This window comes from Dietzia aurantiaca (assembly GCF_021033825.1).
GTDB classification, from domain to species: Bacteria; Actinomycetota; Actinomycetes; order Mycobacteriales; family Mycobacteriaceae; genus Dietzia; species Dietzia aurantiaca.
Window position 1 is genome coordinate 106,833 of the sequence record NZ_JAIFXZ010000004.1, and the last position, 56,603, is coordinate 163,435.

The 56,603-nt window shown below is 69.2% G+C and carries 53 protein-coding genes, 3 tRNA genes, 1 other RNA gene and 1 pseudogene (1 of these 58 only partly in view); 24 read left to right on the forward strand and 34 right to left on the reverse strand.

All coding sequences use genetic code 11. The annotated features are described in order from the left end of the window. From sucB to K3888_RS06800, 4 genes are all read left to right on the forward strand, one after another. Positions 1-1,388 (forward strand): 2-oxoglutarate dehydrogenase, E2 component, dihydrolipoamide succinyltransferase (sucB, locus tag K3888_RS06785; RefSeq protein WP_230929495.1); only part of this gene is annotated, 1,388 nt, incomplete at its 5' end. 131 nt (positions 1,389-1,519) lie between these two features. Then, the gene (gene lipB / locus K3888_RS06790; RefSeq protein ID WP_230929496.1) at positions 1,520-2,197 is read left to right on the forward strand and encodes a lipoyl(octanoyl) transferase LipB; all 678 of its coding nucleotides are present in this window, start codon (positions 1,520-1,522) and stop codon (positions 2,195-2,197) included. A gap of 21 nt (positions 2,198-2,218) precedes the next feature. Then, positions 2,219-3,235, forward strand: coding sequence for a lipoyl synthase (gene lipA, locus K3888_RS06795; protein WP_230929497.1), 1,017 nt, complete (start codon positions 2,219-2,221; stop codon positions 3,233-3,235). Positions 3,236-3,311: 76 nt separating this feature from the next. After that, the gene (locus tag K3888_RS06800) at positions 3,312-4,067 is read left to right on the forward strand and encodes a DUF4191 domain-containing protein (protein ID WP_230929498.1); all 756 of its coding nucleotides are present in this window, start codon (positions 3,312-3,314) and stop codon (positions 4,065-4,067) included. A 194-nt stretch (positions 4,068-4,261) separates the two neighbouring features. Here the strand turns inward: K3888_RS06800 and K3888_RS06805 are convergent, their stop codons facing one another. Further along, positions 4,262-4,750: an RDD family protein gene (locus K3888_RS06805; RefSeq protein ID WP_230929499.1), complete on the reverse strand. Its 489-nt coding sequence runs from the start codon at positions 4,748-4,750 to the stop codon at positions 4,262-4,264. A 221-nt stretch (positions 4,751-4,971) separates the two neighbouring features. Here K3888_RS06805 and glnA (K3888_RS06810) point away from each other — a divergent pair, with 221 nt between their 5' ends. Then, the gene (glnA, locus tag K3888_RS06810) at positions 4,972-6,408 is read left to right on the forward strand and encodes a type I glutamate--ammonia ligase (RefSeq protein ID WP_230929500.1); all 1,437 of its coding nucleotides are present in this window, start codon (positions 4,972-4,974) and stop codon (positions 6,406-6,408) included. A gap of 147 nt (positions 6,409-6,555) precedes the next feature. Continuing rightward, positions 6,556-6,966 (forward strand): hypothetical protein, encoded by a 411-nt coding sequence (locus tag K3888_RS06815; protein WP_230929501.1) that lies wholly within the window; start codon positions 6,556-6,558, stop codon positions 6,964-6,966. Positions 6,967-7,024: 58 nt separating this feature from the next. Here the strand turns inward: K3888_RS06815 and K3888_RS06820 are convergent, their stop codons facing one another. From K3888_RS06820 to glnA (K3888_RS06840), 5 genes are all read right to left on the reverse strand, one after another. Next, positions 7,025-7,585, reverse strand: coding sequence for a DUF732 domain-containing protein (locus K3888_RS06820; RefSeq protein WP_230929502.1), 561 nt, complete (start codon positions 7,583-7,585; stop codon positions 7,025-7,027). Between the two features lie 27 nt (positions 7,586-7,612). Beyond that, the gene (locus K3888_RS06825; protein WP_230929503.1) at positions 7,613-8,584 is read right to left on the reverse strand and encodes an endonuclease/exonuclease/phosphatase family protein; all 972 of its coding nucleotides are present in this window, start codon (positions 8,582-8,584) and stop codon (positions 7,613-7,615) included. Then, complete coding sequence (locus tag K3888_RS06830; RefSeq protein WP_230929504.1) at positions 8,581-8,946, reverse strand: hypothetical protein; 366 nt, start codon at positions 8,944-8,946, stop codon at positions 8,581-8,583. Before K3888_RS06830 ends, K3888_RS06825 begins: the two co-directional genes overlap by 4 nt. 82 nt (positions 8,947-9,028) lie before the next feature. Next, positions 9,029-12,112 carry a bifunctional [glutamine synthetase] adenylyltransferase/[glutamine synthetase]-adenylyl-L-tyrosine phosphorylase gene (locus K3888_RS06835; RefSeq protein ID WP_230929505.1) on the reverse strand — a complete coding sequence of 1,028 codons (3,084 nt, stop codon included), beginning with the start codon at positions 12,110-12,112 and terminating at the stop codon, positions 9,029-9,031. Between the two features lie 28 nt (positions 12,113-12,140). Beyond that, complete coding sequence (glnA, locus tag K3888_RS06840) at positions 12,141-13,481, reverse strand: type I glutamate--ammonia ligase (protein ID WP_230929506.1); 1,341 nt, start codon at positions 13,479-13,481, stop codon at positions 12,141-12,143. A gap of 218 nt (positions 13,482-13,699) precedes the next feature. Between glnA (K3888_RS06840) and panB the strand changes: the two genes are divergently transcribed. Then, positions 13,700-14,563 (forward strand): 3-methyl-2-oxobutanoate hydroxymethyltransferase, encoded by an 864-nt coding sequence (gene panB, locus K3888_RS06845; protein WP_230929507.1) that lies wholly within the window; start codon positions 13,700-13,702, stop codon positions 14,561-14,563. Next, positions 14,563-15,591 carry a prolyl aminopeptidase gene (pip, locus tag K3888_RS06850; protein ID WP_230929508.1) on the forward strand — a complete coding sequence of 343 codons (1,029 nt, stop codon included), beginning with the start codon at positions 14,563-14,565 and terminating at the stop codon, positions 15,589-15,591. Before panB ends, pip begins: the two co-directional genes overlap by 1 nt. 21 nt (positions 15,592-15,612) lie before the next feature. Here the strand turns inward: pip and K3888_RS06855 are convergent, their stop codons facing one another. Beyond that, positions 15,613-16,431 carry an SDR family NAD(P)-dependent oxidoreductase gene (locus K3888_RS06855; RefSeq protein WP_230929600.1) on the reverse strand — a complete coding sequence of 273 codons (819 nt, stop codon included), beginning with the start codon at positions 16,429-16,431 and terminating at the stop codon, positions 15,613-15,615. A 65-nt stretch (positions 16,432-16,496) separates the two neighbouring features. Next, the gene (locus K3888_RS06860; RefSeq protein WP_230929509.1) at positions 16,497-18,002 is read right to left on the reverse strand and encodes a flavin-containing monooxygenase; all 1,506 of its coding nucleotides are present in this window, start codon (positions 18,000-18,002) and stop codon (positions 16,497-16,499) included. 173 nt (positions 18,003-18,175) lie between these two features. Between K3888_RS06860 and K3888_RS06865 the strand changes: the two genes are divergently transcribed. Next, entirely contained in the window at positions 18,176-19,807 is a 1,632-nt protein-coding gene (locus K3888_RS06865) for a CYTH and CHAD domain-containing protein (protein ID WP_230929510.1), read from the forward strand. A gap of 10 nt (positions 19,808-19,817) precedes the next feature. Here the strand turns inward: K3888_RS06865 and K3888_RS06870 are convergent, their stop codons facing one another. Further along, a complete protein-coding gene (locus K3888_RS06870; protein WP_230929511.1) occupies positions 19,818-19,991 on the reverse strand; it encodes an SPOR domain-containing protein in 174 nt (57 codons plus the stop codon). A 355-nt stretch (positions 19,992-20,346) separates the two neighbouring features. Between K3888_RS06870 and K3888_RS06875 the strand changes: the two genes are divergently transcribed. After that, positions 20,347-21,156: a hypothetical protein gene (locus K3888_RS06875; RefSeq protein WP_230929512.1), complete on the forward strand. Its 810-nt coding sequence runs from the start codon at positions 20,347-20,349 to the stop codon at positions 21,154-21,156. A gap of 71 nt (positions 21,157-21,227) precedes the next feature. Here the strand turns inward: K3888_RS06875 and rnpB are convergent. The 4 genes and pseudogenes from rnpB to K3888_RS06895 form a co-directional block, all read right to left on the reverse strand. Beyond that, positions 21,228-21,653, reverse strand: an RNA gene (gene rnpB, locus K3888_RS06880) — RNase P RNA component class A. Between the two features lie 37 nt (positions 21,654-21,690). Continuing rightward, positions 21,691-22,326, reverse strand: a pseudogene (locus K3888_RS06885) (histidine phosphatase family protein); the annotation flags it as partial. Between the two features lie 8 nt (positions 22,327-22,334). Continuing rightward, entirely contained in the window at positions 22,335-23,066 is a 732-nt protein-coding gene (locus K3888_RS06890) for a zinc ribbon domain-containing protein (protein WP_230929514.1), read from the reverse strand. A gap of 11 nt (positions 23,067-23,077) precedes the next feature. Beyond that, a complete protein-coding gene (locus K3888_RS06895; RefSeq protein WP_230929515.1) occupies positions 23,078-24,268 on the reverse strand; it encodes a Nif3-like dinuclear metal center hexameric protein in 1,191 nt (396 codons plus the stop codon). Positions 24,269-24,494: 226 nt separating this feature from the next. Between K3888_RS06895 and K3888_RS06900 the strand changes: the two genes are divergently transcribed. The 4 genes from K3888_RS06900 to K3888_RS06915 all read left to right on the forward strand — a co-directional run bounded on the left by K3888_RS06900 (position 24,495) and on the right by K3888_RS06915 (position 27,907). Next, positions 24,495-25,163 carry an HAD hydrolase-like protein gene (locus K3888_RS06900; RefSeq protein ID WP_230929516.1) on the forward strand — a complete coding sequence of 223 codons (669 nt, stop codon included), beginning with the start codon at positions 24,495-24,497 and terminating at the stop codon, positions 25,161-25,163. Further along, entirely contained in the window at positions 25,153-25,626 is a 474-nt protein-coding gene (locus K3888_RS06905; RefSeq protein WP_295651092.1) for a low molecular weight protein-tyrosine-phosphatase, read from the forward strand. Before K3888_RS06900 ends, K3888_RS06905 begins: the two co-directional genes overlap by 11 nt. Before the next feature lie 30 nt (positions 25,627-25,656). Further along, on the forward strand, positions 25,657-26,664 hold the full coding sequence (locus tag K3888_RS06910; protein WP_230929517.1) for an SURF1 family cytochrome oxidase biogenesis protein: 1,008 nt from the start codon (positions 25,657-25,659) through the stop codon (positions 26,662-26,664). Between the two features lie 64 nt (positions 26,665-26,728). Then, complete coding sequence (locus K3888_RS06915) at positions 26,729-27,907, forward strand: RCC1 domain-containing protein (protein WP_230929518.1); 1,179 nt, start codon at positions 26,729-26,731, stop codon at positions 27,905-27,907. Positions 27,908-27,943: 36 nt separating this feature from the next. Here the strand turns inward: K3888_RS06915 and K3888_RS06920 are convergent, their stop codons facing one another. From K3888_RS06920 to K3888_RS06930, 3 genes are all read right to left on the reverse strand, one after another. Continuing rightward, positions 27,944-28,816, reverse strand: a complete 873-nt coding sequence (locus K3888_RS06920; protein ID WP_230929519.1) for an MBL fold metallo-hydrolase — start codon at positions 28,814-28,816, stop codon at positions 27,944-27,946. Between the two features lie 46 nt (positions 28,817-28,862). Next, a tRNA-Val gene (locus K3888_RS06925) sits at positions 28,863-28,938 on the reverse strand. A 141-nt stretch (positions 28,939-29,079) separates the two neighbouring features. Then, the gene (locus K3888_RS06930) at positions 29,080-29,514 is read right to left on the reverse strand and encodes a DUF3052 domain-containing protein (protein ID WP_230929520.1); all 435 of its coding nucleotides are present in this window, start codon (positions 29,512-29,514) and stop codon (positions 29,080-29,082) included. A gap of 303 nt (positions 29,515-29,817) precedes the next feature. Here K3888_RS06930 and aceE point away from each other — a divergent pair, with 303 nt between their 5' ends. The 5 genes from aceE to K3888_RS06955 all read left to right on the forward strand — a co-directional run bounded on the left by aceE (position 29,818) and on the right by K3888_RS06955 (position 36,994). Further along, positions 29,818-32,613 carry a pyruvate dehydrogenase (acetyl-transferring), homodimeric type gene (gene aceE / locus K3888_RS06935; RefSeq protein WP_230929521.1) on the forward strand — a complete coding sequence of 932 codons (2,796 nt, stop codon included), beginning with the start codon at positions 29,818-29,820 and terminating at the stop codon, positions 32,611-32,613. Next, positions 32,610-33,863 (forward strand): PucR family transcriptional regulator, encoded by a 1,254-nt coding sequence (locus tag K3888_RS17820; protein WP_230929522.1) that lies wholly within the window; start codon positions 32,610-32,612, stop codon positions 33,861-33,863. The genes aceE and K3888_RS17820 overlap by 4 nt, the downstream gene beginning before the upstream one ends. A 155-nt stretch (positions 33,864-34,018) precedes the next feature. Then, positions 34,019-34,945 carry an ACP S-malonyltransferase gene (locus tag K3888_RS06945; protein WP_230929523.1) on the forward strand — a complete coding sequence of 309 codons (927 nt, stop codon included), beginning with the start codon at positions 34,019-34,021 and terminating at the stop codon, positions 34,943-34,945. Between the two features lie 102 nt (positions 34,946-35,047). After that, complete coding sequence (gene acpM / locus K3888_RS06950) at positions 35,048-35,299, forward strand: meromycolate extension acyl carrier protein AcpM (protein ID WP_230929524.1); 252 nt, start codon at positions 35,048-35,050, stop codon at positions 35,297-35,299. A 258-nt stretch (positions 35,300-35,557) separates the two neighbouring features. Next, positions 35,558-36,994 (forward strand): acyl-CoA carboxylase subunit beta, encoded by a 1,437-nt coding sequence (locus K3888_RS06955; RefSeq protein WP_230929525.1) that lies wholly within the window; start codon positions 35,558-35,560, stop codon positions 36,992-36,994. A 98-nt stretch (positions 36,995-37,092) separates the two neighbouring features. Here K3888_RS06955 and K3888_RS06960 read toward each other — a convergent pair whose 3' ends face one another. The 4 genes from K3888_RS06960 to K3888_RS06975 form a co-directional block, all read right to left on the reverse strand. Then, positions 37,093-37,602: a DUF3145 domain-containing protein gene (locus K3888_RS06960; RefSeq protein WP_230929526.1), complete on the reverse strand. Its 510-nt coding sequence runs from the start codon at positions 37,600-37,602 to the stop codon at positions 37,093-37,095. Positions 37,603-37,849: 247 nt separating this feature from the next. Further along, a complete protein-coding gene (locus K3888_RS06965; RefSeq protein WP_230929527.1) occupies positions 37,850-38,713 on the reverse strand; it encodes a serine hydrolase domain-containing protein in 864 nt (287 codons plus the stop codon). A gap of 47 nt (positions 38,714-38,760) precedes the next feature. Then, on the reverse strand, positions 38,761-40,341 hold the full coding sequence (locus K3888_RS06970) for an ABC transporter permease (RefSeq protein WP_230929528.1): 1,581 nt from the start codon (positions 40,339-40,341) through the stop codon (positions 38,761-38,763). Next, the gene (locus K3888_RS06975; RefSeq protein ID WP_230929529.1) at positions 40,338-41,267 is read right to left on the reverse strand and encodes an ABC transporter ATP-binding protein; all 930 of its coding nucleotides are present in this window, start codon (positions 41,265-41,267) and stop codon (positions 40,338-40,340) included. The genes K3888_RS06970 and K3888_RS06975 overlap by 4 nt, the downstream gene beginning before the upstream one ends. Before the next feature lie 80 nt (positions 41,268-41,347). On the opposite strand from K3888_RS06975, the gene K3888_RS06980 reads away from it, so the two are divergent. Further along, positions 41,348-42,442, forward strand: coding sequence for an alpha/beta hydrolase (locus K3888_RS06980; RefSeq protein ID WP_230929530.1), 1,095 nt, complete (start codon positions 41,348-41,350; stop codon positions 42,440-42,442). A gap of 43 nt (positions 42,443-42,485) precedes the next feature. Here K3888_RS06980 and K3888_RS06985 read toward each other — a convergent pair. The 3 genes from K3888_RS06985 to K3888_RS06995 form a co-directional block, all read right to left on the reverse strand. Beyond that, positions 42,486-42,559 (reverse strand) — tRNA-Ile (locus K3888_RS06985). 54 nt (positions 42,560-42,613) lie between these two features. Beyond that, complete coding sequence (locus K3888_RS06990; RefSeq protein ID WP_230929531.1) at positions 42,614-44,002, reverse strand: carboxylesterase/lipase family protein; 1,389 nt, start codon at positions 44,000-44,002, stop codon at positions 42,614-42,616. 72 nt (positions 44,003-44,074) lie between these two features. Then, positions 44,075-45,061, reverse strand: coding sequence for a diaminopimelate dehydrogenase (locus tag K3888_RS06995; RefSeq protein WP_230929532.1), 987 nt, complete (start codon positions 45,059-45,061; stop codon positions 44,075-44,077). Between the two features lie 409 nt (positions 45,062-45,470). On the opposite strand from K3888_RS06995, the gene K3888_RS07000 reads away from it, so the two are divergent. Continuing rightward, the gene (locus tag K3888_RS07000; RefSeq protein WP_230929533.1) at positions 45,471-45,947 is read left to right on the forward strand and encodes an LppP/LprE family lipoprotein; all 477 of its coding nucleotides are present in this window, start codon (positions 45,471-45,473) and stop codon (positions 45,945-45,947) included. A 393-nt stretch (positions 45,948-46,340) separates the two neighbouring features. Here K3888_RS07000 and K3888_RS07005 read toward each other — a convergent pair whose 3' ends face one another. From K3888_RS07005 to K3888_RS07045, 9 genes are all read right to left on the reverse strand, one after another. Then, positions 46,341-47,009: a hypothetical protein gene (locus tag K3888_RS07005; RefSeq protein ID WP_230929534.1), complete on the reverse strand. Its 669-nt coding sequence runs from the start codon at positions 47,007-47,009 to the stop codon at positions 46,341-46,343. After that, entirely contained in the window at positions 47,006-47,314 is a 309-nt protein-coding gene (locus tag K3888_RS07010) for a hypothetical protein (protein ID WP_230929535.1), read from the reverse strand. Before K3888_RS07010 ends, K3888_RS07005 begins: the two co-directional genes overlap by 4 nt. A gap of 176 nt (positions 47,315-47,490) precedes the next feature. After that, positions 47,491-47,700 (reverse strand): hypothetical protein, encoded by a 210-nt coding sequence (locus K3888_RS07015; protein ID WP_230929536.1) that lies wholly within the window; start codon positions 47,698-47,700, stop codon positions 47,491-47,493. Continuing rightward, positions 47,697-47,921, reverse strand: a complete 225-nt coding sequence (locus K3888_RS07020) for a hypothetical protein (protein WP_230929537.1) — start codon at positions 47,919-47,921, stop codon at positions 47,697-47,699. Before K3888_RS07020 ends, K3888_RS07015 begins: the two co-directional genes overlap by 4 nt. Beyond that, a complete protein-coding gene (locus K3888_RS07025; protein WP_230929538.1) occupies positions 47,918-48,118 on the reverse strand; it encodes a zinc finger domain-containing protein in 201 nt (66 codons plus the stop codon). Before K3888_RS07025 ends, K3888_RS07020 begins: the two co-directional genes overlap by 4 nt. Then, a complete protein-coding gene (locus K3888_RS07030; RefSeq protein ID WP_230929539.1) occupies positions 48,115-50,088 on the reverse strand; it encodes an AAA family ATPase in 1,974 nt (657 codons plus the stop codon). Before K3888_RS07030 ends, K3888_RS07025 begins: the two co-directional genes overlap by 4 nt. A gap of 136 nt (positions 50,089-50,224) precedes the next feature. Further along, on the reverse strand, positions 50,225-50,431 hold the full coding sequence (locus K3888_RS07035; protein ID WP_230929540.1) for a hypothetical protein: 207 nt from the start codon (positions 50,429-50,431) through the stop codon (positions 50,225-50,227). 246 nt (positions 50,432-50,677) lie between these two features. Then, positions 50,678-50,863, reverse strand: a complete 186-nt coding sequence (locus tag K3888_RS07040) for a hypothetical protein (protein WP_230929541.1) — start codon at positions 50,861-50,863, stop codon at positions 50,678-50,680. A gap of 94 nt (positions 50,864-50,957) precedes the next feature. Then, the gene (locus K3888_RS07045) at positions 50,958-51,152 is read right to left on the reverse strand and encodes a helix-turn-helix transcriptional regulator (RefSeq protein WP_230929542.1); all 195 of its coding nucleotides are present in this window, start codon (positions 51,150-51,152) and stop codon (positions 50,958-50,960) included. 98 nt (positions 51,153-51,250) lie between these two features. Between K3888_RS07045 and K3888_RS07050 the strand changes: the two genes are divergently transcribed. Together K3888_RS07050 and K3888_RS07055 are read left to right on the forward strand one after the other, a co-directional pair. Beyond that, positions 51,251-51,832 carry a helix-turn-helix domain-containing protein gene (locus tag K3888_RS07050; RefSeq protein WP_230929543.1) on the forward strand — a complete coding sequence of 194 codons (582 nt, stop codon included), beginning with the start codon at positions 51,251-51,253 and terminating at the stop codon, positions 51,830-51,832. Further along, on the forward strand, positions 51,786-53,009 hold the full coding sequence (locus K3888_RS07055) for a site-specific integrase (protein ID WP_230929544.1): 1,224 nt from the start codon (positions 51,786-51,788) through the stop codon (positions 53,007-53,009). Before K3888_RS07050 ends, K3888_RS07055 begins: the two co-directional genes overlap by 47 nt. Positions 53,010-53,090: 81 nt before the next feature. On the opposite strand, the gene K3888_RS07060 is transcribed toward K3888_RS07055, so the two are convergent. Together K3888_RS07060 and dnaG are read right to left on the reverse strand one after the other, a co-directional pair. Then, positions 53,091-53,163: transfer RNA gene (locus tag K3888_RS07060), tRNA-Asn, on the reverse strand. Positions 53,164-53,243: 80 nt separating this feature from the next. Beyond that, positions 53,244-55,244, reverse strand: a complete 2,001-nt coding sequence (dnaG, locus tag K3888_RS07065) for a DNA primase (RefSeq protein WP_230929545.1) — start codon at positions 55,242-55,244, stop codon at positions 53,244-53,246. A gap of 67 nt (positions 55,245-55,311) precedes the next feature. On the opposite strand from dnaG, the gene K3888_RS07070 reads away from it, so the two are divergent. Beyond that, positions 55,312-56,603: the 5' portion of a TPM domain-containing protein gene (locus K3888_RS07070; protein WP_230929546.1), read on the forward strand. It continues 751 nt past the right edge of the window; only the first 1,292 of its 2,043 coding nucleotides appear in the window; the start codon lies at positions 55,312-55,314; the stop codon falls past the right edge of the window.

The following is a 56,603-nucleotide window of genomic DNA, read 5'->3' on the forward strand; positions in this document are numbered from 1 at the left end:
ACACCGTCGAGGTCGACGAACCACTGCTCGAGGTCTCCACCGACAAGGTCGACACCGAGATCCCCTCCCCCGTCGCCGGCACCGTTCAGAAGATCGTCGCCGACGAGGACGAGACCGTCGACGTCGGCGCCACCCTCGCCGTCATCGGCGAGGGCGCCGCCGGTAAGGCCGAGCCGGAGGACGAGGGCACACCCGAGCCCGCGGAGGAGGCCCGCCCGGCGCAGGCCCCCAAGCAGGCCGAGGGTGACGCCACGGACGCCTCGGGCGCCGAGAAGCAGGCCGACAAGGCCGGCGACACCCCCGAGCAGGAGAAGAAGGCGGCCGCCAAGGCGGAGGCCAAGACCGACGGCGGGGACGCCGGACGGCGCGAGAAGTCGGCTCCGCAGGCATCCTCCGACTCGGGTGTGCCGAAGCGGGCCGAGCCGGCGGCTGCCGCCAAGTCCGGGTCGTCCCCGTACGTGACCCCGCTGGTGCGCAAGCTCGCGCAGGAGAACGGCGTGGACCTGGACACGGTCAAGGGCACCGGCATCGGTGGTCGTATCCGTAAGCAGGACGTCCTCGCAGCGGCGCGGGGCGGCGCGGACGAGAGCACCCCGGAGACCCCCGCCAAGGCGGCGCCCACCACCGGTGGCCCGTCGTCCGCGGGAGTCCGGCCGGAGCTCGCCGAACTCCGCGGCACCACCAAGAAGGCCAACCGGATCCGCAAGGTCACCGCCCGGATCACCCGAGAGTCGCTGCAGTCGAGCGCGCAGCTCACGCAGGTCTTCGAGGTCGACATGACGCGCGTTGCGCAGCTTCGTTCCCAGGTCAAGGAGCAGTTCGCCGACAAGCACGGCGTCAAGCTCACCTACCTGCCGTTCTACGCCAAGGCCGTGGTCGAGGCTCTCGTCTCGCATCCGAACGTCAATGCGTCCTACGACGAGGACTCCAACGAGATCACCTACCACGAGTCGGTGAACCTCGGCATCGCCGTGGACACCGAGGCGGGACTGCTCTCGCCGGTCATCAAGAACGCCCAGGACATGGATATCCCGACCCTGTCCAAGGCGATCATCGACCTCGCGGAGCGGGCACGGGCCGCCAAGCTCACTCCCGACGATCTCTCGGGTGGCACGTTCACCATTACCAACATCGGCAGCGAGGGTGCCCTGTTCGACACCCCGATCCTGGTTCCGCCGCAGGCGGCGATGCTGGGCACCGGCGCGATCGTGCGCCGCCCGGTGGTGGATGCGGACGACGACGGCGAGTCGATCGCCATCCGGTCGATGGGCTACACCCCGCTGACCTACGATCACCGCCTGATCGACGGTGCTGACGCCGGCCGCTTCCTCACCACGGTCAAGGACCGTCTCGAGAAGGCCGAGTTCGAGAGCGACCTCGCGCTGTAACCGGTAGCTCCTGACGACGGGCGCCCTCCTTTTCGGGAGGGCGCCCGTTCTCCTGTCTCACGTGGGTATCGGCAGGGGCTTTTCGAGCCGGCCGCCTTCGCCCGTCGACGTCGGCGCCTACGCTGCAGGACATGCCCTTCAACGGTCAATCCCTCCGCCGCGATCCGACCCCTCCGGAGATCCGCCGACTCGGCACGGTCGAGTACTCGCCCACCTGGGAGCTCCAGCGCACCCTCGCCGAGGAACGCGCGGACGGGCTCCGCGGTGACACGGTGCTGCTGTTGGAGCATCCCGCGACCTACACCGCGGGCAAGCGCACCGAGCCCTCGGACCGGCCGATGGACGGCACCCCGGTGGTGGACGTGGACCGTGGTGGTCGCATCACCTGGCACGGCCCGGGCCAGTTAGTGGGCTACCCGATCATCGCGCTGTCCGACCCGATCGATGTTATGGAGTACGTCCGGCGGGTCGAGCAGGCGCTCATCACCACCTGCTCCCGCCTCGGGGTGGAGGTCAGCCGGGTCGAGGGCCGCTCGGGGGTGTGGTGTGCCGCCTCCGACGGGCGCCCCGAGCGCAAGATCGCGGCGATCGGGATCCGCGTCCAGCGCGGGGTGACGATGCACGGGTTCTCGCTCAACTGCGACTGTGACCTCGGTGCGTTCTCGCGGATCGTCCCGTGTGGCATCGTCGACGCGGGCGTCACCTCGTTGACCGAGGAGCTCGGCCGCACCGTCACCGTGTCAGACGTGCTGGAGCAGGCCACCTCCGACTTGGTGGAGGCCCTGGACGGCCGGCTGCCCGTCGTGTGATTCGAGCGTAGGGTGGCTGGCGTGACTGTGACTCCCGAGGGCCGCAAGCTTCTGCGTATCGAGGCCCGTAACGCCGAGACCCCGATCGAACGTAAGCCTTCCTGGATTCGGACCCGCGCCACCATGGGGCCCGAGTACAAGGAACTCAAGGGTCTGGTCCGGACCGGCGGCCTGCACACGGTGTGCGAGGAGGCCGGATGTCCCAACATCTACGAGTGTTGGGAGGACCGGGAGGCCACGTTCCTCATCGGCGGCGAGCAATGCACGCGTCGCTGTGACTTCTGCCAGATCGACACGGGCAAGCCCAGCGCCCTGGACCGCGACGAGCCCCGCCGTGTGGCGGAGTCGGTCCGTGAGATGGGTCTGCGCTATTCGACGATCACCGGTGTCGCCCGGGATGACCTGCCCGATGGCGGTGCGTGGCTGTACGCGGAGACCGTCCGCAAGATCCACGAGTTCAATCCCAATACGGGCGTAGAGAACCTGATCCCCGACTTCAACGGGAACCCGGACCAGTTGGCCGAGGTGTTCGAGTCGCGCCCCGAGGTGTTGGCGCACAATCTGGAGACCGTGCCCCGGATCTTCAAGCGCATCCGGCCGGCGTTCCGGTTCGACCGGTCGCTCGAGGTCATCCGCGCCGCCCGCGACTTCGGGCTCGTCACCAAGTCCAATCTCATCCTGGGCATGGGAGAGACCACCGAGGAGATCGTGGACGCGATGCGCGATCTGCACTCCGCCGGGTGCGACATCCTCACGATCACGCAGTACCTGCGCCCCAGCCCGCTCCACCACCCGATCGACCGCTGGGTCAAGCCCGAGGAGTTCGTGGACCTGTCCGAGCAGGCCCGTGAGATCGGTTTCGCCGGTGTCATGGCCGGGCCGCTGGTCCGCTCGTCGTACCGCGCCGGCCGCCTATACGTCCAGGCGCTCGAGCACCGTGGCGAAGAGGTCCCGGAGCATCTCGAGCAGCTGAAGACCGGCGGCGCCGCGTCCCAGGAGGCCTCGAGCGTCTTGGAGCGCGAGCAGGCTCGCGTCTGACCGCTCGCCCCCGGACTCCCCCGGAGCGCTCACCGCGGTTCTCGAACCGTGGTGTTCGCCACGTATCCTGATGGGCATGGCGAAGAGCGAGCTCAGCAAGGCGGACAAGAAGGAGGCCCGGGCCGCTCGGCGGCAGGCGGGCAAGGCACAGCGCGGCCAGATGTGGGAGGCGCTGAAGATCCAGTCCAAGCAGGACAAGCTCCTGTGGCCGCTGATGATCGGCGCGGTGGTCCTCTCCGCCCTGGTGTTCTTCTTCCTCGGCAAGATCTGGGGCGGCGAGTGGTGGATGCTCCCGCTGGGCGTCCTGGTCGGCGTCATGCTCGCCATGACGATCTTCTCCCGCCGAATCCAGAACACCGTGTACGGCAAGGCCGAGGGCCAGCCCGGGGCAGCGGCGTGGGCCCTGGACCAGCTCCGCTCGGGCTGGCGCGTCAACCAGGCGGTCGCGGCGACCACGAACTTCGACGCGGTCCACCGCGTCGTCGGCCGCTGCGGCATCGTGCTCGTCGGCGAGGGACAGCCCCACCGCCTCAAGCCGCTCATGATGCAGGAGAAGAAGAAGGTCGCCCGCGTGGTGGGCGACACCCCGATCTACGAGCTGATCGTGGGCGACGAGGAGGGCACGACCCCCGAGCAGGTGCCGCTGCGCAAGCTCAACCGTCGGCTCACCCGGTACCCGATGAACATCAGCCGGCAGAAGGTCGATGCGCTCGACACCAGGCTTCGCGCACTGAGCACCAAGACCGGCGTGCAGAACCAGATGCCGAAGGGCCCGGTCCCCCAGGGCGCCAAGGTCCGCAACATCCAGCGCAGCGCACGCCGGAGGGGGTGAGCCGCCCGACGGCCGAGCGGCCGTGGCCCGGGATGACACAAGGTTCCGGTGCGCGCACGACAAGAGCGTTCCGACCCTCTCGCCTCAGCGGGATAGTCGGAACGCTCTGGTCATTTCCGGGGCCGGGCGGTGCCGGGCCGGGCCGGTGACCGCGACCGGGTCCTCGGCGCTGAGTGAGTCGGCGAGACGGCGTATCAGCGGGTGCGGATCAGTGCGGTGCCCGTGGCGCGGTCGTGCATCCCCCGACCGTCCTCGTCCTGAACCAGCGGCGGGATCAGGAAGAAGATGAAGACGACGCGGACCAGCGACCGCACGAATCCGACCCGCTCGTCGGCGTCGATCCTGGCGGTGCCGATCCCGAGCATCGCCTGCCCCGGCGACTGGGCGAACAGCCAGACGCAGACCACGCCGATCACGCCCCAGACCGCCGGGACCGCCCAGCTGGTGACCGCGGCGGCCGTCTCTCCGCCCAGGGCCCCCGGCCCGGCGAACGCCACGACGATCCCGACCAGCGCGTAGGCGAGGAACCAGTCCACGATGAGTGCACCGAAACGGGCGCCCAGCGAGGCCATGGACCCCTCTCCGGCGGAGGGCATTCCCAGACGCTCGCCCTTGTACTTCTGTCCGGGTCCGCCCCCGGACGAGGTCGGGCCGGACAGCCATGAACCCGCTACTTCACGCATGTCCCCAGGGTAGCCGGGAAAACCGCCGATCCCCATGTCGGTGGCCTCCACCCGCACCGGACTAAGCTGGCACGAGTGGGAAGGACTCCACCCGGCCCGTCGTGTAACACTCGCGAAACATTCGCTTGACTGCCGGGCAACACCACGCCCATATCGTGAGGTCACCGCTCGACGGGAAGACACCGGTCGCCCGTCGCACTGAAGAGACGAGGAGCGACACCGTGGCATTCTCCACGCCGGACGAGGTCATCAAGTTCATCAAGGATGAGAACGTCGAGTACGTCGACATCCGGTTCACCGACATGCCGGGTGCCGAGCAGCACTTCTCGATCGCTGCCGCCGCCTTCGACGAGGACATGATCGAAGAAGGCCTCGCGTTCGACGGCTCCTCGATCCGCGGGTTCCAGTCGATCCACGAGTCGGACATGATGCTCCTGCCGGATGTCACCACGGCGCGCCTGGACCCGTTCCGCAAGGCCAAGACGCTCAACATCAGCTGCTTCGTGCACGACCCGTTCACCCGCGAGGCCTACAGCCGCGACCCGCGTAACGTCGCGCGCAAGGCGGAGGAGTACCTGCTCTCCACCGGCATCGCCGACACCTGCTTCTTCGGTGCGGAGGCCGAGTTCTTCGTCTTTGATTCGGTTCGCTACGGCTCGGGCACCAACCACGGCTTCTACGAGGTCGACTCGATTGCCGGCCACTGGAACACCGGCGCCCCGTCCGAGGCTGACGGCTCCCCCAACCTCGGTTACAAGGTGCGGGCCAAGGGTGGTTACTTCCCCGTCGCCCCGTACGACCACTTCGTGGACCTGCGCGACGAGATGTCGACCAACCTCACGAACGCCGGCTTCGAGCTCGAGCGACTCCACCACGAGGTGGGCACCGGCGGCCAGCAGGAGATCAACTACAAGTTCAACACCCTGCTGCACGCGGCGGACGACGTCCAGTTGTTCAAGTACATCGTCAAGAACACCGCCTGGCAGAACGGCAAGTCGGCCACGTTCATGCCGAAGCCCCTCTTCGGTGACAACGGGTCGGGCATGCACGCCCACCAGTCACTGTGGAAGGACGGCAAGCCGCTGTTCCACGACGAGTCGGGCTACGCGGGACTGTCGGACATGGCACGCCACTACATCGGCGGCATCCTGCACCACGCGCCCTCGCTGCTGGCGTTCACCAATCCGACGATCAACTCCTATCACCGGCTCGTCCCGGGCTACGAGGCCCCTATCAACCTGGTGTACTCGCAGCGCAACCGCTCGGCGTGTGTCCGCATCCCGATCACGGGCAACAACCCCAAGGCCAAGCGCATCGAGTTCCGCTGCCCCGATTCATCGGGTAACCCGTACTTCGCGTTCGCCGCGATGATGATGGCCGGGATCGACGGTGTGAAGAACAAGATCGAACCCCTGGACCCGGTCGACAAGGACCTCTACGAGCTCCCGCCGGAGGAGGCCGCCGACATCCCCCAGGCGCCCACCTCGCTGCCGGCCGTGATCGATCGCCTCGAGCAGGACCACGAGTACCTGACCGAGGGCGGCGTGTTCACCGAGGACCTCATCGAGAACTGGATCTCCTACAAGCGGGAGCACGAGATCGCGCCGATCAACCTGCGACCCCATCCGCACGAGTTCGAGCTCTACTACGACTGCTGAGCCCGGACCCCGCTGCACGGCGGGGTCGCCGGATGACCGCAGGACCTGAATACCGTAAACGCCCCGGCCGATCGGCCGGGGCGTTTACGGTTGGACCCAGTGGGACACGCCGACGTCGTGAGAAGCGCCGGAAGGAGCCGGGTGGAGATGGATGCCGACGAGATCGACTTCCGGAGCTCCTCCCCGCGGGCGCGGCCGCTGAAGGTCGTCGCCGCCGCCCTCGACCCGGATCACGACCCGCGGATCGACAGGGACGACCAGGGGTATCCCGTGCTCCTCAAACTGTCCCGGGTCCTCGACCCCGAGGAGGCGCGTCTCATCCTCGACCGCAATCCGTTCCTCCACGCGGCCGCCGGCTCACGCAAGCTCATCGCCATGGACACCACCGTGGAGACCGTACGCGAGCAGAAGGACCGCCTGCAGCTACTGCTGGCGGAGGTCGAGGCGGATGCCCTGGCCGAACAGGCGCGCCAACGCCTCGAAGAACATCGGGCGGCCGAACTGCGGCTGGCCGAGCTACGCCGACGAAACGACGTGCTCGGCGAGATCGACTGGTAGCAGCCTCGGCAGTCCCAGCCGGACAGAAGGCCCGGCGGGGTCAGCCCGCCTGGCGACCTCAGCCCAACTTCGGGAAATTCTGCGGGCAGTACGTCATGACCGCCGTGCCGAGGAAGTAGCCCTGCCCGTCCGGGTCCAGCCGGGCGTGCTCGCCCAGCCATCCCGACACCTCGTCCATCTGTTGCCCACCGTCGAATCGACCGCACGCCTCGTGCGCGGTCGCCACCGGGTCCATGCCCTCCGGCAGCGCGATACCGCGCCCGTCCAGGAGCGCCACGAAGTCCCCGGCGCCAGGGGCGGGCGGTGGGGCGCCACCGGACGCCGGCGCGGGCTCACCCTCCGGGGCCGGCTCGGGTGCAGGGGGCGGGTCGGGTTCGCCGGGAAGCGGCGAGTGTGACGTGGACGGGGGCGGGGACACCGGCCCGGTCGGCTTCTCCGGACGCTCGTCGGCGAACGGGGTGGTGGTGGCGGCCGTGGTGGCCGAGTCCTGGGCAATGACCTCGGGAGCCTCGCCGTCGACCGTCGCCCCGCCGCAGCCTGCCAGAGCGGCGGCGAGCGCGACCGTGGCCGCACCGGAGGCGACGAGACGCGATCGGGAACTCAACGGGCGTGAACTCATGGTGCGCATGCTAGGGCACCGGGTCCGCTACGCGGGTAGACGCACCGTCGCCGTGACGCCACGATGATCGGTCCGGTCCACGCGGACGGTGCTGGTCTCCCCCACCGAGACCGCGCCCCGGGCGAGGATGTGGTCGATCCCGATGAGCGGAGGGAAACGACGGTCGGCCGGCCACGTGGGCACCCACCCGTCCCCGCCCGCCGACACCGAATCCGCGTAACCGAGTCCGCGCAGTTCGCGGAACCTGACGTGATCCCAGGTGGCATTGAAGTCCCCGCCCACCACGACCGGCGCCGGACCGGGCAGCCCGCCGAGATACGACCGCAGCCTGTCCGCCTCCTCGACGGCACGCGGGCCGTCGAAGACCGGCGCCACCGGGTGCGCAGCCACCACCGTGACCGGACCCGAGGGGCCTGCCATCTCGGTCCGCAGAACGCCCAGGCTGAAGCCGGGGATCCGCTCCGGGGAAGAGAGCGGATAGCGCGACCACACCGCCACGCCCTCGGTGCCCGGCGCGGTCGCCGCCGACTCATGCGGGAGCAGGCTCGTCAGGCCGGCGGTGCGCAGCGCATCCGCCGACTCCGGGGTGGCCTCCACGGTCAGCAACACGTCCACCCCGCCGGTGCGGACAGCGCGCACCACGTCGTGCGGGGCAGCTCTGCCGAACTCGAGGTTCTGCACCATCACCTTCAGGGGCACCCCGCCAGCGGGGTCGTCGTCGTAAACCGGCGACGACGCCACGAGCGGACCGTACTGGACCACCCCGGCGCCGACGAGCGCCAGGGCCAGGATGGTCAGCGCCAGGGAGCGGGCACGCAGCGCCGCGACCAGCGCGACCAGGCAGAAGAGCCAGGCCGCGAACGCGAACGTGGCCAACACCAGGACCGTGGGGTTCGCGGATCGGGACAGGTGGAGGGCGACCCCCGAGGCGGCGACCAGCGCCGCGAGCACGGACACGGCCCGCGCCACCGGCCGGCGCCCCACGGGAGGTGGCGTCACCGAAGGAACTTGCGCAGATCCCCCAGCGCGGCGATCACGCGGTCGAGGTCGTCACCGTTGCGGACCATCGAGCGGACCGTCTCGGCGACCGAGGCGACGGTCGGCGAGGACGGAGCCCCGGACGCGGCGCCCGGCTCGGCGGTGGGCTCCACGAGCGCGCGGGAGGCGGCGCGGGCTGCCCCGGGGCGACGACGATCCGGGCCCAGCTCGATCTCGAACCGGTCGCCCTTGTCGTCGGACCCGAGGCAGCGGACGCGCTCGTCGGCGGGCACTCCCGCGGCGCGGACGGCGTCGACGAACTCGTACAGCTCGCCGTAGGTGACCCCGTCGAGGGTGAGGGTGAGGTTCATCGTGACTGGCATGGGCCCAGGTTATCGCCGTTGGTGCCAACGGCGCATCGGTGAAGACCCCGGGGTCGACCCTGATCTCACGCGGCGCGGCTCGTCAGACCTCGCCCCAGAACACGTGCTCGACGGCCTTGCGACCGTGGCGGGTCACCCGCAGGTACTCGTTGAGGAACTCGGCGCCGTCCGAGGATCCCGTGCAGATCGAGGCCACGGCGGACAGGATCTTGCCCTGGCCCGGCAGCTGATCGACGGCCTTACCGCGCGCCAGCACGAGCGCGTTGCGGGTGTGGCCGGCCATGAGCCACGACTGCACCAGCGCATCGCGCTCGCCCTCGCTGAGCAACTCCGCGGAGGCCGCGGCGTCGAGCGCCTCGAGGGTCGATGTCGTGTGCAGTCCTGGCACGCGCGCGGCGTGCTGCATGGTGAGCAGCTGGGCGCACCACTCGACGTCCGCGAGCCCGCCGCGGCCGAGCTTGGTGTGCGTGGCCGGGTCGGCGCCGCGCGGCAACCGCTCGGCGTCGATGCGGGCCTTCATGCGGCGGATCTCCTGCACCACCTTGGGCGGGACCCCGTCCTGCGGGTACCGGTGGTCGTCGATCATGTGGAGGAAATCCAGCCCCAGGTCGGGGTCACCGGCCACGAACGACGCGCGCAGCAGCGCCTGCAGCTCCCACGTCTCCGCCCAGGTGGAGTAGTAGGCGCCGTAGGAGGCCAGGGTCCGCACGAGGGGGCCGCTGCGCCCCTCGGGACGGAGGTCGGTGTCCAGATCGAGGGGAGGATCCGACGACGGCGACGACAGCAGCCTGCCCACGCGTTCGGCCACCTGGGTGGCCCACTTCAGGGCGTCCTCCTCGGCCACTGCATCGGCCGGGTCGCACACGATCATCACGTCCGCGTCCGAGCCGTAGGACAACTCGTTCCCGCCGAGGCGGCCGAGACCGATGTAGGCCAGCCGGGCCGGCTGTCCGCCGCTGCCGGGCAGCATGTCCCGGATCACCGCGGCGAGTGCTGCCTCGAGTACCGCCTTCCACACCGCGGTGAGGCGTCGGCCGACATCGGGCACGGAGATCATCCGCAGCACGTCCGCCGCCCCGATGCGCGCCAGCTCGGCGCGGCGCAGGGAACGGGCGGCCCCGATGACCCGCTCCGGGGTGCGGTGGCGGGCAGCGGAGGCGGTGAGCGCCGAGGCGATGTCGGAGACCTTCGAAGCCACAAGCGCCGGCCCCTCCGCGCCGTCGGTGAGGTCGGGGATCACCTCGGGGTTGCGCATGAGCAGCTCCGCCACGAACGGGGAGGTGCCCAGAACCTGGACCAGGCGGCGGGCGACGATGCTGTCGTCCCGCAGCGTGCGCAGGAACCAGGTGATGTCCTCGTTCTCCTCGCACAGTCGGCGGTAGGCCAGCAGACCAGCGTCGGGATCCGGGGTGTCGGCCAGCCATTCCATGAAGGTCGGCAGTAGCAGTGCCTGAATGCGGCCGCGCCGGTTGTTCTGCCCGGCCAGCGCGCGCAGGTGCCCGAGGGCGTTGCGGGGCGCGCCGAAACCCAGCGCACCGAGCTGGCGCTCCATCGCCTGGGGGCTGAGCGAGAGCGCCTCGGCGTCGTACGAGGCGATCGAGTCAAGCAGCGGGCGGTAGAACAGCTTCGAGTGCAGGCGCCGCACCCGGCGGCGGACATCACGCAGGCGCTTGCGCAGCACCTGCGCCGCGTCACTGGGCCCGTCGGGCCGGATTCCCGAGGCGCGGGCGAGCCAGCGGTAACCCTCGTCGTCGCCGTCCTCGGGCAGCAGGTGGGTGCGCTTGTACCGCTCGAGCTGGAGCCGGTGCTCGAGGAGCCGGAGGAACTCATAGGCGGCAACGAGGTCGGAGCCGTCCTCGCGCGCGATGTATCCCCCGGCGCGCAGAGCGCCCAGCGCCTCGACGGTGCTGGTGACGCGCAGCTCCTCGTCGGTGCGCCCGTGCACCATCTGCAGCAGCTGGACCGCGAACTCCACGTCGCGCAGTCCGCCCCGGCCGAGCTTGAGCTCGCGGTCCCGCAGGGCCTCGGGCACGTTCTCCTCGACCCGACGACGCATCGCCTGGACGTCGTGGACGAAGTCCTCCCGCTCGGCGGCGGTCCACACCATCGGATAGACGGTGTCGTGGTACTCGGTGGCCAGGGCGAGGTCGCCGGTCATCGGCCGGGCCTTGAGCAGCGCCTGGAACTCCCACGTCTTGGCCCAACGCCTGTAGTACCTGGCGTGCGAGTCCAGCGTGCGGACCAGTTCGCCGGCCTTGCCCTCCGGGCGCAGCGCGGCGTCGACCTCGAAGAAGGCCATCGAACCGATGCGCATCATCTCCCCCGCGACCCTCGTGGTCTTGGCATCGGCGGGCTCGGCCACGAAGATCACGTCGACGTCCGAGATGTAGTTGAGCTCGCGAGCTCCCCCCTTGCCCATCGCCACCACGGCCAGCCTCGTGGGCATCGGTGAATCCGGGTACACGGTCGTCACGGCCACCGAGAGCGCGGCGGAGAGGGCGGCATCGGCGAGATCGGACAGCCGGGACCCGACCTCGCCGAACGGCAGGGCCGGCTCATGGTCCTCGACCGTCGAGGCGAGGTCGTGGGCCGCCAGCAACGCCACATGGTCGCGGTAGACGGACCGCAGCACGTTCACCGCGGCGCCACCGATGATCCCGGCCCGGTACGTGCCGACGCTGCGCAGATCCCCGGACTGCGTCGGTTCAGGAGAGTCCCCGACCGGGGCCTCGGGGACGGCCTCGACCGCCGCGAGCAGGTCGGACAGAACGTCTTCGCGGGCGGGCAGCGGCGACCGCATCAGGGTCCACCGGGTCGGCTCGGCGACGATGTGGTCCCCCAGCTGGCTCGAAGAGCCCAGAAGTCCGAGCAACCGCGCCCGCACACGCGGATCGGAGCGCAGCGTCGAGTCGAGTGCTGCCACACCGCTGTCGACGGACAGAGTGGCGCCACTGCGTGAATGCGACTCGGCCGCCAACGACTCGCGGAGGCGGACCAGGGTCGCCAACGCCAGATCAGGGTCCGGGGCCCGTGACAGCGCCCGGAGGACGGGGACCGCGTCGTCGTCGTTCCATCCCAGGTACTCGAGGCGCTCCGCCGCCCGGTCATCCAGGAGTCCCAACCGCCCGGGGCTGGGGGTCCGGGGGCGGGCGGAATGCGGACTCACGCCGACACCTCGGTCGCCCGACCGCCGGTCACAGCGCGAGGTAGTTGCGGAGCTCGTACGGGGTGACGTCGCTGCGGTACTCGCGCCACTCGCGACGCTTGTTGCGCAGGAAGAACTCGAAGACGTGCTCGCCGAGCGCCTCGGCGACGAGCTCCGACTCCTCCATCGCGTCCAGCGCCTGCTCGAGGCTGCCCGGCAGATCGGTGTAGCCCATCGCACGCCGCTCGCGGCGGCTCATGGTCCACACGTCGTCCTCGGACTCCGGCGGCAGCTCGTACCCCTCCTGCACGCCCTTGATACCGGCGGCGAACATCACCGCGAACGCCAGGTACGGGTTGCAGGCCGAGTCCGGGCTGCGGACCTCGATCCGGCGCGAGGACGCCTTGTTGGGCGTGTACATAGGCACGCGCACCAGCGCCGACCGGTTCGCCCGACCCCACGTGGCCGCCGTGGGGGCCTCGCCGCCGCCGATGAGCCGCTTGTAGGAGTTGACCCACTGGTTGGTCACCGCCGAGAACTCCGGGGCGTGGCGCAGGATACCGGCGACGAACGACTTGGCCGTGGCCGACAACTGGTACTCGTCGTCCTGCTCGTGGAAGGCGTTCGCGTCGCCCTCGAACAGGCTCATGTGGGTGTGCATCGCCGAGCCCGGGTGGTCGCGCAACGGCTTGGGCATGAACGAGGCCCACACGCCGTTGTTCATCGCGACCTCCTTCACGATGTACCGGAAGGTCATGATGTTGTCCGCCATGCTCAGCGCATCGGCGTAGCGCAGGTCGATCTCCTGCTGACCCGGCGCGCCCTCGTGGTGGGAGAACTCCACGGAGATGCCCATGGCCTCGAGCGCCTCGATCGCGTGGCGGCGGAAATGCGGCGCGGTGTCGTGGACCGCCTGGTCGAAGTAGCCGCCGTTGTCGGTCGGCACCGGCTCCGCACCGTCGGTGTCCAGGCTGCGGAACAGGAAGAACTCGATCTCCGGGTGCACGTAACAGGAGAAGCCGAGGTCGGCCGCCTTGTTGAGCTGGCGGCGGAGCACGTGGCGGGGGTCAGCCCAGCTCGGGCTGCCGTCCGGGTTGAAGATGTCGCAGAAGATGCGGGCCGAGTGCTGGCCGCCGTCGGCGTGGGCCCACGGCAGCACCTGGAACGTCGACGGGTCCGGCTTGGCGACGGTGTCCGCCTCGGAGACCCGCGAGAAGCCCTCGATGGCGGACCCGTCGAACCCGATGCCCTCCCCGAACGCGCCCTCCAGCTCGGCCGGGGCGACGGCCACGGACTTGAGAGTCCCCAGCACATCGGTGAACCAGAGCCGGACGAACCGGATATCGCGTTCCTCTAGGGTCCTGAGAACGTACTCCTGCTGGCGGTTCATGCCGTCCAACCTAGTGCCTGCCGCATTACGTCCGTGTGACATCCCGCCCTGCGCCGCCGAGCCGTCGCCCACGACACGCGGCGCGCCGTGCCGGTCCGGGCCGTGGCAGACTCGTCCGCGACGCCGCGCGGCCCCGGCCGCGCACGTCACCGCCCCCTATCCGCCCGGGGACCGGCGTACGACCGGCCTCGAGGTCACCCAAGGAAGGCCATACCGCCATGAGCGACAACCCCGACACCCCCGTCTACGGATCCGGCGCCGCGTCGGACACCGAGCAGCAGGGTCTGACCCGGGTCACCCGCATCCACCACCTCGCCGAGCTCAAGGCCGCCGGCGAGCCCTGGCCGATGCTCACCGCGTACGACTTCGTCTCGGCCCGTCTCTTCCAGGAGGCCGGGATCCCGGTCCTGCTGGTCGGCGACTCCGCCGCCAATGTCGTCTACGGCTACGACACCACCGTCCCCGTCACCGAGGACGAGATGATCCCGCTGGTGCGGGCCGTGACCCGCGGCGCCCCCAGGGCGCTGGTCGTGGCCGACCTGGTCTTCGGCTCCTACGAGGGCTCACCCGAAATGGCGGTCGCCGCCGCCACGCGCATGATGAAGGAGGGCGGTGCGCAGGCGGTCAAGCTCGAGGGCGGCGTGCGCATGGCCCCGCAGATCCGGGCGATCGTCGACGCCGGTATCCCCGTGATGGCCCACATCGGCTTCACGCCGCAGTCCGTCAACGGGCTCGGCGGCTTCCGCGTCCAGGGCCGGGGTGACGCCGCCGACGAGCTCCGGGCCGACGCACGCGCGGTTCAGGAGGCCGGGGCGTTCTCCGTGGTGATGGAGATGGTGCCGGCCGACATCGCCAAGGAGGTCTCCGATGAGCTGGAGATCGCCACCGTCGGCATCGGTGCCGGCAACGGGTGCGACGCCCAGGTGCTGGTCTGGCAGGACATGGCCGGTCACGGGACCGGGCGCACCGCGAAGTTCGTCAAGCAGTACGCACAGCTGGCGGACAGCCTGCGCGACGCCGCCCGCGAGTACGGCACCGAGGTGCGCTCGCGCGCGTTCCCCGGCCCGGAGCACTCCTTCTGATGACGGCCGACGGGGCCGCCACGCGCGACGGGGGAACCCTGCGCCGCGCGCCGTATCCGGAGATCGAACCCCACGAGTCCGGGACGCTCGAGGTGGGCGACGGACAGCGGCTGTACTGGGAGTGCTCCGGCACCCCGGACGGCACGCCGGTGGTGTTCGTTCACGGCGGTCCCGGCGGCGGCACCACCCCCGCCCACCGGCGGATGTTCGACCCGTCCGTCTACCGGATCATCCTCGTGGACCAGCGTGGCTGCGGCCGCAGCACCCCGCATGTCGCCGACGGCGCCGACCTCGCGGTCAACACGACCTGGCACCTGGTGGGCGACCTCGAGCGCCTCCGCGAGCATCTCGGGGTCGGGCAGTGGATGCTCTTCGGCGGGTCGTGGGGGTCGACGCTCGCGCTGGCCTACGCCCAGGAGCACCCCGACAGGGTCCGCGGTCTGGTGCTGCGCGGGATCTTCCTGTGCCGACCGTCGGAGATCGACTGGTTCTACCGTGGCGGTGCGGCGCACCTGTTCCCTGACGTGTGGGAGGGCTACCTGGCGCCTCTGATCGCCGCCGATGGCGTCGACGCCGTCCACCGGCCCGGGTACGACCACGTGGCGGCCTACCACCGGCTCATGCACTGCGGCGACCCCGCGACCGAGCTCGAGGCGGCCCGCGCGTGGACCACGTGGGAGACATCCACGTCGGCGCTGCTGCCCCGCACCCCTGCCGGCGACGGCGTCGGGACCGGTGATCAGGATCGGTTCGCCCTGGCGTTCGCCCGGATCGAGAACCACTACTTCGTCCATGACGCCTTCCTCGACGGCGCCGCGATCCTGGACCGGATGGACCGGATCGCCCACCTGCCGGCGGTGATCGTGCACGGCCGCTACGACGTGGTGTGCCCGGTCGCGAACGCGTGGGAACTACACGCGGCCTGGCCGGGCTCCGAGCTGCACATCGTGCCCGACGCCGGACACGCCATGGCCGAGCCCGGCATCACGCATCAGCTGCTCGAGGCCACGGACGCCTTCCGCCCCTGAACCCGGCGGGCCGGTCAGCCGTCAGAGCACACCGAACCGGCGGGACATGGCCACCGTGCCCCGCTGGTACGCGGACGGGAACAACCGGACCAGGGCGTCGATGAGGTGCGCGTCCGGACCCACGAGGATCCGGGCCCGCCGCCGCTCGACGCCGTCGAGGATCACCCTCGCGGCCGTCGAGGCCTCGGTGCGGGCGAACTTCTCGTCGAAGATCGAGGCGAAGCCCGCGCTGTCGAGCCCCTCGGCGGCGCCGGCGTTGCGGGCCACCGCGGTCTTGATCCCGCCGGGATGGACGCAGCTGACGTCGACGGGATGCCCGTCGGCGAGCATCTCCATCCGCAATGACTCCGTGAACTGCTGTACTGCCGCCTTGGCGGCGTTGTAGGCGTTCTGGGTGGGCACGGACAGGATCGCGAAGATGCTGGAGACGTTGGCCAGGTGACCGTCGCCGGAGGCGACGAGGTGGGGCAGGAACTCCTTTGTGCCGTGGACGACGCCCCAGTAGTCCACGTCCATGACGCGGGCGATGTCCTTGTACCCGGATTGGCTGACCCGCCCGGTGAACGCGATGCCGGCGTTGTTGATCACCAGGTTCACCACACCGAAATGCTCGACGACCTGCCCCGCGTACTCGGCGACCATGGCCTGCTCGGTCACGTCGAGGCGCTGGGAGTGCACGTCGGTGGCACCGTCGGTGCGGACCATCGCGACGGTCTCTGCCAGGCCGTCGACGTCGATGTCGCTCAGCGCCAACCGCGCGCCGCGGCGGGCGGCCTCGCGTGCGAGCTCGCGGCCGATCCCTGATCCGGCCCCGGTGACGACGACGACCTTGCCGTCCATCCGCCAGCGGGATCGGCGGCCAGTCAGCCCGCCTATCGTCTCGGTCATCCTGGCGATCATGCCGCTCATGCCCGGGCCTCCTGTCGGGTGTGCTGCGCCGCCGCGCCGGCAGGAGTGCGGCGGTACGCGCTGAGATCGAACTCGCGCGTCTCATTACGGAAGGAGAAGGTGAAATCGGGCCACACGGCGGGGGCGTTGCCCTTGTCGTCGAGGTACCAGCTCCGACAGCCGGTCGTCCACACGGTGTCGCCCGTCGAGGTCCGGAGTTCGCTGTTGTAGGCGTCCTGGACCACCTCGCGGACGTCGACGGTCTGCAGGTTCCGCTCCCGCATCGTGCGCAGCGCGTCCGCGAGGTAGTTCAGCTGGGACTCGATCATGTAGATCATCGACGAGTGCCCCAGGCCCGTCGCCGGGCCCACCAGGACGAACAGGTTGGGATAGCCGGACACTGTCGTGCCCTTGTACGCCTCCATCCCGTCTGCGGCCCACTTGTCGGCGAGAGTCCGGCCATCGGTGCCACGGACCCGTTCGAAGAACGGCGAGTCGGTGACGTGGAAGCCGGTGGCCACCACCAGCACGTCCGCGGGGTGCTCGACACCGTCGGCGGTGGTGATGCCGCTGCTGGTCACCCGCGTGATGGGCGAGGTCACCAGATCGACGTTGTCTCTGGTGAGCGTCGGGTACCAGGTGTTGGACAGCAGGATCCGCTTGCAGCCGATCTCGAAGCGCGGCGTGACCTTCTCGCGCAGGCTCCGGTCCCGCACCTGCATCGCGAGGTGCGCACGTCCGATCGCCCGGATCGGCGCCAGCGCCGCGCGGCTGCGGGTCAGGCCGACGACCTGGAACTCGCGGCTGACGTACTGCAGGGTCCGCATGACGCGCTGCAGGCCGGGGATCCTCCGGTACGCCTTCCTCTCGATCTGCGGATACGTCCGGTCCATCCGCGGCAGGACCCACGGCGCGGTGCGCTGATAGACGTCCAGATGCGACACGGTGGGGGCGATGGACGGCACCACCTGGATCGCCGAGGCCCCGGTACCGATGACCGCGACCCGCTTACCCGCCAGCGGCACCGAGTGGTCCCAGCGGGCGGTGTGGAAGACCTGTCCGGCGAAATCGCCGATGCCCTCGATCTCCGGCCGCTTGGGCTCGCACAGTGCGCCGACCCCCAGCACCACCACGCGGGCGTCGTAGGTGCCCTCGCTGGATTCGACGGTCCACCGGCCGCGGGCCTCGTCGAAGTCGACGGCGGTCACCTCCACGCCGAAGTGGATCTTGTCGCGGACACCGGCCTCGTGGGTGACCCGACGGATGTAGTCGTATATCTCCCCCTGTGGCGAGAACGCCCGCGACCAGTCCGGATTGAGGGCGAAGGAGTACGAGTACAGGTGCGACGGGACATCACATGCCGCACCGGGATAACTGTTGTCGCGCCACGTGCCGCCGACGTCCGTTCCCCGTTCGAGGACGACGAGATCGTCGAATCCGTCCTGCGTGAGCCGGATGGCTGCGCCGAGCCCTGAGAACCCGGCGCCCACCACGAGCACATCGACGGTCCTGACCTGTTCCACTTGACCCCCCAGAGACGACATCAGACTGCAGACCCCGGCCGACCGCCTGCACACTGTTCAGCATGTGACCAGTGCCACGCGAGCCCGGGGCCACGTCAGACCTTACTCCCAAGTAAGTCCGTGCAGGGGTGAAGGGACCTGCGGCGTTAACCCGGTGCTGGTACAACCAGATCATGGCGATCAGCGAGACCGTTGAGGTGGAGAGCAAGTTCGAGGTCGGGGCGGACGATCCGGCCCCCTCGGCCGAGGCCTTCGCGCCCCTGGCCACGGACGATCCGGTGGAGCATCAACTGTCGGCCACCTACTACGACACGGCAGACCTGTCACTGACCCGCCACAAGGTGACGCTGCGACGCCGCACCGGTGGCGACGACGCGGGCTGGCATCTCAAGCTGCCCGGCCGCGATGGCCGGCTCGAGCTGCAGGCCCCGCTCCGGGACGAGGTCCCGACCGAGTTCGTCGACGCCGTCGCCGGGCTCGTGCGCCGACGGGAACTGTCGCCCATCGCCCGGATCGACAACCAGCGCCGGGTCACCCTCCTGCGCGATGCCGACGGGACGGCGGTCGTGGAGTTCTGTGACGATCGGGTGACCACCGAGTCGTTCGTGGCCGGTGGCTCCGCATCCGGATGGCGGGAGTGGGAGGCCGAACTCGTCGATCCGACCCTGCCCCACTCCGGGGACGCCCTGGCCGCGGTCGCCGCGGCATGCATTTCCGCGGGGGCGCAGGCTTCGTCGTCGTCGTCGAAACTCGCCCGCGCCGTGGGCCCGGTCCCCGAGGCGTGGGACCGCGGCGTCTCCCCCGTCCGCGACGCGCTCGGCGAGGACCTCCGGCAACTCCTCGACCACGACCCGGCCGCGCGGCGCGTAACCATGACCGGCGTGCACCAGATGCGCGTCGCCGTGCGCGGGCTGCGCAGCACCATAGGCTCGTACGCCACCGAACTCGAAGCCGAGACCGCCGGAAGCGATGTGGACCTGGCCGCGCTGCTCGAGGAGCTCAAGGTGCTCGCCGCCGTGCTGGGCAAGGTGCGCGACATCCAGGTGGTCGACCAACGGCTCGGGACGATCGCCGCCGAATACCCGGAGGACGTCGTGACCCTACAGACGCGTCAGCGGCTCCGGTCCGAGTTCGACGCCGAGGAGAAACGGGCGGGCGAGCGCGTCACCGCGGCGCTGCTCTCCGACAGGTACCTGGACCTGCTCGACACCCTCCACGAACTCATGCGCGTGGCCGGCACCGAACCCGTCCCCGGACAGCCCGGCGAGGAGCGCTTCCCGGCCGAGGCGGGCAAAAGGCAGCGGCGCGAGGCCGAGGAGATGGTCCTGCGCGGTGTCGACCGGCAGTTCGCGAAGTTCTCGAAAACCCGCACCCGGACCGAGCGCGACCTGGCCTCGCTCGACCTCAGTCTGGCGCAGCGTGAGGAACTGACCCACGTGGTGCGCAAGCGCGCCAAGGCGTTACGGCGCAACGTCGGCTCGCTACCAGACAGGGACGGATTGAACGTGGCGCCCCTGCGGACCGCGTGCCAGCGGCTTCATACCGTACTGGGCGAGGTCCAGGACAGCGTGACCGCCCGCCGGTGGATCCGTCGCATCGCGCGGAGGGCCGAGGCGGCCGGCGAGTCGACCTTCGGGTTCGGCGTGCTCTTCGAGCACGAGCGCGGATTCTCCGAGCGCACTCTCGCCGGGTTCGAGAACGACGCGGCCACGGTCACCGCCGCCTACCGCGAACTGTCCGAATCGCGGCGTGCGGTGCGGCGCAAGAAGAGCAAGGGCGGCAAGAGGTCGCGGAAGAAGGACTGAGCCGGGCCCGTCAGTCGTCCTCGTCCTGCGCGTCCCACGCCTCGTTGCGGGCCTTGGCCTTGGCCAACGCGGCTTCGGCCTCACCGCGACTGGCGTACGGGCCCATCCTGTTCTCCCAGCCGCTGGTCTTTCCCTGTACGGCCTCGCCCGAGGCGAGGTCGTAGTACCACTGCTCGTCGGCCACGGCCGGTCTCCTTCGCTCGGTCCCACGGTGTGACCCCACCCTATCGAGCCGCCCGGTTCGCCGCTGGGAACCCGACGTCAGCGCGGTGGGCGAACGCAAAGCCCGACGCCCATTTCCTTACTCGTGCACGTTTCCCACCATTCGGGAGACAAGCACTTTTCTCTCACTATTCTTTTCACGACGCCTCTGACGTGCGGTTTCGGCGACGGACAACCCGACCGGACAGCTGGAAAATGCGGGATGCGGTTGAGGTCGTTATATCCCTGCGGTTACGTGGCCCTCAGCTGCGAAATGTGAGCAGCAACACCATCTCGCGGTCGTCAGATCGGCGGCCGAAAAAGCAGAAGGGGGACGCATGAAGAACGTCATCCGATCCGTCGGAGTAGCCTCTGTCGCCGTCGCATTCGGTGCCGGGGCGGCACTTTCCGCACCGCTCGCAGGAGCCCAGTCTTCGCTTCCGGGCGGCTCACTCGGTGGCTCTCTCGGTGACGCCTGTGGCACGGAGGTCGTGACCCCGGAGACGCTCGAGGCTTCCGGGTGGTTCACCCCGACCGATGAGGTCCCCGCGACCATCCAGGCGGTCGACGACGCGCCCGAATCGGTCGGCGAGGCCGCGCTGACCCTGCCGACCAGCGCAGCGCAGGGCTCGTCACTGTACAAGAACGCCGAACGAGCGCAGCTCGACGATCTCCTCCGGGACGGAGAGAACCTGACCCCGCTGAGCTATGAGTACACCTCGAGTGGGCAGGCCCCGGCGCTACAGATCCGACTCAACGGCGCGAACCTGGCCGATTCAGAGGATGGCTCGGCGGGCAGCGACATCGGGTTCGCGACAATCGTGTGGAGCCCGCCCACCGCCGACGGCTGGAGCAACGCTGTTCCCGGTGACAGTGATCAGTTCTTCGTGACCCGGGCACTGGAAGGCGAGGGCGGCCAGGACGTCCCCCGCGGCACGATGATGACGCTCGATCAGATCATCGACCTCAACCCTGACGCGGTGGTCACCGAGTACGGAGTGCAGAAGACCCGCGACAATACGGCTGATGACGTGGCGATCGACAACTTCACGCTCGGTTGCGAGACCACGAACTTCGAGCTCGAGGCCGAGGACACCGGCAGCCTCGGCGATGCGTTCGGCAGCCTCGAGGACATGCTGCCCTCGTAACGCGCACAGCATCGTCAACTCGTCGATGACCGCAGTGGGCGGAGTCCATCCGGACTCCGCCCACCATGTGTTGAACGAGCCGGCCTGTAAGCCGGATCCTGTGCCCTCCTCGAGGGAGGACGACGACCATCCATCTGGGCACACCGTCGCCGGGTACCTCAAGCGGTCCACCCGCGGACTCGGGCGAGCAGCCCTTCCGTGCATCGCTGCACGTCATCCGCGCAACCGCACCACCAAGTGTGCGGTCTTTGACCTTGCTCCGGGCGGGGTTTACCTAGCCACCCCGGTCACCCGGAGCGCTGGTGCGCTCTTACCGCACCGTTTCACCCTTACCGCGCCAACGGCGCGGCGGTTTGTTTTCTGTGGCACTGATCCCGCGGGTCACCCCGGGTTGCCGTTAGCAACCGCCCTGCTCTGTGGAGTCCGGACTTTCCTCGAGAAGCGGGCCCGTCACCGACCGGCGATGGTCCCCGTCCCGCGGCCGTCCGGCCGGCTCGTTCGCCAAAGAGTCTAAACTCTCGCGGCTCTGGACCTTCAGTCGAGATGCGAGGTGTCGTTGACCAGATGGACCGAGGTCGGCCCGTCAGAGTAGAAGCGCACGTCCGAGACGGACGCCAGGTCCAGATGCAGCCGGAACAGTAGATCGTCACCGGCGTTCAGCCCCGCCCGGATCGCGAGCTTGATGGGCGTGACGTGGCTGACCACCGCGACGATCCCACCGGGGCGCTCGTCGACGATCCGGCGCAGCCCCCGCTCGACACGTTCGCGGACAACAGCGAAGCTCTCCCCACCCGGGGGCGCGACGGTGGTGTCGCCGAGCCACTGCGAGTGCACGTCGGGGTCCTGTTCGGCGGCCTCGCGGAAGGTCAGCCCCTCCCAGGCCCCGAAATCGGTCTCGATCAGGTCGTCGTCGACGACCAGCGGGGCCCCTGCCGCCTCCGCCGTGCGCTCGGCCGTTGCCAGGCACCGGCGCAGCGGCGAGGACACCACGGCCGCCAGGTGCGGCTGCGCCGCCAGGCGTGCAGCGGTGCGTTCGGATTGGGCGACACCGAGCTCGGTGAGTTCCGGGTCGCCCTGACCGGAGTAGCGTCGGTCCACGGACAGCGGCGTCTGTCCGTGCCGCGCGAGCAGGATGCGGGTGGGCCTGCCGACGGCCCCGGTCCAGCCCGGGCCGCCGCTCACGAGTTCGCGGTGCGGACCACGATCACGCCGCACTCGGGACAGTTCAGGACCTCGTCGGCCTCGGCGGAGCGGAAAGCCGAGATCGTGCTGCGGTCCAGGTCCATGGCACACGCCGAGCAGCGGTTGCCGTTGAGGATCGCGGCGCCCACGCCTGCGGAATCCGCACTACGGCTGTAAACCTCCAGCAGGTCGGCGGGCACGTCCTCGGCCTCGCGCGCCCGCTCCGCGATCGTCGCGGTGACGGAGTCCTCGAGCTCGGCCAGTGCGGTATCGCGGACGGTGATGGCCATGCCGATCTGCGCATCCAGGTCGGTGACCACCGCGCCGGAATGCCGTACATCGGCCTCGACCGCCTCATGGCGTTCGCCGAGCTCGGCCAGCTCGTCCCGGAGAGTCGCCTCGCGGCGGGCCAGCGACCGGAGCTCGTACTCGAGTTCCGTGCTCTGTCGTTCGGAGATGCCACCGGCCGCAAGCAGCTTCGAGTCATTGGCGCGGCGCTTACGGACAGCCTCGAGGTCCGAGCGCAGCTTGGCGATCGCCCGGTCGAGATCCTCGACGTGGATTCCGGCGCGCGCCGCCGACTCCACTCCCGCCCGCCGCTGCGCCTGTAGATCATCGAGCGCCGCCTGCTCCGGCAGTGCATCGCGCCGGTGCGTGAGCCCGGCCAGTCGCAGGTCGAGGTCGGCGAGGTCGACGAGTCGACGCTGGAGGTGGGGATCGGCCTTCATGGGGTCCAAGACTACCGCCGCCCGCCTCCGTCTCCCCCCGCGGAGACCGTCCACGGGTCGGTGCGTCGGTCACACACCGTCGCCGCGACCCCGACCCGCTCCTCGAGCAGCGCTGCGGCCTGGGCGCACCACGGGAACTCGAGCGCCCAGTGGGCGGCGTCGACGAGCATCGGCCCGCCCTCGCGGAGGTGCTCGTCGACCACGTGGTGCCGCAGGTCGCCGGTCAGATACACGTCCGCACCGACCGACCGGGCCAGACCCAGCAGCGAGTCACCGGACCCGCCGCACAGTGCCACGCGGTGGATCCGTGCCTCCGGGTCGCCGGCCGCGCGGACCCCCCACGAGGTGGACGGCAGCCTGTCCGCCACCAGCCGGGTGAACTCCGCCAGCGTCATGGGCGCGTCCAACTCGCACACCCGACCGAGGCCGGCGTCCTCTGCGCCCGGTGCGGGTCCGGCATGGTTGACCAACACGTCCACGGCAGGAACCTCGTACGGGTGGCCGTCGATGACAGCCCGTCGCACCACCGACCGCAGCTCCGGCGGGGCGACGAACTCCACCCGGAGCTCGGCCACCTCCTCGGCCTCGCCCACCGCGCCGATCGTGGGATCGGTGCCGTCGCCGGGTCGGAACCGCCCGGTGCCGGCAACCGAGAAGGAACACTCCGTGTAGCCGCTCATCCGCCCCGCCCCGGCGGCGAACACCGACTGCATCAGCGTGTCGACGTCGTTCTCGGGCACCGTCACGACCCACCGGTCGACCGTTCCGTCACCGCTCGGTGCCAGCGGCCGGCCGGGGGTCAGCCCCAGCACCTCGGCGAGCGCGTCGTTGACACCGGGCCGGGCGGAGTCGGCGTTGGTGTGCGCCGAGAACAGGGCGCACCCGCCGGCGATGAGCCGGTGCAGCAGCCGCCCCTTGGGGGTATCGGCGGCGACCGAGTGCACACCCTTCATCAGCGGCGGGTGATGGACCAGCAGCAGGTCGGCGTCTTCGGCGAGCGCGTGGTCGACGACCTCGTCCGTGGCGTCCACGGCCACCACGACCCGCCGCACCGGCGCCGAGCGATCCCCCGCCACCAACCCGACCCGGTCCCACGACTCGGCGAGTCGGGGCGGGTAGGCCGCCTCGAGAACCGCGATGACCTCGCCGAGGGTCGGGGCCCCGGGGGTCGCCGGCTCGGTTGCTGCAGATCCGGTGGTCACTGTGATTCCCCTGTCCGTCCCGCGTCCGCCGCACGCGGACGACACCGCCCACCATCGTGCCCCGCCGCCCCCGCGATTGTCCGCGGCACCGGTGAAGGATGAGGGGGTGGGGGCGATGTTGTCGTCGTCATCGCTTCTCCCCGCCCCCCGGGGCCACTCACCCACCCCGCCCCCTCGCCCCCTGCCGGCCCGGCCCCGCGCCGGCGATCTCTGGGAGGATGGCGGCATGTCCGACCGACCGATCCTGCTCGTCGACCTCGACGGCACCATCACCGACTCCCTCGACGGCATCTCCCGTTCCCTCCAGCACGCCCTCGACGCCGTGGGCGGCCGCTGGGACTCCTCGCGCGACATCCGCTCCATCGCCGGGCCGCCCATGACGGAGACCCTCGCCTCACTCGGTCTGGCCGGCTCCGACCTGGACCGCGCGCTGGCCGCCTACCGCGAGCGCTACGACGAGGTGGGATGGCAGGAGAACGCCGTGTTCACCGGCATGGACACCCTCCTGAACCGACTCGCCGTGGACGGTTACCGGATGGCCGTGGCGACCAGCAAGGACCAGGACGCCGCGCGGCGGATCCTCGCCCACTTTGACCTGGCCGCGCCGTTCGAGTTCATCGGCGGCGCCGACCCGTCCGTGGGCAGGCTGGCCAAGGCCGACGTGATCGCCCATTCCCTCGAGGCGCTCGGGGTCGCGGCCGTGCCCGCAGCCGACGGCGGGACCCGGGGCACGCTGATGATCGGCGACCGGGAGCACGACGTCGAGGGCGCGGCCCTGTACGGCATCGACACCGCGCTGGTGCGGTGGGGCTACGGGCGGCCTGAGGAGTGGAACGACGCGCGGTGGTCCGTGGTCGACACGGCCGACCTGGAGGCGATCATCCGTGAGCAGTGATCACGTGCGCGTGGTGTTCGTGTGCACCGGCAACATCTGCCGGTCCCCCATGGCCGAGTCCATGGCGCGGCAGGCGTTCGCCGACGCCGGGATCGGCGACCAGGTGGTTGTGTCGAGTGTCGGGACCGGCGGGTGGCATGTCGGTGACGGCATGGACCCGCGGGCGGCGGCCGAGCTCGAGGCGCACGGGTTCGACAGCGTGCATGCCGCGGCCCAGCTCTCCGGCGCGGATCACGACGCCGACCTGGTGGTGGCCCTCGACAGCGGCCACCGCGACCACCTGCTCGCCGAGGACGTGGCCGCCGACCGGGTCCGTCTGCTGCGCTCGTACGAGCCGGGCGCCGACGGCCCCGACGTCGCCGACCCCTACTACGGCGACCACAGCGGTTTCACCCGCACCCGCCTCCAGATCGCGGCCGCGCTGCCCGGCCTCGTCAGTGAGGTGCGTGGCCTGCTCGGGTAGCCCCGCCGGTCCGACGGATACCCTGGAGGCATGCGGAATCTGCGGCGTTTCCTGACCCCCGGCTGGGTTCTGGGTGTGTTGGCCGTGATCTTGTTCGCCTGGGCGTGCTTCGCGATCCTCGCCCCGTGGCAGCTCGGCAAGAGCGGCGACCTCGACGCGCGCAACGCGCGGCTCGCCGAGTCCGTGGAGGCGGCACCGGCGCCGTTGGCCGAGGTGGTCTCGGGCCCTGGGGACTACGCCGAGCGCGAGTGGCGTCTGGTCACCGTCGCCGGGCGGTGGCAACCGGAGGCCGAGGCGCTGCTGCGGCTGCGCTCGGTCGACGGCGAGCCCGTCTACCAGGTCCTCACCGCATTCGCCGCCGATGACGGCCGGGAGTTCCTGGTCAACCGCGGCTACATCCCGGTCGGCGAGAACAACACCGTGCCGGAGTACGAGGCCGCCCCCGGCGGGAACGTGGAGATCACCGCCCGGCTGCGCGCCGCGGAGGACGGGCAGGCCGAACCGGTCACCGTGGACGGGCTCCCCGCGGTCCGGATCGTCGACCCCGTGATCCTCGGTGAGACCCTCGGCCAGCCGGTGGAGACCGCCGGCTACCTGCAGTTGTCCGGCGGCCAGCCCGGCGCGCTCAACCCGGCGCCGATCCCGTCTATCGAGGCCGGCCCCTACCTCTCGTACGGCCTGCAGTGGCTCGCCTTCGGCATCCTCGCGCCGGCGGCGCTCGGCTACTTCGCGTGGTCCGAGCTCAAGGCCCGGCGTCGCGACGCCGAGGAGACCGCGGTGTCCGACGTCGCGGCGCGAGACGCCGGCGATGGCGAACCCCGCGATGATTCCGACGACGACGACACAGTCACCGGCGACACCCCCACCCGCGCGGGTGCCCGGTCCGACACCCCCGGCTCCGGCGCTGACGAGGCCGGCGCCGATCCGGCCACCGACGCGGCGGTGGCCCGCGAGCGGGCGATGCGGGCCCGCTACGGCCAGCGCGACGACTCGGAGAAGCGCCGGGCGCACCGACGCGCGGACCGCCTACGCTCCTGATATCCGACCGCGCGATTCCCCTGAACGCCCCCGCCGTCGACGTCCATGCGGTGAGATCCCTGATATGACTCGACTGTGGCGCGCCCTGGGTGCCGCGACCTCGCTCGGCATCTCCCTGGCCGTACTGACGTCGTGCACCGCCGCCGACCGTGCCGTCACGACCGCGGATCAGTGCTCGGACTCCTCGGCCACCCCTACCCCGGACCGGCACGAGCCCGGGCAGGCGATCCTGATGGCACCCGCCGTGCGCAGCTCACTTCCCGTCGGACCCGTTCGGGGCTGGGAGCAGGTCGTCTCCGTCGCCGACGGGCGCACCACCCTGGCGGCCGTGCACACGGACGGCACGGTCTCGGTCGTCGGCGTCGACCACCAGGGATCGCTCGCCGGCACCGGCGGCGGCGCCGGCGCCGGCGAGACCGTCGCCCCGCGGGTCGTGCCCGGGATCTCCGACGCGGTCTCGGTGGCCGCCGTGGGTTCGAGTTTCCTCGTCACGCACGGCGACGGCACGGTCACGGGATGGGGCGACCCCCTGATCGCCGACGGCGGACAACGCGATGACGAACTCGACGGCATGGCGCCCACCCGGGTCGGCGAGGTCGAGGACATCGTCCACATCGCCGACGGCAGTCTCAACGTCCTCGCGCTGCGCGCCGACGGCCGCGTCACCGGGTGGGGCACCAATCTGGTCCGGAGTCTGGGGGAACCGAACGGAACCCGCGTCCGCGACATCAAGGACGTCTCCGGAGCGGTCAGCATCGCCAACCCCGGGGACGTCGCCGTGATCGCCAACGGCGACGGCGAGGTGTGCGCGTGGGGCAACAACCAGAACGGTCTGCTCGGCGTGGAGCCGCGAGGCGGTGAAACCGCGAGGCCGGTGCGGGTGGGCGACCTCGAGGGTGTGTCACACGTGGCCGGTGGCATCAACTACGCGCTGGCCCTGGATTCGCAAGGCCGGGTCTGGGCCTGGGGGCGCACCGTGTCAGGTGTCCTCGGCGACGGGAGCACAGAGAACACCGCGATAGCCACCCCGCGCGAGGTCCCCGGTCTGCCCCCGCTCACGCGGATATTCGCCTCTGACTCCGCCTCGTACGGGATCGACGATGACGGCGGGCTGTGGGCGTGGGGAGGCAGCCGCCGGGTGGGACCGTACGAGAACACCGATCGTCTTCCCTACCTCCTCCCGCTTCCCGGGCCGGCCCAGGAGGTCTCGGGCAACGTCGTGCTGCTCGGGCCGTCGTCCTGACCAGGGTCTAGATCGCGATCACCGCATGATCGCCGCTCAGGCGAGCCGGAAGTCGCCACCCTCGTCGACGGCGAGGCCCCGGGCGACCAGGTCCTCGAGGTGCTTGGCGCACACCTCCCGCTCCATGTGGTCGGCGAATAACGGCCGGGGGCCGGGCCGGTAGAGAACACCCTCGCCCACCATCTCGTCGGCCCGCGACCTCCCCGCCCCGAGCAACTCGACTACCCGGGCTTCACGGACATCCATCATCGACGCGTATTTCGCGAGCGCGTCCCGGTACTCGGCTCCGTCGGAGAACGGACCCTTGTGGTGGAACGTCGCGTAGCACCGGGCCTCGACCTGCGCACAGACCTCCACGGTGCGACGCATGTCGTCCAGGCTCGCACTTCGATCGCTGTAGAGGGGGCCGAACGCGGACAGGTCGACGTCCGCGAGGAAGAGCACCCCGTCGGGCTCGATGAGAAAGCCACAGTGCCCCGCCGTGTGGCCCGGCAAGGGGATCACCGTCGCCGTCACCCCACCACCGAGGTCGAAGACCTCGTCATCGGTGTAGGTCGAGACGTCAGGGATCGGGGCCCAGTCGAAGGCATCCCGCATCTCCGCCTCCCAGGCACCCCGGGCGAACCCCATCTCGTCGACGAACGCCTCCCAGTCCCTGACGGGGCCTGCGTCCTTCTCGTGGACCACGACCGGGCCCGCGCGGCGACCGGCGCCCACGACATGATCCTCGTGGAAGTGGCTGAGCAGCAGCAGGTCGGCCGCGGTGGGGTCCAAATGGGTGGCCGAGTCGAGCAGGACAACACTCTCGCCCGCCCGGATCTGCAGCGGGTTACCGTCGGGGTAACGACCCCCCTGCGGTCCGACGAGCTGGTCGACATTCGGTCCCAGTGGGCGTCGCCGGGCGTTCATGGGCGCTACCTCCGCTCACGAGGGGACACACGGAGTGCACTTTCCGTGGTGCGCGCGGAGGGAATCGAACCCCCGACCGCTGGTGTGTAAAACCAGAGCTCTAACCGCTGAGCTACGCGCGCGTGATCCGGTGCGACGCGCGCACCGGTGCAGGTGAGACTAACGCACTCGCCTCGCGGACCGACTTTCGCCCCGCCCCCGGTTCGCCGGGGGCGGCGCTCACATTTGGCCCGGGCGAGAACGCGTTACCTACCCGGGAAGCACTACTTCCGGGGAGCGCTGTTCTTCCGGAGGGTGAGTCGACTACCCGCCCAGTCGCCAAGGGCGGCCGTCCGGGTCTGCAGCATCCCCGCGGTCTGCGCCGATTCCGCGATGACAGCCGGCTCGACATGCCCGCCCAGCCCCGTCTTGGGGGTGAGGACCCACACGGATCCGTCGTCCGTCAGAGGAGTCACCGCATCCATCAGCCGATCGACGAGGTCGCCGTCACCGTCGCGCCACCAGAGCAGCACAGCGTCGACCACCTCATCGGTGTCTTCCTCCAGCAACTCTGATCCGACGGCGTCCTCGACAGCCTCGCTGATCGACTCGTCACAATCGGAATCCCATCCGACCTCCTGAACGAGCATGCCCTCCGCCAGTTCGAGCTGACCAGAAACCTGGTCCGCTTCGCCCTGCTGGTTCGCCGCGGCGACCACCGTGGTGTTCCTCCCTCTAATCCGGGTTGATGTTTCGGTTCTTCGCTGACTAGGAACAGTACCCGCGCACGGGCGCAGGCGAAACGACTACCGCCGATTTAACGGGTCCGGCACCGCCCACGTGTCGCCCGTCACGCTTTGGGGCACAATCGGGATCGTGGCCCGACTAACGGTCCATACCGGGCCCGCCGCCCTCCCGCCCACACCCGCGGCACACGCGGCGGCCCGGAAGCTGCACCACGACATGGGTGATGGCCCCACCTGGCCATCACGGTTTGAATCGCAGAAGTGAGGACGAGACATATGACGCCCAGAGCAGGCTCCAAGGACGGTTCCGCACCCACCAATGTGCCGGTCCTCCGCGAGGGGGTCGCCTCGTACCTCAACGACTCCGACCCGGAGGAGACCCAGGAGTGGATGGACTCGCTCGACGGTCTCCTGGCCGAGGCCGGCCCCGAGCGTGCCCGCTACCTGATGCTCCGTCTGCTCGAGCGCGCGTCGAAGCAGCGTGTGCCGCTTCCCGCGCTCACCTCGACCGACTATGTCAACACGATCCCCACCAGTCTCGAACCGAACTTCCCCGGTGACGAGTCGGTGGAGCGCACCTACCGCCGCTGGATCCGCTGGAACGCCGCGATCATGGTGCACCGCGCCCAGCGCCCGGGCATCGGGGTCGGCGGCCACATCTCGACCTACGCCGGCGCCGCCCCGCTGTACGAGGTGGGTTACAACCATTTCTTCCGCGGCAAGGACCACCCCGGTGGCGGCGACCACATCTACTTCCAGGGCCACGCCTCTCCCGGCATGTACGCACGCGCCTACCTCGAGGGCCGGCTGCGTGAGCACGACCTGGACGGGTTCCGACAGGAGAAGAGCCACCCCGGACGGTCGCTCCCCTCGTACCCGCACCCCCGCTGCCTCCCCGAGTTCTGGGAGTTCCCCACGGTCTCGATGGGACTGGGTCCGCTCAACGCGATCTTCCAGGCGCGGTTCAACCGGTACCTGCACAACCGCGGGATCGCGGATACCTCTGAGCAGCACGTCTGGGCGTTCCTCGGCGACGGCGAGATGGACGAGGTCGAGTCGCGGGGCGCCCTCCAGGTCGCGGCGAACGACGGCCTGGACAACCTCACGTTCGTGATCAACTGCAACCTCCAGCGTCTCGACGGACCGGTGCGCGGAAACGGCCAGATCCTCCAGGAGCTGGAGTCGTACTTCAGCGGTGCGGGCTGGAACGTCATCAAGGTCGTCTGGGGCCGCGAGTGGGACAAGTTGTTCGAGAAGGACACCGAGGGTGCCCTGGTATCCCTGATGAACTCTGTCTCGGACGGCGACTACCAGACGTTCCGCGCCAATGACGGCGCCTGGATCCGCGAGCACTTCTTCGGCCGGGACCCCCGCACCGCGAAGCTCGTCGAGGACATGACCGACGACGAGATCTGGGATCTCCGCCGCGGCGGCCACGACTACCGCAAGATCCACGCCGCGTACAAGGCCGCCCTGGGGCACACCGGACAGCCGACGGTGATCCTCGCGCACACCATCAAGGGTTTCGGCCTCGGCCAGAACTTCGAGGGCCGCAACGCGACCCACCAGATGAAGAAACTGACTCTGGACGACCTGAAGCTGTTCCGCGACACCCAGCGGATCCCCATCACCGATGAGGAACTCGAGGCGGATCCGACGCAGCCCCCGTACTACAACCCGGGCCCGAACTCTCCGGAGATCCGCTACATGCTCGAGCGGCGGTCAGCGCTCGGCGGCCACGTCCCGGAGCGGAGGCAGACGTTCACCCCGCTGTCCGTCCCGGGTATCGACTCGCTGCCCTCGCTCCGCAAGGGCTCGGGCAAGCAGTCCGTGGCCACCACGATGGCGCTGGTGCGCACGGTCAAGGAACTCATGCGCGACGAGGACCTGAAGGACCGCTTCGTGCCGATCATCCCCGACGAGGCCCGGACCTTCGGGATGGACTCCTGGTTCCCGACGCTGAAGATCTACAACCCGCACGGGCAGAACTACACCTCGGTCGACCACGACCTCATGCTGAGCTACAAGGAGGCCAAGGACGGCCAGATCATGCATGAGGGGATCAGCGAGGCCGGCTCGGTGGCGGAGTTCACCGCCGCCGGCACCGCGTACGCCACCCACGGCGAGCCGATGATCCCGCTGTACATCTTCTATTCGATGTTCGGCTTCCAGCGCACCGGCGACGGCATCTGGGCCGCGTCCGACCAGCTGGCCCGAGGTTTCCTGTTGGGCGCCACCGCCGGCCGCACGACGCTCACCGGCGAGGGTCTGCAGCACATGGACGGCCACTCCCCGCTCCTGGCCGCCACCAATCCGGGGATCATCTCGTACGACCCGGCGTGGGGTTACGAGGTCGCGCACATCATCCGCGCCGGCATCGAGCGGATGTACGGCCCAGGGGCCTCGCATGAGACCGAGACCGACGGGATCGACCGCAACGTCTCGTACTACATCACGCTGTACAACGAGCCCGTCCCCCAGCCGGCCGAGCCCGAGGACCTCGACGCCGACGCGCTGCTCCGCGGCCTCTACCGGTTCCGCGAGGCCGAGAGCGGGACCCACAAGGCCTCGATCCTCGCCTCGGGTGTGGCCATGTACGCGGCCGTCGAGGCGCAGAAGATCCTCGCCGAGACGTGGGACGTCGCAGCGGACCTGTGGTCGGCGACGTCCTGGAACGAGCTCGCCCGGGACGGCTTCGAGTGCGAGCGGCACGAGCTGCGTCACCCCGATCAGCAGCCGCGCGTCCCGTTCGTGACGGCCGCGCTGGCCGACGCAAAGGGCCCGAAGGTCGCGGTGAGCGACTTCCAGAAGGCCGTGCCGGACCAGATCCGCGCCTGGGTGCCCGGCGACTTCACCGTGCTGGGCTGCGACGGTTTCGGCTTCTCCGACACCCGGCCCGCCGCCCGTCGGTTCTTCAACACCGACACCGAGTCGATCATCGTGGCCGTGCTCGCGGGCCTGGTCCGCGAGGGCAGTATCGAGAAGCGCACCCTGCTGGAGGCGGCCCGCCAGTACCAGATCGACGACGTGATGGCGGCTCCGGAGCCGACGACGGACCCCGGAGTGGCGTGACCGATACGGCCGACCCCGAGCCCGGGGCACAGGAGAAGCAGTCGATCCGGCGGCGGTCCGCCACGCCGCCGGATCAACGGCCTGTGTCGGACGCGCTCCTCAAGCGCATCACCCGGTACTCGGGGACGTTGTCGACCGAGGCCGTCCGCGCCCTCGAGGTGGAACTGCCGTTCTTCGCTGAACTGTCGGCTGATCAACGTGCCGAGATCCAACTCATCATCCAGAGTGCGGTGCGGGACTTCGTGACCTGGATGCGCAACCCGCAGGCGCAACATACGGACACCATCGCGGGGTTCAAGCTGCTTCCCAAGGGACTCGGGCAGGGACTGACCCTGCAGCAGACCGTGCAGCTGGTCCGTTCCACCCTCGAGTACTTCGAGCTGGTGATGCCCCGGATCACCCACAACGAGCGGCAACGCGGACTCATGATCGCCGCCGTCCTCAAGTTCGGTCGCGAACTGGGATTCACCGCGGCCTCCGTGTACGCGGCCGCGGCTGAGAACCGCGGCGCGTGGGACACACGCATGGAGGCGATGATCGTCGACGCGGTCGTCCGTGGTGACCGCTACGCCGATCTCACCTCGGGGGCCTCCGCCCTCAACTGGGATCCGACCACGGCCGCCACTGTGATTATCGGTTCCCCCCGTGACGACCTCGGCCTGGCCTCGGTCACCGCGGTGCATCGGGCGGCCGTCGCATCCGGCCGCCACGCCCTGGCGGTGGTGCAGGGGGCGCGGCTCGTCGTCATCCTCTCCGGAGAGATCGAGTCGACCGTGACCATCCCCCCGGCGGTTCTCGACGCCTTCTCCCCCGAGGCCCCCGTCGTCCACGGGCACACGGTGGGATCACTCGTGGAGGCGCCGGACAGCGCAGCCGAAGCACTGTCCGGTGCAGCGGCCGTGAGCGGATGGCCGGGTGCGCCCCGGCCCGTGGCCGCGATGGACCTCCTCCCCGAGCGTGTCCTCGGCGGAGATCGCAGCGCGGCCGCCATGCTCGTCGAGCGCGTCGTCGCACCGCTCCGCGGCGCGGATTCCTCGGTCGAGGACACCCTGCGGGCCTATCTCGACTCCGGCGGACACGTCGAGAAGTGCGCCCGGGAGTTGTATGTCCATCCCAATACCGTGCGCTACCGCTTGAAAAGAGTGAGCCAGATCACTGCCTTCGACCCCCTTAACGCCAGAGATGCTTTTGTCCTCCGAATCGCCTTGGTTCTGGGGAAGTTCGACGAGCGCGGATCTCAGGAGGGCTAAATAATCACTCTCGTCCCAATGTGTAACGAAACGGACTCTCCGACAGATGGGCTGGCAGCCAACTCGCGTTTTGTGGGAACTCCACAAAATCTCGTTTCCGTTTCTGGCTTGCAGAACATCAGTGGAACCGACCCCGGACGTGTTGTCTGATACCCGTGCTTTGCCTTACTGCCCCCGGACAAGGGTCCCAGAAGGCCGGGATGCTCGCGCCCTGGCTTGAGCTACCCGGCGCCCAAAGCCGTATCGATGAGTGGACCGCCGCCAGCGGACTCGACCTCGAGCGGCTGGGAACCACTGCGACCCTTCAGGACATCACCGACACCGCGGTGACCCAGCCACTGGTCGTGGCCTCCGCGCTGCTCGGCGCGGCCGAGCTCCGTCGTCGCGGTCAGATCCCCGCCGACACCATCGTGGCGGGACACTCGATCGGCGAGGTCGCGGCGCTCGCGATCGCCGGGGTCATCTCCGAGTCCGACGCCCTGCGGCTCGCCGCCGTTCGGGGCCATGCCATGTCCCGGGCGTGCGCTGATCGCCCCACCGGGATGATCGCCGTGCTCGGCGGCGTCGAGGCCGACGTGCTGCTCGCGCTCGAGAACGCCGGTCTGACGCCCGCCAACCGCAACGGGGCGGGCCAGATCGTCGCCGCCGGGCCACTGGAGGCGTGCGACGCCCTGGAACAGAACCCGCCCAGCCGTGCGCGGCTGCGTCGACTCGAGGTCGCCGGCGCGTTCCACACCCGGTTCATGGCCTCAGCCGTCGACCGGGTCGGCGAGCTCGCCGCCTCGATCCGGGTGAACGATCCCGAGCTGACCTTGCTGTCGAACGCGGACGGCATGGCCGTCACCTCCGGCCGTGAGGCGCTCGATCGCGTGATCTCGCAGATCACCAGCCCCGTCCGCTGGGACCTGTGCACCCAGACGATGCTCAAGCGCGGCGTCGACACCTTCGTCGAGCTCCCGCCGTCCGGTGCGCTCGTCGGGCTCGCCAAGCGGATGATGCGCGATGTCCCCCGCTACGGGCTCAACACCCCCGAGGATCTCGGGCAGACACTCGACTCGGTTCCCGCGCTCAGCGGCACCTAGACCACACCCATCCACCCGCGATCTCCGGCGCCCGCCGGAGATCGCCTACTGTCGTTCGTCATGCCCGCCGGGCACGGCGTAACCCAACCGAAAGGACACCACATGGCACGCACCGAGGCCGAGATCGTCTCAGGACTGGCGGAGATCGTCGAGGAGGTCACCGGAATCGAGCCCTCCGAGGTGACCCCGGAGAAGTCCTTCGTCGATGATCTCGACATCGATTCGCTCTCCATGGTGGAGATCGCCGTGCAGACCGAGGATCGCTACGGGGTCGAGATCCCCGACGAGGACCTCGCGAAGTTGCGTACCGTGCAGGATGCGGTCGATTACATCAAGAAGATCGACCAGGCCTGATATCCCGCCTCGCATGACCGGCGGGGACGCGATCAAGGGCCGAAAGGTGCGGTCGGTGCACCACGTCGAGCCCGCGTCCCCTCCCGTCACCGCGGGGCACTCCATATCAACGACAACCCGCCAACGCGGGAGACCGGGTACGAGAACCGGATCGGGACGGGGGTCCCGATCCCGGCGCTCACCCACCAGCCAGTCCGGGGGTCCGTTAACGGCGCACTCTCCCTCACCGGGACGTGCGCCAGGGAAAGGACTGCACTCATGACCATCACCAGCACTGTGGACCAGAACACCGAGATCGATCCGCGCGACCCCGTCGTCCGACTCGAGAACCTCTTCGATCCCGCCTCCCTGGAGTTCATCACGGAGCCCGACGCCTCGGGTGCGCTCGCCGCACGCGGGCGCATCGACGGCATCGCCACCGTCGCGTACGCCACTGACGCGACCGTCATGGGCGGCGCCATGGGTCTCGACGGCTGCCGCCATATCGTCAAGGCGATCGACGTCGCCATCGACGAGGAGCTACCCGTCATCGGCGTGTGGCATTCGGGCGGTGCCCGTCTCGCCGAGGGCGTCGAGGCGCTGCACGCCGTCGGCACCGTATTCGAGGCGATGGTCCGCGCATCGGGCCGCGTGCCGCAGATCTCCGTCGTGCTCGGCCCCGCCGCCGGCGGTGCCGCCTACGGCCCCGCGCTGACGGACGTCGTGATCATGGCCCCGGAGGGCAAGGTCTTCGTGACCGGACCCGCCGTGGTCCGCGACGTCACCGGCGAGCAGGTCGACATGGAGGGCCTGGGCGGCCAGGACGTGCACCACCGCAAGTCAGGTGTGTGCCACATCGCCGCGGATGACGAGCGCGACGCCCTACACCGGGCCCGCCGCCTCGTGAACCTGCTGTCGGCGCAGGGCGAATTCGACCAGCGCGCTCTCGAGTCCGACCACACGGATCTCGCCGGGCTGCTTCCCGAGTCGCCCAAGCGCGCCTACGACGTGCGACCGCTGGTCCACGGCATCCTCGACTCCTCCGAGCTCGACGGCAACACGACGTTCGAGGAACTCCAGGCCAAGTGGGCCCCCAGCATCGTGGTGGGCTTCGGCCGGATCGCCGGCCGCTCGGTCGGCGTGATCGCCAACAACCCGCTCCGGCTGGGCGGCTGCCTGAACTCCGAGTCGGCCGAGAAGGCCTCCCGGTTCGTCCGCCTCTGCAACGCCTTCGGCGTCCCCCTCGTCGTGATCGTGGACGTGCCCGGATACCTGCCGGGCGTCTCACAGGAGTGGGAGGGCGTGGTCCGCCGCGGCGCCAAGCTGCTCCACGCGTTCGCCGAGGCCTCTGTCGCCCGGGTCACCCTGGTCACCCGCAAGATCTACGGCGGTGCCTACATCGCGATGAACTCCCGCGCTCTCGGCGCTTCGGCCGTGTTCGCCTGGCCGGACGCCGAGGTGGCCGTGATGGGAGCCAAGGCCGCCGTGGGGATCCTGCACAAGCGCACCCTGGCCGCCGCACCCGAGGAGGAGCGCGAGGAGCTCCACGAGCGTCTGGCGGAGGAGCACGCGGCGATCGCGGGCGGTGTGGGCCGTGCCATGTCGATCGGCGTGGTGGACGAGGTCATCGAGCCCACCGACACCCGTCGTCGTCTCGCCGAGGCACTGGGCTCCGCGTCGCACGCCCGCGGCCAGCACAAGAACATCCCGCTGTGATCTGACCTGCCCTCAGGCCGGTCCCCGGAACACGAGAACGCCCGCTCCCCGATCGTCGGAAGCGGGCGTTCTCGTGGTGGATGCGGGAGCGTACGACGTCAGCCGACGCGCGAGAGCCAGGTGACCTCGGCGGCGGCGGGATGGCCGCGCAGAGGCTCCAGCGCACGATCCCAGGCGGAGCCCAGCTCGGTCTCGACCGCGGCATAGAACGCCGTGGGACCGGCAGCCATGAGGTGCCGGAGCCTGTTCTCTCCGAGCACGACGTCGCCACTCGCGCCCGTCTGCCCGCGCCACATGCCCAACTCGGGCGTGTGCGAGAAGCGTTCGCCGTCGACGAGGTCGCTCGGGTCCTCGGTGACCTCGAAGGCCAACATCGACCACTTTGCCAACGCGTCAGCGAGGCGCGCGCCGGTGCCGACCGGGCCGATCCAGTCCACGATGGCCTTGCGGGCACCGGGCTGGGCCGGCTGGTCTTCCCAGCGCATGGCCGACGACGCGTCGAGAATGCTCGCGAGAGCCCACTCGACGTGAGGACACAACGCGGTGGGCGCGGCATGGATGAACACCACGCCGGTCGTCGTATCCGCGAAATGGTTAAGGTCAGACATCACTTCACTCCCGACTCACTGAGGGACGTCTTCCCCAACGACCTCATGAAATCGTGTGAATGATGTTGCGTGTGTTGTTGTTGTTCACCACAGTGCCCCAAGTGATCGACTTACACCAGTGACACTTCTGGATTCTCAGCAAAGTTACAGCACCGTGATTCCGGTGATCCGACCACGCCGCGGTGTGTCGCGAACTCTCCACGAGAAACCGTGCGACTCTCGCGAGTCGCGTCAGATGCCCCGCGCTTCAGCCCCGGAGCGCGTCCGTCTGACTCGCCCGCGCAGTGGCGGCGTCCACAACGCGATCGGAGAACTCGGGCCACAGCGGCTTGGCCCAGTCCCCGAAGTCCCGGTCGGTGAGCACGACCAGCGCCGTGTCGATCTCCGGCTGGACCCACAGCAGCGTCCCGGACTGACCGAAGTGTCCGAACGTCGCCGGCGAGTTGTGCTGCCCGGTCCAGTGCGGATGCTTGGCTCCGCGCAGCTCGAAGCCCAGCCCCCATTCGCACGGCTTGTGCATTCCGTACCCGGGCACGAGTCCGTCGAGTCCGCGGAACTGCTCACTCACCGCCTCCTCGAAGGTCGCGGCCGCGAGCAGCCGGGGCGCGACGAGCTCACGCGCGAACGCCACGAGATCGGCCAGACTGCCCGACGCGCCGTGCCCGGCCGAGCCCTCGAGGACCGTGGAGGCCATGCCGAGCGGCTGACACACGGCCTCATCCAGGTACTCGGGAAAAGCGATGCCCGTGGCCTCCGCGATGTGGTCGGCGAGCACCTCGAAACCCGCGGAGGAATAGATGCGTCGCTCCCCCGGCGCAGTGCGGACCTTGTCGCGGTCGGCGAAGTCCAGGCCCGAGGCGTGGGCGAGCAGGTGCCGCACGGTCGAGCCCTCCGGTCCGGCCGGATCGTCGAGGGAGATGGCCTCTTCCTCGACCGCGAGGAGCGCCGCGAGGGCCACGATCGGTTTGGTCACCGACGCCAGCCGGTACACGCGGGACCGGTCGCCGTGGGTCGTCACCGCACCGTCGGCGCCGACGACCGCCGCCGAGACGTTGTCCACCGGCCAGTCCTCGACGGTGGCGAGCGCCTTCTCGAGCAGGTCCTGCGACATCGGTTCCTCCGTGGTGCGTGTGTGGTTCGGTCCTGCCCGCCAGTCTGTCAGGTCCGGGGCACGTCCCGACGCCGGAAGCCCACGAGTCCCGCGGTCACGAGCACCGCCGTCACCGCGAGCAGCACCACGACCCCCGCCGTGTCGACTGGGCCGGTGGGCGGGGCGCCCACCGCCCCGAACGGGGAGAACCGCATCTGGGCGTCGGTGAGTCGGAGCGTGGGTCCCATGAAGGTGACGACGACGGCGACGACGAACACCACCCACGCCAGGGTCTGAAGTCGCGGCGCCAGCCCGAACAGCCCCACGGACAGTGCCGCGAACGCCAGCACGGCCGGCAGCTGCCACAGCCCGGCGCCGACGATCGAGCCGAACGTGCCGGGGTCGTCGAGCGCGACCGCGGTGGTCACCGCGAAGGCGAGCGAGCCGGCCGCGACCACCACGGTCGCGCCCACGGCCGCCACCACCGCGTGTCCGGCCAGCCAGGACAGGCGCGTACGCTCGCCGGCCAGTTCCACCTCGAGTCGCGCGGAGGTCTCCTCGCCGCGAAGTCCTCCGAGCGTCTGCAGCACGAACCCGCCCCCGAGGAAACCGGTGAACGCGACGAGCATCCGGACAACCGAGTCCACCACCGCGCCCGAGCCTCCGAGAAAGACGGCGAGATCCGGATTGGTTTCGATCGCCTCGACCACCACGGTCATCAGGCTGCCGTACAGCCCCATCAGTGCCACCACGCCGATCGTCCAGCCGACCAGCGCGCCGAGGTGCTGGTGCACCGCCGTGCCAGTGCGGGACGCGCGCCACAGGCTGGCGTAGTCGGGGCCCGAACCGGTCGGGATCATTCCCTCGCCGATGTCCCTCCGACCGGCGAGCCACACCGCGAGCGCCCCGAGCGCGCCGGCCACCGCGACGGACAGCAGCAGCGGCCCCACGGAGGGGTCGCCGAAGGGCCGGACGAGGGTGTGCCAGCCGAGAGGGGAGGCCCAGCTGAGCGCGGTGCCCCGGGTGTCGCCGATCCCGCGCGTGACCAGCGTGAGCCCGGCGATGGCCAAGCCCACCGCCCAGACGGTCCGACTGTGGGCGAACACCTGGGCCAGGACGGCGGTACCGGCGGCGTAGACCCATCCTGTGGCCGCGATGGAGGCGACGTAGAGCACCGCGCCGGCGCGGTCGATGTCGAGCGCGAAGGTGGCCGCCCACAGTGCCAGACCGAGGAGGAGAAAGTTCCCGACGACGACGACGAGGGCGGCAGTGACCGGGGCGAGTCTGGCCACCCTGGCCGACAGCATCAGCTCGGAGCGTCCGGACTCCTCTTCCCTTCTCGTCACGCCGACGGTGAGGGCGATCGCCATGATCGGGATGCCGAACGAGACGAGCGACGCGAACTCGTTCATGACGATCCCCCCGAGGGTGTCGAGTCCGGCCACGCGGCCGGTGAGCATCACCATCGTGTCGCCGAGCGAGGCGGAGTACGTGGCGAGCTTGGCCGGGGTGTCATACAGCGAGGCGATCGACACGCCGGTGGCCAGGAACAGGACGGCCAGCCCGATCACCCACGCGGCTGCGGGCCGCCAGCCCGTGCGCAGCGCGATCCGGGCGAGCAGACCCGTACCGGTCAGCGGCGAGATCACGCCCGCGTCCCCGAATAGGCGTCCAGGAAGAGGTCGTCGAGGCTCGGTGGGGTCGCGGTGAGGGTGTGGATCCCGGCGTCGTGCAGAACCCCTGTCACCTCTCCGAGCAGAGCGGCCGGCACGTGGCAGCGGGCCTCGAACCGGCCGTCGACCTCTGTGACCCGCAACCCGTCCACGCCACCGTCCACGCCGTCGCCGATCCTGTCGAGCCCGTCGGGCCGCGTGTCGGTGATCGCGTGCACCTCGGTGGTGGTGTGCCGTCGGAGTTCCGCGAGTGTCCCCGAGCTGACCGTGCGGCCGTTGCGGATGATGCTGACGCGGTCGGCGAGGGCCTCGACCTCACCCATGATGTGGCTCGACAGCAAGACTGTGGTGCCGCGGTCGACCGCGTCCCGCACGCACTCCTGGAACACCTGCTCCATGAGCGGATCCAGCCCGGAGGTCGGCTCGTCCAGGACGAGGAGCTCCGGATCAGAGGCGAGCGCGGCGATCAGGGAGACCTTCTGCCGGTTACCCTTGGAGTAATCGCGGGTGCGCTTGGTCGGGTCCAGTCGGAACCGCTCGATCAGCCCGTCGCGACGCCCCGGCTCGAGGCCGCCCAGCGCCCTGCCGAGCAGGTCGATGCTCTGCCCTCCGGTCAGCCGCGGCCAGAGCGTGACGTCGCCCGGGACGTAGGCCAGGCGGCGGTGGAGGTCGACCGCGTCGCGCCACGGGTCCCCGCCGAACAGGGCGACTTGTCCGGAGTCCGCACGCATGAGCCCGAGCACGATCCGGATGGTGGTGGACTTCCCCGACCCGTTGGGACTGAGGAATCCGTGGACCTCGCCGCGGCTCACATCCAGGTCGAGCCCGTCGAGCGCACGAGCCTTGCCGAACGACTTGACCAGGCCCTCGATCCGGATGACGTCGTCGGTTCCTGGACGCATGACCAGCCCCTTCGTCGGTTACCGTCGTCCGGCCGTTGGATACCCACCACAGGCGGACGGTTACACGCCACAATATGGCAATGAACTCTCCGATGTCCGGCCACCGGGCCTTCGTTCCGACGCTCGCAGACCGGCTCGTGAAGGCGGCCATGACAACGGCGGGGCGCCTCCCGGGTGGGCTGATCCGGGCGATCGCGGGTTCGCCGCGTCAGGTCGACGGCCAGACCCTGGATCCGCATTTCCAGGCCGGCCTCCGGGTGATCTCCCTGATGGCCGGGGGCGAGTACGAGGATCTCGCACTCGAGGAGGCGCGGGAGACGGTCGAACGCTCGGCGTTCACCGCTTCCGGCGACCGGATCGACCTCGTCGTCGTCAAGGACATCATCCTCCCGCTCGCCGGTGACGATCCCGCACGCGCCGACCTGCCCGCCCGCCTCTACGCGCCCGTGGACACCGACGAGCCGCAGCCGATGCTGATCTACTTCCACGGTGGCGGCTGGACGCTCGGGAGCGTCGACTCGCACGACGCCACGTGCCGCTACCTCGCCCGGGAGGGCGGACTGAAGGTCCTCAGCGTGGACTACCGGCTCGCTCCCGAGTTCCAGTTCCCGACGGCTGTAGAGGACACGCTCGCGGCGTTCCGGTACGTCCGCGACAACGCCGCGGAGCTCGGTGTGGACGCCACCCGCATCGCGGTGGGCGGTGACAGCGCCGGCGGCAACCTCGCGGCGGTCGTGTGTCAGCAGACCCGCGACGCCGGCGAGACGATGCCCGCCTTCCAGTTGTTGTTCGTCCCCGCCACCGACATGTCCACCCGGACCGCGTCGTACGAGACGTTCCGTGAGGGCTTTTACCTGACGAAGGCGACCATGGACTGGTACGAGAAGACCTACATCCGGTCCGAGGACGACCGCACCGACCCTCGTGCCTCCCCGCTGCTGGCGAAGGACTTCTCGGGGCTGCCCCCGGCGCACGTGGCCACCGGCGGTTTCGATCCGTTGCGCGATGAGGGCGAGGCGTATGCCCGCAGGATGTCCGACGCCGGCGTCGCGGTGTCGCTGCGGCGGCACGCCTCGCTGGTGCACCCGTTCGTCAACGGCGTGGGCGCCAGCCCGGTCGCCCGTGAAGCACTGGCCCAGGCGGTCGGCGCGCTGCGAATGGGGCTGGCCTACTGAACGAGGCGACGCCCGCTCGACGTCCGCCGGCGGTGCCCTGAGGTGGGGCCAGCGGGGCTCGAACCCGCGACCAGCGGATTATGAGTCCGCGGCTCTAACCAACTGAGCTATAGCCCCCGATACGCGCGGCGAGGATCTGCCCGACGCGCGCCGGGCAATCCTAGCAAGCCGCTACCGCGCCTCCTCCGGCCACCAGACCTGCCGTACCGCGGAGAGTCCGTCCTCGACCACGGACTGCGGGGTGTCCCAGGACATGACCGCGCGTCGGGTCGCCTCATAGTCGGCGAACCCGGGATCGCCACTGGTGACGAAGCCGACCCACGACTGGTGCATGGCCGTCACCAGCGCGCCCGGGGCCGGGGCGCCCAGATAGCGTTCGACGTTCTCCGCCTCGGGCGAACCCCAGAAGAACGGCAGGTCCGCGCAGTGCCGCGGACCGTTGCCGTCCGCCCAGCAGAAGTCGTACACCCACGTGGGATCGCCGGCCGCGAGTCGTGTCTCGGCGGCGCGGGCGACCGTGGAGTGGATGGCGGCCGCATCGATCACCGCGCCGACGCTGCGCCGCAGCGACCGCCCGTTGGACTGGCGGGCCAGCGCCCGCAGCCCCGCCCTCGGGATCTGCTGGGACAGCGCGATAAGGGCGGCGCCCGGCACCAACGCGGGCCCGGGCAGCCTGTCGGCGATCGCCTCGAACTCGGTGGCGGTGGAGCCGATCATCAACGGCACCTCGCTCGCCCGCCCTCCGGCGACCGCCTCCAACGGCGGGACCGGCAACAGTTCGCCGCCGACCACCGGCCGGAACGGCAGCGTGAACTGATTCTCCTTGCGCATCCGGCGATGGAACTCATCGACCGCTCCCCTGCCTCCGGCTGCCAACGACGCCGCGGTGACCCCTTCGGGTGCAGCCGTGGACGGTGCCCGGAGGACCGCCGGTGACGCCGCGATAGCACGCTGGAACAGTCCGGCTGCAGCCGGGGATCCGAGCAGACACAACACCGCACCCCCGCCGGCGGACTGCCCGGCGACAGTGACGAGGTGGGGATCCCCGCCAAACGCGGAGATCTCGCTCCGGACCCACTCGAGGGCGGCGATCCAGTCGAGCATGCCCCGGTTGTCCGGCGCATCGGGGAACGAGGTGAACCCCTCGACTCCGAGGCGATATCCGACCGACACCACGACGACGCCGTGGCGCGCGAATGCCGCCCCGTCGAACCACGGCTGGTTCGAGGAACCCGACTCCCAGCCGCCGCCGTGGATCCACACCATCACCGGATGGCCCGCCCCCTCGGCGGGGGTCCAGACGTCGACGTGCAGCACGTCCGTGCCTGCGACTATCGGTTCAGGGATCGCCGGATCCGGGTCGAACCGCAGCCGCTGTGCGGTCGCGGCCGGCCGGGTCGCATCGCGCGTGTCCTGCCACGCCGAACGCGGAACCGGCGCGGCGAATCGCCGTTCGCCGACGGGGTCCTCCGCGTAGGGGATACCGAGGAAGCGGGAGACCCCGTCCCGCACGGTCCCTCGTACGCGACCGGTGGACAGCGAGATGTCGACATCTGTCATGGTCACAGCGTAGCCAGCGACCGGGCCGTCCCCCGTGCCTGAACCTGCGGCCCGCGGGCCACGTGCGCGCCGTTACAGGTCGTCGGCGCGCAGCTGCTCGGGGGTCTTGGGCGAGAGCAGGCCCGGGGCGATGTCGAACACGGTGACCGCGCCCACCTGGCCACCTCGGTGGAGCCGGTACACCGCCCGCGAGTAGGCCACCAGGACGCTGGCGGTGAACTCCGGGTTGCTGCCGAGGGTGAGCCGGTACTCGACGCCCTGGGGGTTGCCCTGCCCTGTCACCCCGGAGCGGAGGACGAACCCGCCGTGCGGCATGGCGCCGTGGTCGCGGGCGAGCTCGTCGGCGGTGATGAAGGTGACCGACGTGTCGTAGTCAGCGAAGTAGTTCGGCATCGTCACGATCGCCTCGCGGACCGCGGCGGCGTCCGCGCCGTCCTCGAGCACCACGAAGCACTCGCGAACGTGCTTGTCACGGGTGGCGAGCTCCGGACGCTCACCGGCCCGGACCGAGGCGATCGCGGTCTCGCTGGGCAGGGTGTACTGCACACCGCCGACGACCCCCGGTACGCGCCGGACGGCGTCCGAGTGGCCCTGACTCAGGCCGCGGCCCCAGAACGTGTACGTGTCGCCCTCGGGCAACAGGGCCTCGCCGAGGATGCGGTTGATCGAGAGCATCCCGGGATCCCACCCGGCGGAGATCAACGCCGTGGTCCCGGCCGCGCGGGCGGACGCGTCCACCGCGGCGAAATGCTCGGGGATCCGGGCGTGCGTGTCGAAGCTGTCCACGATGTTGAACCGCGCCGCCAGCTCGGGTGACTGCACCGGCAGATCGTCCTTGGATCCTCCGCACAGGATGAGCACATCGATCTGCGCGGCTTCGGTCGCCAGCGCGTCGTACGCGAACACGGGGGTCTCCGGGCTCAGCGTCGCCACGTCCTCCGGCGCACGGCGCGTGAACACACCCACGAGCGTCATGTCGGGATTCTGTGCGAGCGCGGACTCCACACCGCGGCCGAGGTTGCCGTAGCCGGCGATGCCGATCCGAATCTGCGTGGTCATGCGCTGTCCATCCTCCGTCGTTCGAGCCGATACTCAGCGTAGCGAACGCAAAGTGCGAGGCCGCCGCCGGTCAGAGGCATGATCTTCGCCCGCGAACCGGCATTCACCGCGGTCCTCCACGGGCGGGTGCTAACACCGATAGGTTCTCTGTCATCGGGCCGCGGAGCCGACGGCGGTCCTCCACGCAAGAAGGAGCCGACATGGATCCCACGACACCCTCCGACGATCGCGATCGACTCCGGGAACAGTCCGGGTACAGCCCACGTCGCCGGGGTCACCACATCGGACGCCGGCAGCCCGCGGCATCGCGCTCGGCCTCGCCGCCGCCCTCGCGCTCACCGCCTGCGCCGACGACGCAGATCAGAACGGTGCGCACGCCCCGACGGTCCAGCCCGCGGAGACGGTCACCGTGACCGAGTCCGCCGAAGCCGGCTCCGAATCGAGCGCCGCATCCACGTCGACCAGCGAGCCGGCGCCGGAGCCCACGCCTACCGAGTGCTCCCCGTCCTCGGTCCCGGTCGCCACCGACGCGGCCGGCATCGCGCCGCCGCTGCCAGGGGCGTCGTGGAGCGTCTGGCAGACCGATAACCTCTGCGGCCCTCTCGGCTACGCGGAGCTGGCGACGACCGGCGGAACCGGCTCCTCCCCGACTCAACTGCTCCTCTACAACGAGGGTGAGTTCCTCGGCACGGGGATCCGGTGCAACGCCCTGGGCCAGGTGACCGGGTCGACGGAGGACTCGGTATCGGTGCAGTACCGCTGGCCCGTGGGCAACGACAGCAACGCGAACATGAGTGGACGGGCTGATGTGATGTTCCGGTGGAACGGATCATCTGTGGACATGATCGGAAGTCTGCCGCTGGAGAAATTTGGCGCCGGCTGCTGACCGCGGGGGTGCGCAGACATGTCCGGAAATGCGAAAAACCCGCTGATCAACAGCGGGTTTTCTGCAGCTCCCCCAATTGGACTCGAACCAATAACCCTTCGTTACAACGTCATTCGTGGTCGAGGTTCCCATTCTGTACTTTTCTACACGTTTACCAGCGCGAACACTCCCTCGGTCATTCGGTGGCATTGCGCCGGATTGTGGCGGATACGGCCCAAAAGGGCGGATAAACGCCCGATCCGGCAGATTGGAACCGGCCACCTCGCGCGCGGCGTTTCGACAAAGCACAACACCCCCCACACCGCGATGGTGTGAGGGGTGCTGCCGTGCCAGCAGCGAGAGGGACACGGCATCCCGTCGCGCCCGAGAAGTACGACGAGGGGTTCTTTGGGCCTATGCGGCGAGGTCGGCCACGGCGGGGACCACGCCCGTGATACTCATGGCGGCGTGGGACCACTCACCGGGCGGCGGCGTGTGCGGATCATCGAGCAGACCACGCATGTAGGAGAGCTTCTCCCGCGCGATAGATAGGGCGGCACCTGCGGCCCCGGCAGTCTTCGCGGCTGCCGCGTAGTCGGGGTTGCGGTCCCGGAGCGCGGTCTCAACGATCTGTGCCCCGGCGTTGGCACGGTCTCCGCCGATTGCCTCGTGATGGTCGTTGATGTGCTCCAGCAGGAACGGCAACTCGGCGTCGTCGGCGGTGGCGATCAGGTCCAGCAGCGGCCCGGTGCCTCCCGCGTTGAGGGCGGCCTCAATCCGCTTCATGCGCCGATTCATGCGCATCTCCTGGGCGAGCGCCGCATCCCCGGTGGGCAGGGTCGTCATCGTGGCGCGGGCGGCGTCGGCCTTGGCCTGTGCGCCTTCGAGGGCGGAAGTGATGCCGGTGGCGATCTGGTCGAACTGCTCGTTCCACTTACGGTCCTTGCCCCAGTTCCGGTGCCTGTTGACGCGGCCCTCCGGGGTTAGATCGCCGTCGGTGGTGACCATGTGGGCGGTGGCGCGGATGTCGGCCTCCAGCCGGGTCATGTCGGCCTCAAGCGTGGTGATGGTCTTCTTGGTCATGCTGCGTCTCCTATGTCGTCGGTGGTGGTCTGGCCTTGGTCGTCTAATCCCGCTTTGAGTGCGGCGTGCCAGTTGTTGAACCCGGCACGCATCGTGTCGAGCAGGGATTCTGGGCTGTTCTCGTCGGCGTCGAGACGGTCCGCGAGAGTCGAAAGTTTGTCCGCGCTGGTGCCCGCGGCATTAACAAGAGCGCGGATCACGTTGTGGTCGATCTCGTCCGCGTCGAGGGCTTGAAGTAGTCGCTCCGCCGCCCGATCCGCGATGTCGGAGAAGTCCTCCGCAAGCTCTGCACGGCGGTCGATCATGCGTGCCCTGGTTGCCGCTGCGGTGCCCGCACGAGACCAGTCGACCCCGGCATCCCGCGCCAACTTGTCGACCTGACGACGAGAGACACCGAGTTCGCGGGCGCACGCATTTCTCCCGTACCCCTGTTCGGACAGCTCTCGCACACGCGCGGGCGCGGGTCCGGCACGCCGCCCGCTCATTCGTCCTCCAGGTCGGCGATGTCGTCGGGGATGTCGGTGAGTTCGACGATGCGTTCCCGGACGGCTTCGAGGGTTCCCTCGGTGAAGGCGAGTTCGATGATGTCGTCCATCTTGTCCACCACGTCGGGGCAGAGTTTGATGGCGTCGACGATCTGGCGGATCGACTTGGCCCATGTGACGGGATCGGGGGTTGGGTGGTCGGTCATGCGGCTGTCTCCTGCGTTTGGGCGTTGGGCGGGAACTTCCATCGCGGATCGATGGATGTGACGGCGGCGAACAGGAGCAGTCTCAGCTCGTCCTCGGGCAGTGCCCGGATGAGTCGTGCGGCACGTTGTGAGCGGGCGTCCACGAGTGCGTCGAGGGCGTCTTGCACGCGGCTGGACCGGGCGTTCAGCAGGGTCAGCTTTGGGGGTTTCTTCTGTGTCATGAGCCCTCCATCGGTGAGGGTTGCGCGGGTCGTCGTCCGACTTGGTAGAGGTTCCATATGTGCTTGTCGTGCCGTGCGAGGTGGACTACTCGGTCACCTCTGCGGACGTTGCATCTTTCGCCGGCCTGGGCGTGGCAGGTGGGGCACGAGAACGGCAGGGTGTCGGCGATGATCTGGGCGTCGTACGCGGTGGTCATGCTGCGGCCTCCTGGGCGGTGGCGAGTTGGTACTTGGTTCCGTCGAGGGTGGCGATGCCTTCGGTGACGAACTGGTCGAGGATGTCGTTCACCTGGTCGCGGTAGCGGGGGGACACAGACTGCGTGAGGACTCGGGCGTCCATGCCGTACGTGGCGGACAAGGCTCCGAGAACATCCCGTCGGGCGTCGTCGCGGGGTGCGGGGGCCGAAGATTCCGGCAAAGATGCCAAAGGTGCCTTCACACGTGTATGGGCATCTTTGGAATCTTTGGGCACCTTTGCCTCTTCGGGCACGGCCCCGTCGGTCGGCGCGTTGTCGATGGTCCACACCCAACCGACGCCGGTGCCGCCGGCCTTCTCGGTCTTGACGCCCATCTTTCGGCGGGCCTTCTTGACGGTGTTGTCGTCCAGTCCCGCGTCGCGGGTGGCCTTGAGGACTTCCTTGGCTGGGGCCGATCCCCCGTTCCTCTCCAGGTAGTCGAGGATGATCTTCTCGATCTCGGTGCGCTCGTCGCCGTCGATGGCGTCGCCTGCGAGGAAGTCTCGGGCGTCAGCCTTTACTTCTCCCAACCACTTGACCTTGCCGACTTCGGTGGGGCCGTCCTCGGTGTCGATGGTCTGGGACACGATGCGGGCGGCTTCGGAGCGGACACAGGTGGCGAGGTTGCCCTTGGTGTTCGTGATGACCAACTGGTCTTGGTCCTCGTCCAGGGCGACGGACAAGACAGACCGGGCGACCTGAGACCAAGCGATTGAACCGAGGATCAACTTGCCGGAGTCCGCGCCGTCACGCTTGCCGAAGTGGACCAGCCCGAGGACGACCATCTTCTGTCGTGCCGCCATCTGTGCGAGAGGTTCGAGGAACTGCCGGACTTGCCGATCGTCCTTGCCGGACAGTTCTGACGACATGGAGCTCGTGGCCGCGTCCAGGACCATGAAGGTGACCCCGTACTGTGCGACGACCTGTTCCAGGGCAGCGTTATCTAGGGGCAGGGTGATCGTGCCACTGTCGCTGGTCTCGGTTTCCACGTCCACGAAGATGACCTTCGACATGTCCGCGCCCGCTGCCTTGAGCCTAGGAGCGACGGTGTGTTCCCGACTGTCCTCGGTGTGGACGTACAGGACGTAGTTTCCCTTGATGGTCTCTTCTGCCGTCCACGCGACGGCGATGGTGGACTTGCCGAGTCCTTCTCGTCCTGCAAGGAGGGTGAGGGCGGATCGGGGAATCCAGTCAGGGATGAGCCATTCAATCTTGCGGGTCTTGACGTCATGCCCGAAGGTGATCTTGAGGCGTCGCCCGGTGGACTTGGTCTCGATCTTTTGGAACTCGGTGATGGCGTGCCCTGCCGCGATGTGGTCGGCGGCATCCTTTCCGGTCTTGGCTGCCACGACGGTGATGCTGGCCGCGATGTTCTCCAGCTCGGCGGCAACCTGGGCGGCGTGCTTGTGTCCGGGCTGGTCGTCGTCGGCGACGATGGTGACGTGACGGTCCTGGAGCGGGGACCAGTCGCGCTTGTGGGCGGTGTTGGCTCCACCGGAGGTGACGGCGCACGCGCCGATGGATTCGAGGGCGTGTACGTCCTTCTCCCCCTCCACCACGAAGACTTGTAGGTCTTTATTCTCGGGCAGGTTTTCGACGCGGTACAGGGCGTTTCCGGCGGTGTTCCCGGCCTGCCTGAACCGCTTGTTCGGAGTCCGGTGGACCTTGCGCCCGTCGGCGTACTCATAGGTCACGCCCTGGGGGTTGTCGAACAGGTCGGCGGTGGTGAGATTGACGGACCCGAGGACATCCTCGGTGGCCTCGCCTGCGTGGCAGTGCATAAGTGCTTGGCCGTCGATCTGAGTGATGCTGACGGACTTGTCGGCTGGCGAGTGGCCGGGGGCTTGTGCGGACGCAGTGTTGGCACTGGTGTCTGTCCAGTTCAGTCCTGCCGCGTGCCAGGCGTCGCGTAGTCGGTCGATGGCGGTCATGTGGTCTCCTGAAACCCCGTGGCGAGTGCTAAACTGGCCACATTCGGTTGGTTTTAACGGACCCCTGGCTTGGCGGCGTGGGGGTCCGTTTTTTTGTGTTCATCGGGGCGGACGCGGTGGGCGTCCTCGGGAGTGTTCAGGCGGCTGGGCGGATGTCGCCGATCAGCGCGTCTAGTTCGTCAAGATCGACCCACGTGATGCGGGCGTCTCTCGGGCTGCGGTAGCGGGTGAGGCTGCCGTCGCGCAGGCGGGCGAACAGCCAGTGTCGGGACTTCTGCGCGTAGGCTGCCGCCTCTACAGCAGAGGCGAACCGGGATGGCCCCGGCTGTGTCGTGGTCGTCATGCAGGTGATGATCCCGCGACGGTCAGGGTCCGAGTCGCACACGAAATTACGGTTCCGCGATGGTCTCGGCGATGGCGTCGAGGAACCGTTCCCGATCCCGTTCTGTCACGTGACTTCGGATCACCGCCACCCCCGTATCGAGTAAGTCGCGGTACTCCAGTTCAACCAGCCGGCGAGCCACCCCGACGGGTAGACCGTGCCGGTGGTGGACCTCCAGGGCGATGTCCTCCGTCGACTGCCACGTCATCACGGCTCGCAAAGCAGTTCGCCTTGGAGGCATTCGCGCTCCAGTCGGGCTTTCCCGTACTTGAACGCCGCGTCGAGGAACTCCCACGCTTTCAGGTCGCCTTCGACGTACTCGCGCATGTCGTCGTGAAGATGCATCGCCGCGACGGACTCATCCCGGTACGCCTTGTTCAACTCGCGGTTCATGCCGCGCCTCCTTCACTCGTGGTTCCGGCCCCGAAGAACACTTCGAGGAACTCTTCAGCGACCATGCCGGACTGCTGGATCAGGTCTGCTCCGGTCACGCCGCGTCTCCCGTCTTGACGGTGTTGGCGTCCAGCCAGGCGTCGATGTCCTCGGCCCGGTACCGGATGAGCCGGCCCACCTTCACGTAGCTCGGCCCGATCCCCTTGTGCCGCCACTCTGCGAGGCGCTGGACGGTGACGCCGAAGTCCTCGGCGACGGTCGGCGGGTCAAGTAGCCCCTTGCGATTCATTGGACCTCCGTAGTTCGAGATATGCCCGTATTGGACTGACTGAGTCCAACTGTATTACGGTGGTCAGTAGTTGTCCAACGTCTGCGAGAATTGGCCCCATGAGTGACGGGGACACCGCGCGGGAATGGGCGACATCGATTTCCAACCGGATCGGAGAAGCCGTGAGACTACGAAGGCGGGAACTTGAACTCAGCGCACAAGATGTCGCTGATCGAACTGTGGAACTCGGGTACCCGATTACCCGCGCCACCATCTCCAAGGTTGAGAACGGGAACCGGGGCGGGAAGATCGAGGTAGCAGAACTTCTCGTTCTGGCCCAGGCTCTCGAAACCTCCCCTACTGGACTTCTATGGCACGACATGCCGGATGGCGACGCCTGGTTTTTGCCAACCATTCGAGACACGGCAGGCCACGCCTACACGTGGTGGTCCGGCGGCGGCAAGCCCTACGACAAGGACGGCAAGACGGTAGGCAATCGCCGGAGGTCAAGGGGTCACCTGAGGATGAGAACCCTCAATGAGTTGATGGACACCCGCGCCCTGCTAGATGTTGCACAAGAACAGCGCACCGAACACCCCGAACGATTCGGGTACTTACTCACTCGCGTTGCCGAACTAGAGGAACGCGCCGCAGATGAAGGCTGGACGGTCAAGGGCTACGGGGAGCACGACGATGGCTAGGGCACGGCTGGAGGTGGGCGAGGTCCGCACCATCCGATACGAACGCATCGACCACAGGACTGTTCGCGCTCACAGTCGGGTCCGGGACTCGGGCGGGCGCGTGGTCAAGGTCCAGGCCGACGGCAAGAACAAGGACGAAGCGGAGACACGCCTACGGTCAGCCGCTCACCGACGGGCATTCGGGGTAGCAGAAGGCATCGGCCCCTACACCCCGCTGTGGGTCGTCATCGAGGAATACATCACCGGCAAGATCGAGGCTGGAGAGATAGGGCCGACCACCGCCAACGCCTACCGAGGCGACCTCCAGCGCATCAAGGGCACACCGGATGATCCGAAACTCGGCAGGCTGGAACTCCAGGCCTGCACCCCGGTCGTCGTCCAAGGGTGGCTGAAACAGGAATCCAAGCGGGTACCGGCTGCCGCTAAGCGGATGAAGTCACTGTTGAACGGGGCGTTCGCTCTCGCCGATGAACGTGGTGTTGACCTCCAGCGCCCAGACCCGGTGGGCAAGGTGAAACTGTCGCGGCCTAAACGGCCCACACCCCGCGCGGTGGGACTAGATGACCTCCAGGCTCTACGGGAGCGTGTACGGGCGTGGCAGGCCGGCGGAACAGGCAAGGGTGGCCGTCCCAGGTGGCAGCACATGTCCGATGCGGTAGATGTCATGCTCGGAACCGGCTGCCGACCAGGCGAACTGTTGGCGCTGCGTTGGGAGGACGTCGACCTCGCATCCGATAGGCCGACGGTCACGATCTGCGGCACGGTCGTCCGCACGCCGGAGAAGGGGTTGCACCGGCAGGGCTGGGGCAAGACGTCGAACTCGTACCGCACCATCACTGTCCCAGACTTCACCGTCGCGGCGCTAATGAACATGAGGGTCAACTCCCCCGGCAATGCGCGCGGCCTGGTGTTCACGTCGGCTACCGGTGGGCTGATCGAACTCAACAACTTCGGCAGGCGGTGGCGCGAGATTCGCGGCGACGAGTACTCGTGGGTGACTCCGCACTCGTTCCGCCGGACCGTGGCAACCATCATCGACCGCACGGCAGGGTCGGACATCGTGGCCGCTGTACTCGGCAACACCCCGGCAGTCGCTGAGGCTCACTACATCGAGAAGATGGCGGCGGTCGCGCCGGACATGACCGACACGTTGGACGAACTCGCGCCCGACCGATAAGGCGGATAAAGGTCGGATAACCCAACAATCAAAACACCCTCCCCCTGCGGACTACTTGCAGGTGGGAGGGTGTTTCTTATGCTCCCCCAATTGGACTCGAACCAATAACCCTTCGATTAACAGTCGAATGCTCTGCCAATTGAGCTATGGGGGATTATCTGAGGCTCCCGGCGCTCGTGCCGGATACCGAGAACTTACCTTAGTGCGCCCACCGTGACGAACCAAATCGCCAGGTCAGGCAATGTCCGGAGTGGCCCCGACAGCCTGCTCCAGCAGGCCACGTCGGTATTCCTCCAGGGCCACCAGGTCGCCGAACAGCGCGGAGTATCCCTGCGGGTCCTCAGCGGGGCTCATCCGCTGCACCCTGGACTTGAGATCCGCGATCTGCCCGGACACCCACACCTCCTGCAGCCGCGCCAGCACGCCGGAGATGTACCGGGGCATCGCCTCCTCGGATGCGCGCAGTGTCTCCACCGCCAGCGCGCCGACCAGACGACTCAGCCCCTCGTCCTTCAGTCCCCCGGAGACCTCGCTGACCCAGTTCGCGCCGCTCTTACCGGCCACACACCCCCCGGCCCCGGCGAGCGCTCCGGAGATCGCGGAATACGCGGGATGCGTGTAGCACTCCTGCGGCAACGAGTCGAACAACGGGCCCGCCAGACCCGGGTACTGCAGGGCCGCCTTGATCGCCTCGCGTTGCGGCCAGAGCACCGGATCCGCAGGAGCGGGCAGCGGGACACCGGGCCGGGCCTCGGGTGACCGCTGCGCATCTGCCGCCGTCTCGTCGTCGTACTCCCGTTTCCCGCCCCCCGCACGATCCCAGCCGGGCCGGGCGCCCCCACCGGGGCCGGCCGGCGCGCGGCGGCGCCCGCCCGGGCCCGACGGACGGGAACGTCCCTTCTTGCGCGACTCCTCGCGGACCCGCCGCACGACCAGCGACGGATCGTCCCACCCCACCCAACCGGCGAGCTGGCGCGCGTACTCGTCCCGCAGCGACGAATCGCGGATATCGGCCACCACCGGCACCGTGCGGCGCAATGCCTCCACTCGCCCCTCGGCGTGGTCGAGGTCATGCTCCTCGAGCATCGAACGGATCGCGAACTCGAACATCGGAACCCGCGAGGAGACCAGGTCACGCACCGCCGCGTCCCCGCGGTTCTGGCGGATGTCGCACGGATCCTGGCCCGGCGGGGCCACCGCGACGAACGTGCGGCCCGAGAACTGCTGGTCGCCGGCGAACGCGCGCAGCGCCGCCTTCTTGCCGGCCTCGTCACCGTCGAAGGTGTAGACGATCTCGCCGCGGAAGTAATTGTCGTCCAGCATCAGCCGTCGCAGCGTCGACAGATGATCCTCGCCGAACGCGGTGCCACACGCGGCCACCGCCGTGGTGACCCCGGCCGCGTGCATGGCCATGACATCCGTATAGCCCTCGACCACCACGGCCCGGCGCTGCGAGGCGATGTCACGCTTGGCCAAGTCCAGTCCGAACAGCACCTGCGACTTCTTGTACAGCATCGTCTCGGGCGTGTTCATGTACTTGCCCAGCTTGTCGTCCTCGAAGAGCTTGCGAGCACCGAAGCCGATCACCTCGCCTGCCAGGTTCCGGATCGGCCACAGCAGCCGACGATGGAAGCGGTCGATGAGCGTGCCACGCGAGCTGGTCTTGGACAGACCGGCCGCCTCGAGCTCGGAGGCCTCGAAGCCCTGGCGCATGAGATGCTTGCTCATGGTGTCCCAGCCCGCCGGTGCGTACCCGCACCCGAAATGCTCGGCTTGACCCATGTCGAAGCCGCGCTCGGTGAGGAAATCCCGCGCGATCTGTGCCTCCGCGTCCTCCCGCAGGCGCTCGGCATAGAACTTCTGGGCCGCCGCGTTGGCCTGCGCGAGCCGGGAGCGCGTTCCGCGATCACGCTGGACCACCTGCCCGCCGCCCTCGTAGGTGATGCGGTAGCCGATCCTGTCCGCCAGCTGCTCGACGGCCTCGACGAACCCGATGTGCTCCATCTTCATGAGGAAGGCGAAGACATCCCCGCCCTCGCCGGTGGAGAAGCAGTGGAAGTAGCCGTGCTGCGGGCGTACGTGGAACGACGGGGTCTTCTCGTCCTTGAACGGCGACAGGCCCTTCATCGAGTCCGCGCCGCCTGGTTTGAGCGCGACGTACTCGCCGACGATCTCCTCGATACGGGTGCGCTCGCGGATCGCGGCGATGTCCTGCTCCGGAATCCGCCCTGCCATGACGCCCAGAGTAGCGGCCCGTGCCGGACCGCGCCTGCCGCCGATGCCGGGCCGATACGCTGGGCCCATGATCGTCACCCTCACCCTCGCGGACGCCACCGGGACGCGCCGGACCCGGTTCACCGCGGCACTGGCGCTGGTCGTCGCATTTCTCGCGACCTCGATGCTCTGGGCCGCGCCGGGCGCCATGGCCGACCAGCCGTTGCGACTCCAGCAACGGGTCACTGATTCCGCAAACGTCCTGGGTGCCCGTACAGGAGAGGTCGAGACCCGGATCTCCGAGCTGCAATCGACGGACTCCATCAAGCTCTGGGTGGCCTATGTGGACACCTTCGACGGCATGCGCCCGGAGACATGGGCCGAGCAGACCCACCGGCTCTCGCAGTTCGGCACGAGGGACGCGATGCTCGTGGTGGCGGTCGACGAACGCGCTTACTGGTTCAAGTACGGCGCTCTCGACGCCCGGGCCACCGACCAGATCGCTGCACAGGACATCGAACCGCACCTGGCGGTCCGCGACTGGGCCGACGCCGCGATCGGCGCCGCCGACGGACTGGAGCGGCAGGGATCCGGGTCCGAGGTCTCCCCCGTGGCGATGCTGATCGGGATCGCCGTGATCATCGCGCTCGTGGTGGGGCTGGTGCTGTTCAGCCGCAGGCGCCGCGCCGCGAAGACCCGCAAGCAGGTGGAGGACGCCCGCGACATCCCCGGCGACGACACGGCCAGGATGTCCGCCCTGCCCGCGGAGGTGCTCGACGCCCGCGCCCGCGCAGGCCTCGTCGACGCGGACCAGGCGGTGGAGGCGTCCGCGACGGCACTGAGGACGGCGGCCGGGGAGTTCGGCGAGCTGCGGACCCGGCCGTTCCGCTCGGCCCTGGACACCGCCCACGCCGAGGTCAACGCGGCGCACGCGTTGATCCAGCGCCTCGACGACGACATCCCCGAGACCCCTGACCAGCGCAGGAACATGCTGCTCGAGGTGGCCGCCCGCGCCGAGCGCGCGGAGCGAGAACTCGAGGGACAGGCCACGGCGTTCTCCGACATGCGTGACCTGCTCATCAACGGGGCCGCCTCGGTCGACGCCCTCACCCGACGGGCGATCAGCCTGCGCGCCCGGATCCCCGAGGCCGAGAAGTCGATGGAGAGTCTGCGCCAGCAGTTCCCGCCGACGGTCCTGTCCTCGATCACCGACAACCTGTCGTTGGCCGAACAGATGCTCGACGCGGCCGATGCCGACACCGCCCGCGCCCGCGAGGCGCTGGCCCGCCCGGTGGGCGAGCAGGCCGAGGCAGTGGACGCCATCACCACCGCCGAGGGCGAGCTGACGCAGGCCGAGAAGCTCGTCGACGGCGTGGACCA

Bases quoted from the DNA above. Each gene is read 5' to 3' on its own strand.
- lipB (WP_230929496.1), top strand. From the start codon at position 1,520: ATGCCCTTCAACGGTCAATCCCTCCGCCGCGATCCGACCCCTCCGGAG.
- K3888_RS06800 (WP_230929498.1), top strand. From the start codon at position 3,312: ATGGCGAAGAGCGAGCTCAGCAAGGCGGACAAGAAGGAGGCCCGGGCC.
- K3888_RS06805 (WP_230929499.1), bottom strand. From the start codon at position 4,750: ATGCGTGAAGTAGCGGGTTCATGGCTGTCCGGCCCGACCTCGTCCGGG.
- K3888_RS06815 (WP_230929501.1), top strand. From the start codon at position 6,556: ATGGATGCCGACGAGATCGACTTCCGGAGCTCCTCCCCGCGGGCGCGG.
- K3888_RS06820 (WP_230929502.1), bottom strand. From the start codon at position 7,585: ATGAGTTCACGCCCGTTGAGTTCCCGATCGCGTCTCGTCGCCTCCGGT.
- K3888_RS06830 (WP_230929504.1), bottom strand. From the start codon at position 8,946: ATGCCAGTCACGATGAACCTCACCCTCACCCTCGACGGGGTCACCTAC.
- glnA (WP_230929506.1), bottom strand. From the start codon at position 13,481: ATGAACCGCCAGCAGGAGTACGTTCTCAGGACCCTAGAGGAACGCGAT.
- panB (WP_230929507.1), top strand. From the start codon at position 13,700: ATGAGCGACAACCCCGACACCCCCGTCTACGGATCCGGCGCCGCGTCG.
- pip (WP_230929508.1), top strand. From the start codon at position 14,563: ATGACGGCCGACGGGGCCGCCACGCGCGACGGGGGAACCCTGCGCCGC.
- K3888_RS06855 (WP_230929600.1), bottom strand. From the start codon at position 16,431: ATGGACGGCAAGGTCGTCGTCGTCACCGGGGCCGGATCAGGGATCGGC.
- K3888_RS06865 (WP_230929510.1), top strand. From the start codon at position 18,176: ATGGCGATCAGCGAGACCGTTGAGGTGGAGAGCAAGTTCGAGGTCGGG.
- K3888_RS06875 (WP_230929512.1), top strand. From the start codon at position 20,347: ATGAAGAACGTCATCCGATCCGTCGGAGTAGCCTCTGTCGCCGTCGCA.
- K3888_RS06890 (WP_230929514.1), bottom strand. From the start codon at position 23,066: ATGAAGGCCGATCCCCACCTCCAGCGTCGACTCGTCGACCTCGCCGAC.
- K3888_RS06900 (WP_230929516.1), top strand. From the start codon at position 24,495: ATGTCCGACCGACCGATCCTGCTCGTCGACCTCGACGGCACCATCACC.
- K3888_RS06910 (WP_230929517.1), top strand. From the start codon at position 25,657: ATGCGGAATCTGCGGCGTTTCCTGACCCCCGGCTGGGTTCTGGGTGTG.
- K3888_RS06915 (WP_230929518.1), top strand. From the start codon at position 26,729: ATGACTCGACTGTGGCGCGCCCTGGGTGCCGCGACCTCGCTCGGCATC.
- K3888_RS06920 (WP_230929519.1), bottom strand. From the start codon at position 28,816: ATGAACGCCCGGCGACGCCCACTGGGACCGAATGTCGACCAGCTCGTC.
- aceE (WP_230929521.1), top strand. From the start codon at position 29,818: ATGACGCCCAGAGCAGGCTCCAAGGACGGTTCCGCACCCACCAATGTG.
- acpM (WP_230929524.1), top strand. From the start codon at position 35,048: ATGGCACGCACCGAGGCCGAGATCGTCTCAGGACTGGCGGAGATCGTC.
- K3888_RS06955 (WP_230929525.1), top strand. From the start codon at position 35,558: ATGACCATCACCAGCACTGTGGACCAGAACACCGAGATCGATCCGCGC.
- K3888_RS06960 (WP_230929526.1), bottom strand. From the start codon at position 37,602: ATGTCTGACCTTAACCATTTCGCGGATACGACGACCGGCGTGGTGTTC.
- K3888_RS06965 (WP_230929527.1), bottom strand. From the start codon at position 38,713: ATGTCGCAGGACCTGCTCGAGAAGGCGCTCGCCACCGTCGAGGACTGG.
- K3888_RS06975 (WP_230929529.1), bottom strand. From the start codon at position 41,267: ATGCGTCCAGGAACCGACGACGTCATCCGGATCGAGGGCCTGGTCAAG.
- K3888_RS06980 (WP_230929530.1), top strand. From the start codon at position 41,348: ATGAACTCTCCGATGTCCGGCCACCGGGCCTTCGTTCCGACGCTCGCA.
- K3888_RS06990 (WP_230929531.1), bottom strand. From the start codon at position 44,002: ATGACAGATGTCGACATCTCGCTGTCCACCGGTCGCGTACGAGGGACC.
- K3888_RS06995 (WP_230929532.1), bottom strand. From the start codon at position 45,061: ATGACCACGCAGATTCGGATCGGCATCGCCGGCTACGGCAACCTCGGC.
- K3888_RS07005 (WP_230929534.1), bottom strand. From the start codon at position 47,009: ATGACCAAGAAGACCATCACCACGCTTGAGGCCGACATGACCCGGCTG.
- K3888_RS07010 (WP_230929535.1), bottom strand. From the start codon at position 47,314: ATGATCGACCGCCGTGCAGAGCTTGCGGAGGACTTCTCCGACATCGCG.
- K3888_RS07015 (WP_230929536.1), bottom strand. From the start codon at position 47,700: ATGACCGACCACCCAACCCCCGATCCCGTCACATGGGCCAAGTCGATC.
- K3888_RS07020 (WP_230929537.1), bottom strand. From the start codon at position 47,921: ATGACACAGAAGAAACCCCCAAAGCTGACCCTGCTGAACGCCCGGTCC.
- K3888_RS07025 (WP_230929538.1), bottom strand. From the start codon at position 48,118: ATGACCACCGCGTACGACGCCCAGATCATCGCCGACACCCTGCCGTTC.
- K3888_RS07030 (WP_230929539.1), bottom strand. From the start codon at position 50,088: ATGACCGCCATCGACCGACTACGCGACGCCTGGCACGCGGCAGGACTG.
- K3888_RS07035 (WP_230929540.1), bottom strand. From the start codon at position 50,431: ATGACGACCACGACACAGCCGGGGCCATCCCGGTTCGCCTCTGCTGTA.
- K3888_RS07040 (WP_230929541.1), bottom strand. From the start codon at position 50,863: ATGAACCGCGAGTTGAACAAGGCGTACCGGGATGAGTCCGTCGCGGCG.
- K3888_RS07045 (WP_230929542.1), bottom strand. From the start codon at position 51,152: ATGAATCGCAAGGGGCTACTTGACCCGCCGACCGTCGCCGAGGACTTC.
- K3888_RS07050 (WP_230929543.1), top strand. From the start codon at position 51,251: ATGAGTGACGGGGACACCGCGCGGGAATGGGCGACATCGATTTCCAAC.
- K3888_RS07055 (WP_230929544.1), top strand. From the start codon at position 51,786: ATGAAGGCTGGACGGTCAAGGGCTACGGGGAGCACGACGATGGCTAGG.
- dnaG (WP_230929545.1), bottom strand. From the start codon at position 55,244: ATGGCAGGGCGGATTCCGGAGCAGGACATCGCCGCGATCCGCGAGCGC.